Here is a 55441-nt window from a genome sequence, read left to right on the forward strand (position 1 = left end):
GTCAGCGCGCCGACGACATCGGCCTGATCGATCATCGCGCCGAGCTTCGCCTTGATTTCATCGCGCATCATCCAAACCAGAAATTCTGCGCCGCCTCCCTGCGCCCGCAGCCCGTGTCCGCTTTCGGGGTTCGATTGCCAGAGGCTGATACGAAACTGATCGGCAAAAGCGAGCGGCGGACCGGGACGACGACGCATGTCGAAACGGGGTGCGCCCCGCGCGGCAACTGCATCGATCTCGTCGGCAAGCGCCGCTTTGGCATCCGCAATGGGGCACGGTGCGTTTTCGGCCTCGTTCCACTGATCAGAGACAGACATGATCTCGCCCCTGATCCGATCAACTTCTTGCTGAAAGCTCTTCGTCTTGACGGCCGGAAGGGGGAAATCCTTGAAGCGGTCACCATCTTTTTTCTGCTTGGCAAGCCATTCCACAGCGCGACCCGCGCCGATATGAAGCTCAAGACGCTGCTGGGCAGCTTCATGCCGCGCCCGAAGGCGGTCGCGATCAGCTTCCGCCTTGCGCAAAGGAGCGCGAAGCGTATCGACTTCCGCCTCGTAGGCGGCATACTTCTCTTTCGACCACATGATCGTCGGCGATGGCAGCGCATCGATTTGATCCTGCACCCGCCGCCTGATCTTCATCACAAGTTCGGAGGCTTCGCGCGCTTCCTCGAAGAACGATCGAACCGCCATATAGGCGGTCTCGCGAGCCGCCAAGAGCGCGTCGATTTTTGTGGCTGCGCGCGCCGACAACATCGCGCGGAGATCATCAGAAAGTTCCATCGGTGGCTCCCTTGTTGACCGCACAATGCGCCCGCTGGACCCGCATTTCGATTATGCAAAACCATGCAAAAAGGGGCGCTATTCGCGCCCCGCCATCAGCTTGCGTCGATCGATCCACCATCGGCCATCGTACTTTCGGCCATATCGCTCGATATTGCGGCGGATCGTGTCTGTAGAGCATTGGCGAAGATGCGCCGCCTTTGGGATCGTCAACCATCGTTCTCTGTCTGAAAAATCCATGCGGGCCGGATCATCGAGATCGTCCCGCTCTCCCAGGACGGCTTCGAGGGAAGCGACGACACGCCTGGCATGTTCATGGAGGCCCCGCGCATCTGCAAGGGCAGCGCGGATGGCAGCGCGATCGACATGTTCGAAGAGGTCAGGCGCGCTCATGCCATCCCCTCCTTCGCGAAGGCCGATGTCACTTCGACATGGAGGGCGCGCAGATCACGCACGGCGAACTTGCGGACGATCTCAATCGGGAGATCGATGACCTGCGCGACCATGATCGCTGAAAGCGCGGGGCCGTCGAGGGGGCGAGCGCGCCGGGCGCGCTCATTCTCGACCGAAGCCGTGATCTTGGCCTGATCACCTCGTGTAGGACGGCGAATGATGACCTCGCGGATCATGCTGCCGTCTGCCGCGATGGCCGGGGCTTTGAGCTTGTAGCGCTGCATCGCCGCCCCCTATGCCACGTCCGCGTGCAGCCCGCGCATTCCTTCGCGAATGGCCTGCTCGATTTCCCGGCGAACCTGCCGAGCGATCTCCTTCGCGTCGGCTCCCCCTCCATGGATGGTGATCGGTGCGTTGACCTCGATCGGCCGAAGCGCCTGCCCGCCACTGCCCGAAGAGATCGAACTGCCGCCGCTGCCCTGCCGAAGCATCGCCATCGTCTCGCGGTTCGGGATGATCCGGCCGTTGCGTTCGGGCGTGAAAACTTCCGCGCCCTCTTCGCCGACGAGATAGGACTTGCCGCGAAGAACTGGCCCGCCCCGCGCCCTTGCTCCTGCAAGTGACCCCGCAGTTGGGGAATTGTCGTTTGCAGGAGCGTCACCGCCGCCAAACCATCCCTTCACGCGGTTGATCGCAGATGAAGCTCGATCAGCGATCGCGCTCCCGATCTGCCGGCCGATATCCGCAGCCCACCCGACAATGCCGGCGAACGCTGACTTGATCGCCTCGATCATGCGCGTGGCAGCGTCGAAGCCGGCGTTTTCCCACTCGGCTTTCTCGCTATCGGAGAGAACCTCCCTTGAGAAAAACGACCCGATCCAGCCTATGAAGTCTCTGACCGCCGTCGTAGCCTTCTCCCAACCGGACGCTATACCCTCGCCGAGTGGTGCCATCCATTCGAGGTAGGGCTTCGCTGCGTCGAAAGCGGGCTGCAACTGTTCGCTGATCGCCCGAGCGACGCCCGAGAAGATCGCCGTCAGCCGATCCCAGTACTTCCAAACGAGGTATCCCGCTGCGCCAACCGCCGCGACGCCTACGGCAATCGCCCCCCAGGCGGGTGCCGTCAGCGCGGCTACAGCCGCGCCGATGCCCGATGCCGCGCCCGCAAGCAGCGAGATACCGGGGATTGCACGTCCGATTGCCGTGAAGGCCGTACCGGCTTTGGCGAGGTTGCCGTATTTCGCCCCGCTCATCGCAGCAAGCGAGCTTTGTAGGGCGATCGATGATGCAGCGGCGCGACCGCTCCACACGGCTACGCCCTTGATGACGCCTACGGCGATCCCGCCGACGCCGCCGATCAAGCTGATTGCCGAACCGACGCCGCCGAGGGCGAACCCGAGAGGGCCGACCACGGCAAGCGCGCCGAGCGCATAGGTGCCGAAGCGGAGCATCATCGGATTGGTCTCACCAAGCCGAGTGACGGCTTGGGATATTTTGTCGAGAGAATTGGCAACGGCGTCCATGACGCCGCTCTCGGCGATTGCGATAAAGGCGTTCTCCCACGCCGCCTGCCAGCGAGCTACGGAGCCGACGATCCCCTTCATCCGCGCTTCCGCCATCTTCGCCGCGGCGTTCGGAGCGCTCTTAAGGATCGACGCTACCGCCGCGTCCATGTCGCCCGCGAGGTTGGTGGAGAGACGCGACCCTTGCCGCGTATCGAAAACATGGCTCATGTCGCCGGTGGTTGCGCCCTTGCGCCGAAGCTCGTTGATGAAGCCGATCAGATCGACGCGCTCCGCAGAGCCAACAAGCGCGGCCGAAATGCTGTCGGCAAGGCTGTCTCTGTCGATGATGCTGTCAGCCCCAAGGCCCTGGGCGATCGTGTCAGTGATCCGCTCGATCATTCGCGCGGGGGCCTGGGCGAGGATGTCGTCGTTCAGGAGGTCATTGATCTGATCCTCGAATTCGCTCGCGTTGACGCCCTGGGCCATCAGGCTTTCGATTACGTCGCCCGCCTCGATCTCGCGGCCAAGGTGGATGAAGTCGTTCAGGTTGACGTTGAGCCGCCCGAGCGCGGCCACCATCGGCTTCACCGGCTTGACCATGCGGACAAGGGCCGAGCGCAGCGCGACGCCGGCTTCGGAGCCCTTGATGCCGTTATTTGCCATGATCATCGCCATGCCGGCGACTTCTTCAAGCTCCATGCCGAGGCCCGCCGCCATCGGCGCGACGTACTTCATGGTCTGACCCATATCTTCCACAGTCATGTTCGACCGCGTGGCAGCATAGGCGAGCGTGTCGTTGACGCGCTGTAGCGATTTCTCGACCTGCTCGCTCGTCTCCATCGGGAGCCGCATCGCGGTCATGACGTTCGTCGCGATATCGGTCGCAAGCCCGGTCCCGAGGTCGCCGGCCTGCGAAAGCTGCAAGGTGCCGGCGAGCGAGCCCATCGTCTGCTCGTAGGTCAGACCGGCCTTGAGAAGCTCTTCGGCCGCGCTCAAGATTTGCGAATTCGTGAAGGGAAAGGAGGCGTTCAACTCCTTCGAATAGGCCTCGATCCCCTTGCGCTGCTCGTCCGTCAGAAGGCCGACCGCTTCGACCGCATTGCCGACCTTCGCGTAATTGTAAGCCCCCTCCGCGCCGACGCGGCCAATCATCATCAGCGGGGCCGAGACGCCGATCGACGCGCCCACAGCAGCGCGCTGAACGCGGCCCATGCTGCTTTGCAAGCCATGAAACGCGCCCTGCGCCTGGCCGGCCATGACCCCGGAGCGGCGATTGGCATGATCGGCGGCTTCGCCAATCCCGCGGATCGAGCGCTGCGCTCCCTTCGCCGGCCCGGAGATACGATCGAGAAGGCGGACGATCAGCGTCGATGTCAAAGCTCTGGACATGAATGCTCCTTCGCGCCGAGCGGCGCGTCTGCGGCGCTGCGGCAAATGCCGCGCGCGCGAATGGTAGGGATGAGGACTTTCATCGCGCGCCCTCCAAGGGCGGCGACCAATAGGCGCGCCATATCGCGGCGCGATACGCGGCAACATCGGCTTTTACGAGGTGGGGCGAGAGCCCCGCGTTGACGCGCATATCCGAAACGCGGCGCAGGTGCGCTTTCAAGATCGCGTCGCGCTCTGCCGTGTTTCGCGAGCCGCGCATCAGGGATGCGACCTTCGCCACGTTTTCATGCGCGGCCAGCGGGAAGATGAAGACCGAAGCCGACTTTGGCGATCGCTCGCCTCGGGCGGCGGACTGCCGCTTGGGACGCGCAGCCGGCGGCGCAACGATCAGTTCCGGCCGAGGAGCGAAGAGATCAAGTTGGACTTCACGCGACATTCCGAACTCCCCTGCGCTCATCTTCGAAATCTTCGTCAAAGTCTTCGTCCGGGAGATCATCGCTTTCGACCGGATCGGGGGCTTCCAGAATGTGACCGGGCACATTGTCGAGGTCGAGCGCACACGGCTCGTAGTCCAACTCGAATTCGACCAACGGGCTGGATCGGCCGGCGTCAGCCGGAGCCGATCCTTCACCCTTAAACGTGTCTGCTACTGTTGAAATGGAAGCCGCTTGGGCGGCTTCCTTCTTCTCTACCTCTGTTCCTCGTATCGAAGGCCGATTGTTTTCATTGGATTTTCCCCACCGTTTGCGCACGTTTTCCGACGCTTTTTCCGAGTTTTCCGTGCGGTGAGCGATCTCCTTGGAGATCATGGAGCAGGTCAGGAAGTCGCCTTCGTCCGTCAGATGACCGGCTTCGCAGAGCCGATCGAGGCTCTTGATCAGAGCCGCTTTCGTCATGCCGCAGAGCCGGGCGAGACGCTTCGGATCATTCGCGATCGCGCCGTCGCGCAGATGTATTTCGGACGCGATGATCATCAGAACGCCGGCATCCTGAGCGCCGAGGGCGCGCGTCGCCCCGAGGAATTGAGCCGGGAAGAAGCGGAACCAGAGGGCAGACTTCATCATGCCGCCGCCTCGCAAGTGCGAAGAAAGCGATCGATCTCCGCGGTCGTGATCCGCGTCGAACCCCGGATGCGGATCGCCCGCAGTTCGCCGGCTTGGATCAGCTTTCGCACCGTGGTTCGGCTGATGCCCAGCAATTCGCTGGTTTCGGTGATGTTGTGACAGAGCCGCGCGGAACGCGGTTCAATAGTGGAAGCTGGGGGAAAATCGGTCATGACGCGCCCGGAGTGATTGAGGGGAAGCTCGGATCAATCAATCAATCGGTCGCGCAAATGCGATGACCGAGACGTTAAAGCCATTGTGGGCGCGGCGCAAGCCGCGGTGCGCGCGAATGCGCCCCGATGCGCGCTCGTGGTCAACATGATGCAGCGACGAAGCCGCGAACGCTGCCGAGCGGGACGGAAACCCGCGCAATCGTGGCGATTTCGGACTGGCTACAGAGGTTGCTACGCCCCTCCGCTACCACCGTTAACAACACCGAGGTTTCCGAAGCCTTCCGCGCCTACCAGAGCATTCAATTTCCCTTGGATGCTGATGCTGATCCCGCCGCTGCGGTTCGGGCGAACAGTCACGCTATCGACCAGTTCCCGAAGCCCCTTGGCTCCCGCGCTGTTGCCGTCATCCACTCCAGCTTGAAGTTCCTCGCGTAGCTGCGCGAGCTTGATCTTATATTGGCCGAGAGCCTTGTCGTGTAAGGCAACCACATTGACCTCCGCCGGGACTTCTGCGAGTTCCTGCTCCAACTCCTGCCGCTCCGTCTTTACTGTTGGCAGGCTTAACTGCGTGTCCGAAAAACCGGCAGCAGGCCAATCGATTTTCCGCAGCATCGCCAAATGAGTGCAAGTAGGGTTGATCGGGCAAAAAAATCGCATTGTCTATTGCGTTTTTTCGCAATCGTTTTTATATGCGTGTTATCGATCGCGGCCCGGCCGCCTACGCAGGACAGACGCATGAAACAGGTTTCCGACAAGCTCTTCATCGCCCCGCAGTTGACCGCCGGCGATATCAGAGCCGCCAAGGCTGCGGGCTTTGCAGCAATCGTCAACAACCGCCCGGACGGCGAAGAGGCGGGACAGCCGACCGCGTCGGAGAACCGCCGCATCGCGCAGACGGCGGGCCTCGACTACAAGCACATTCCCGTCGCCCCCGGACAGATCACAAGGGGTCAAGTGGCCGATTTCCATGCGGCGCTCAACGATGCCGAGGGTCCCGTTCTCGCGCATTGCAAGACTGGCACACGTTCAGCGACGCTGTACGCAATCGGCGAAGTGCTGGACAGCCGGATGGCGAAGGACGACGTCATGCCGCTCGGACAGCGTCTGGGCGTCGACCTGTCCGGCGCGGTCAAATGGCTCGACGCCAACGGCCGATAGAGCTGTCCCGATCGTCCCCATTCCGTTCAAGCGAGTGCCATGATGAGCAACAGCCCCGACGTGAAGGCCTTCTTCGACAAGCGTACCTTTTCGGTGCAATATGTCGTCGCCGATCCCGCCACGAATAGATGCGCCATTGTCGACCCCGTTCTCGATTTCGACGAGAAGTCCGGGGCGACGGCGACGATCAATGCCGACCGCATCCTCGATTACGTCGAGAGCGCCGGGCTGACGGTCGAGTGGATTCTCGACACCCATCCCCATGCCGACCATTTCTCAGCCGCGCGCTACCTGAAGGAAAAGACCGGCGCACCGACGGCGATCGGCGAGAAGGTGGTCGAGGTGCAGAAGCTCTGGAAGGGCTTCTATCACTGGCCCGACTTCCCCGCCGACGGCTCGCAGTGGGACAAGCTCTTTGCCGAAGGCGAGACGTTCAGGGTCGGCGAGATCGACGCCAGGGTGATGTTCTCGCCGGGCCACACGCTCGCCTCGATCACCTATGTGATCGGCGATGCCGCCTTCGTTCACGACACGCTGTTCATGCCCGATTCCGGCACGGCGCGGGCCGACTTTCCCGGCGGCAGCGCCGCGCGCCTTTGGGATTCGATCCAGCAGATTCTCGCCCTCTCTGACGCGACGCGCATCTTCGTCGGCCACGACTACCAGCCGGACGGGCGCGAGCCGCGCTGGGAATCGACGGTCGGCGAACAAAAGGCGACGAACACGCACATTTCCACGTGTCGCACGAAGGACGAGTTCGTCGCGGTCCGCGAAGCGCGTGATGCGACGCTGCCGATGCCCAAGCTGATCCTGCACGCGCTTCAGGTCAACATGAATGGCGGCCGTCTGCCGGCACCCGAGGCCAACGGCAAGCGCTATCTCAAATTCCCCCTCGACGTGCTGGAGGGCGCGGCATGGGAATGACCGTCATGACCCGCGAACTCTCGCAGGAAACCGCCGAGATGGTCGAAAATGCCGGCGAGGCGGCGGATTTCCTGAAGAAGCTCGCCCATCCTTCGCGGCTGATGATCGTCTGCGCACTCGTCGACGGCGAGCGCTCGGTGCGCGATCTCGAAGACACGCTCGGCATCCGCCAGCCGGGCCTGTCGCAGCAGATCGCCGAACTGCGCGAGGCCGGCTTCATCACCGGCCGCAAGGAATCCAAGCACATGTTCTACCGGCTCGAAGACGGCCGGGTCTCGGAATTCATCTCCATGATGCACGCCATGTTCTGCGCCGCGCCGGCCAAAGGATCCAAGCCATGACCGAATTCACCCCCATCGCCTCTCTCATCGGCGGCATGATGATCGGCCTGTCGGCCGTCCTCCTGATGCTGTGGGAAGGTCGCATCGCCGGCATTTCCGGCATCGCCGGCCGCCTGCTGCCGCCCTATCGCGACGGGGCGTTCCTGTCGCGCTTCGGCTTCGTCGTCGGGCTCGTCGCCGCGCCGCTCGCCATGATCGCGCTCGGCGGCGTCGAGATCAGCCAGACGGTGTCCTCGAACATCCCGCTGATGGTCGCCGCTGGCCTCCTCGTCGGGTTCGGGTCGGTGTGGGGCAATGGCTGCACGTCGGGCCACGGTGTCTGCGGCCTTTCGCGGCTTTCGACTCGCTCCATCGTCGCCACAGGTGTCTTCATGGCGACGGCCATCGTCACCGTCTTTCTCGTCCGCCACGTCATCGGAGCCTGAGCCCATGTCCTTCTTCGTCAATCTCGCGCTTGGCCTCCTCTTCGGCGCAGGCCTGGTCGTCTCCGGCATGTCGGACCCGGCAAAAGTCCTCAACTTCCTCGACCTGTTCGGCACTTGGGACCCGTCGCTCGCCTTCGTCATGGGCGGCGCAGTGATGGTGGCCTTCGTCGGTTATCGTCTGGTGCTGACGCGCGCCGAGCCTATCGTCGGCGATCGATTCCACCTGCCGACGCGCAGCGACATCGACGCCAGGATCGTCGCCGGGCCGGCGATCTTCGGAATCGGTTGGGGGCTCGGCGGCTTTTGCCCCGGACCGGCACTGACCGCGCTCGGGCTCGGAGCCACCGGGACCCTCGCCTTCATTCCCGCCATGATCCTCGGCATGTGGGCCGCGAGGCTGCTGGCCGACGGAACCGCCGCACCACGCCCCGCCTGACGCGGGCAACTTTCGAAAGACCAAGACAATGAACCGGCTGGCAGATTACCTGCCGATCCTTCAATGGGGTCGGCACTACTCCCGCGCGACCCTGACCAACGACATGGTCGCGGCGATCATCGTCACCATCATGCTGATCCCGCAATCGCTCGCCTATGCGATGCTGGCGGGCCTGCCGGCCGAGATCGGACTCTACGCCTCGATTCTGCCGCTGGTCGCCTATGCCGTGTTCGGCACCAGCCGCACGCTCGCCGTCGGTCCCGTCGCGGTCGTCTCGCTGATGACCGCCTCGGCCATCGGCGAGATCGCCGCGCAGGGCACGCCCGCCTATCTCGCCGCCGCCATGCTGCTCGCCTTCCTGTCAGGCGCGATGCTGATCGCCATGGGCCTCTTCCGGCTCGGCTTCGTCGCGAACTTCCTCAGCCACCCTGTCATTTCCGGCTTCATCACGGCGTCGGGCCTTCTGATTGCGGCCGGCCAGCTCAAATATTTGCTCGGCATTCCGGCCAGCGGGCACACTTTGCCGCAGATCGTCATGGGCATCGTCGAGAACATCGGCTCTGTTAATTTGCCGACCCTCGTCCTCGGCGCTTCGGTACTCGCTTTCCTCTATTTCGTGCGACTGCGCCTGAAGCGAGTGCTCGTCGCGGTCGGCCTATCACCGCGGATGGCTGATATAACCACCAAGGCAGGGCCGGTCGCCGCGGTCGCAGTGACGATCCTTGCCGCCACGATGCTGGATCTCGGCGAGGAAGGGGTCGCCCTCGTCGGTGCCATTCCCCAAGGCCTGCCCGTGCCCGCCCTGCCCGCGTTCGATCTCGAGCTTATCCGCACGCTGGCTGTGCCCGCACTTTTGATCTCGCTGATCGGATTCGTGGAATCTGTCTCGGTCGCGCAGACGCTCGCCGCCAAGCGCCGCCAGCGCATCGTCCCGGACCAGGAGCTGATCGGCCTCGGCGCGGCCAACATCGCCTCGGCCATCTCGTCGGGATATCCCGTCACCGGTGGCTTTGCCCGCTCCGTCGTCAATTTCGACGCTGGAGCCGAGACGCCCGCTGCCGGCATCTACACCGCCATCGGCATCGCGCTTGCCACGCTGTTCCTGACCCCGCTCCTCGCGAACCTGCCGCAGGCCACGCTCGCCGCGACCATCATCGTCGCCGTCCTGTCACTGGTAAATGTCGCCGTCATCCGGCGTGTATGGACCTATTCCAGGGTCGATTTCTCGGCCATGGCCGCCACCATCCTGGGCACGCTCTTCCTCGGTGTCGAAATCGGGGTGGTCATGGGCGTCGTGCTATCGCTGCTCCTCCATCTTGACCGCACGTCGCGCCCGCACATGGCCGTTGTCGGCCAAGTGCCTGGAACCGAGCACTTCCGCAACATCGAGCGCCATCAAGTGGAGACCTCGCCGCAGACCCTGTCACTGCGCGTCGACGAAAGCCTTTACTTCGCCAACACGCGCTACCTCGAAGATCGCATCGCCGCCCTCGTTGCCGAGCGGCCGGAACTCAAACACGTCATCCTGATGTGTTCGGCCGTCAACATGATCGACGCCTCCGCGCTCGAAAGCCTCGAGGAGATCAATCACCGCCTGAAGGATGCCGGCATCACCTTGCACCTTTCGGAGGTGAAGGGCCCGGTCATGGACCGCCTGAAGCGCAGCCACTTCTTCGCCGAACTGACGGGCAGCGTGTTTCTAAGTCAATACGAGGCCGTGCGGACGATTGAAAAGTTCAGCGACAGGTCAGCTGGTACCGTGAGCGCGCGCTGATTGGCGCTCGGTGGTTCGCCCCCGCCTCTTCATCGTCTGGAGTTGCCTTGCGCCGGTTTCCCGGTCGGCGGCAGGTTTCGATGGTCTGTCCCGGTCTTCGGCAACGCATTCGCGCAATCCGAGAACGCATTCCGTGCATCGAACGGATTTTTCCATCGCGCTGTTGAAGGATCGGCCGCGAGCGGACCGAATCGCCCGGGCGCCCGATACGATTTACGGTCGCTCTACCGCATCAAAAGATGCTAGCGACGATGCAGGGACGCCAAGGCAGGAAACGAAATGGCCAAGCGAAAGACTTCGAAGCCGATCTCGACCGGGATCGCCGGACTGGACGATATCCTGCGAGGCGGTCTTCCGCCATCGAACCTCTACATGCTGCAAGGCGCTCCCGGCGCCGGCAAGACGACCGCCGCGCTTCAGTTCCTTCGGGCCGGCGTCGAGGCCGGCGAGCGTTGCATCTATGTGAGCCTGTCCCAGACCGCCGCCGAACTGGAATCGATCGCCGTCTCGCATGGCTGGACGATGGACGGTATCCGGATCGAGGAGCTTTCGGCCTCGGATGCCGTCAGTGGCGGCGCCGACCAGTCGATCTTTCAGACGGCGGAACTGCGCCTCGATGAGACGCGCCAGGCGATCGAGCGCGCGATCGAGGAGCACAAGCCCAGCCGGCTCGTCTACGATTCGCTGCTGGAAATCCGCCTCATCACCGGTGACACGCCCCGCTTCCGGCGCGAGCTGATCGGCTTCAAGGCATTCCTCGCCAAGCGCAACGTCGTTGCCCTGTTGCTCGACACCCAGGACAGGGAAGGCAACAATGGCGAGGAAGTCGAGGGCATCGCGCATGGCGTGATCCGGTTCGACAAGTCGCTGGAAGACTACGGCGCCGTGCGCCGGCGCATCGAGGTCTCCAAGATGCGCGGCGTGCCGATCGCCGACGGCTATCACGACATGGCGATCCGTGAAGGCCAGGGCGTCGTCGTGTTTCCCCGCATCGTTGCAGGCTCCGCCACGGAGAGCACCAAACCCGAACTGATCAAGTCGGGCGTCGACACGCTCGACGAAATGTTCGGCGGCGGGCAGGAATCGGGAACGATCACCCTCGTGATCGGCCAGTCCGGCACCGGCAAGTCGACGATGGCCTCGCTCTATTCGACAGCCGCGCTCGAACGCGGCGAAAGCGTGGCGCTGTTCCTGTTCGAGGAGCGGCTGGAAACGTTCTTCCGCCGCTCCGAAGGTCTCGGCATGAACCTGCGTCCCTTCTACGAAAAAGGACAGTTGATCATCCGGGATTTCAATCCCAACGAGATCTCGCCGGGAGAGTTCGCCCAGGTCGTCCAGTCGATCGTGACGGAAGATCGCACGCGTGTCGTCGTGATCGACAGTTTCACCGGCTACCTCAATTCCCTGCCGCATCGCGACAAGGCGGTTCGCGACATCCAGTCCCTGCTCAAATATCTGGCGCGAGCCGGGGTGCTGACGATGCTGATCGTCGCACAGCATGGACTGCTGGGCCAGAATGTGGGCATCGACGTCGATGTCAGCTTCCTCGGCGACACCGTGCTTCTGCTGCGGCTGACCGAGCATGACGGTCGTCTTCGACGCAACATCACGGTTGTCAAGAAACGGCACGGACCGCACGATCTCGATGTCCACGAGCTGTTCATCGAAAGTTCGGGGATCACCGTCGTGCCCTACAATCCGCTTCCGGAAGCGTGACCGGGCTCGACAAAGACAGCAACTCCCCGCTGGATCATGTCTTGATCCTGGCGCCTTACCGCAAGGACGCCGAATATCTGGGGCGGCTTCTGGCAGCGCACGAGATCGCCGTGCGGATCGGCACGCGAGCCGACGATCTCGACGCACTGCTCGGCGCCGCTCCAGGCGTGCTGATAGCCACGCACGAAGCGCTGACGCCGCAGGCGCTGGCGATCGTTTCGAGCCATCTGGACGCCCAGCCTTCATGGTCGGAAATGCCGATCGTGGTGCTGCTCGACCGGGCTTCTAAACCCGATCAGGTTCAGGCGGAGCTCAGCCGTGCCTGGCCACGGGCAAGGCAGATGTTCTATCAAAGGCCGGTCACGACCGTCGAGCTTGTGAGCGGCGTTCAGTCGGCGTTGCTGGTTCGGCTTCGCCAGCGCGACGTTCGCGACCATATCGCGCAAGAGATCGAACTGCGCCGTGAACTGAACCATCGCGTGAAGAACATTCTCGCCAGCGTCAACTCGATCTTCGAGATGACCCGGCGGGGCGCGACCTCGATCGAGGAATTTGCCGAAGACTTCCGCGGCCGCCTCGGCGCACTGGACAAGGTCCATTCGGCGGTGTTCCATTCGGAAGGCGACAACGTGTCGATCGCCGACATTGCCGAACTGACGTTCGAACCCTATCGCCTCGCTGGAAAGGACCGGATCGTCACCCATGGCCCGGCGGTGTTGCTCAGCCGCGCGGCAGGGACCACCCTTGCTCTCTGCCTGCATGAACTGGCGACGAATGCGATCAAATATGGTGCGCTGTCGCGGCCGGAAGGCCAGGTCTCGTTCGAATGGACGCTGTCGCAAGGCGACGAGCCTGAACTGGCCGTTTTCTGGCAGGAGCGTGGCGGCCCGGTGGTGGAGGAACCGAGCCGCGCAGGCTATGGCACGCGCTATGTCCGCTCGGCGCTGGCCAGCATCTTCGGGCAAAAGCCGGTCATCTCCTTCGAAAGGGAGGGGCTGATATGTAAAGCGCGCGGCGCTTTTTCACGGCTGGAAGGGCAACCACAAAGGCCGGGGGGAGTTGAGCAGCAATGAGCGAGAACATTTCCACCCCTGCCCCGCCGATGCGCATTCTGTATCTTGAGGACAATCCGCTCATTGCCTTCCATGTCGAGCAGATGATCGAGGATCTGGGTCACGTCTTCGCCGGCGCGATGGACAGCTTCGCCGAACTCAAAAAGCAGTTCGCCTCGCTGGAAATCGACGGCGCGCTCATCGACATCGATCTCGCCGACGGGGCGACCGGGCCGGCCGCCGCCGCATGGCTCAATGAACGCGGCATCCCGTCCATCTTCGTGACCGGGCAAAGGCAGGTCGCCGCGGAACACGGCGACGTCTCGCTTGCCATCATCACAAAGCCGGTTTCGCAGGTGGAACTTGCCGAGAAGCTTCGGTTGTTCCGGCCCGATCACCGGCCCGTCGTCAGCGGCTGCGCATCGGACAGATAGTTCGTCACGACCGACGGCACGTCGGCGGATGCAAGGGGATAGGTGCCGCAGGCGCGGATGAGCTTTCGAATGTCCGGGCGGGCGCCATGACACCTCCACATCATCCGCGAGGCATAGGGCTGGTTGTCCTTGCGCCAGGAAACCCCCATCGTCAGCCCGCGCAGATAGAGGCGCTGGTGGATTTCGAACGGCAGCAGGATGGTCTGCCCGAAGGTCGGCGCCTCGCCCCGCGTCCGCTCCGTCACGAAAATCCGGCCTCGGCGATAGGCGGCAAGGCCGTTGTAGCGCGATCGCTGCCGAATGCCGCTTTCGGGATCCTCGATGCGTTCGAGAGTCGTCACCACGACCCGGCCGTCCTGTTCGCGCAGATGGGCGCATGAGCAGACGATCCGGCCCGGCCAGGACAAGGAGACGTGCCAGGTCTGGTAGAAGCCGAGATATCGGCGCAGTTCGCCGATGTCGCCGGGAAAGGCGTCATCCAGGGATTCGACTTGCGCGGCGGGCATCCGCCGCCGCGCCAGCAAGGCATCGAACCGTTCGCGGCTGAGGTCGAAATCGCCGGGGTCAAGAGCGAAAGCCGCCGCGATCCGAAGCTGGTTGTTCGCAGAGGGACGCGACTGGCCGGCGATGTAGCGGTTGAACTGCTGCCGGTTGAAACCATGTTCGCGGCAGAACTGCGAGACGGACGGCACCGTCGCGCAGGCGCGGCGCAGGTTTTCGGCGAATGGTGTTGGACGGCGCAGCATGGTCATAGCGTAAAGTCGCGTAAAGCAGCGTCAAGGCGCGAAATTGTGCCGAGAGCCCGTTTTGCCAGAATGTCACGATCTCAGCATCAACCCGAGGACCCTGCCATGACATTCGATATGTCCAAGAGACGTGCTTCCTTCAAGCTCAACCGGCGCGGCTTTCTTCAAGGCAGCGCGCTCGTCGGCCTTTCGGCGGCGGGCAGCGGGTTTCTCGCCGGTCCCGCAAGAGCCCAGGAGCCCAAACGCGGCGGCAATCTGCGCATGGGAATCGGCGGCGGTGCATCGGCCGACACGCTCGATCCGGCAATGGCGACGGCAACCGTGGCATTCGTCATCGCACATTGCTGGGGCGATACGCTGGTCGAATCCGATCCCGAAACCGGCGAAGCGGTGCCCTCGCTCGCCGAATCCTGGTCGCCCTCGGCGGATGCCAGGGAGTGGACGTTCAAGATCAGGCAAGGCGTGACCTTCCACAACGACGCTGCCATGACGGCGGCGGATGTCGTCGCGACATTGCGCCGTCATGCCGACGAAGCTTCGCAGTCGGGCGCGCTCGGACTGTTGAGCTCGGTCGAGCGCATCGAGGAAGTGGCCGGCGACGTGGTCATCACCTTGAACGAAGGCAATGCCGATCTGCCGCTGGTGCTCTCCGACTACCATATCCAGATCCAGCCCAATGGCGGAAATGACGATCCCATGGCTGCGATAGGCACCGGTCCGTACAAGCTGACGGCGTTCGAGCCGGGAATCCGCGCGACGTTCGAGAAAAACGAGAACGATTGGCGCGATGATCGCGGCTTCGTCGACAGCGTCGAGATCATCGTCATGAACGACGCCACCGCGCGCGTCTCGGCAATCACGTCCGGTCAGGTGGACTTCATCAACACCGTCGATCCGAAGACCGTTTCGCTTCTCGAACGCGCATCCGGCGTCGAGATCCTGCAAACCGCAGGAAAGGGTTTCTACTCGTTCCTGATGCATTGCGACACGGCGCCATTCGACAACAACGACCTTCGCATGGCGCTGAAATATGCCATCGATCGGGAGGCGATCCTTCAGCAGGTCGTCGGCGGGTACGGCACGCTCGGCAATGACTACCCCGTCAACGAGAACTATGCGCTTGCGCCCGAGGGCATCGAGCAGCGCGTCTATGATCCGGACAAGGCGAAGTTCCACTACGACAAGTCCGGCCATGAAGGGCCGATATTGCTGCGCACCTCGGAGGCCGCCTTCCCAGGCGCCGTCGACGCGGCTCAACTCTTCCAGCAAAGCGCTGCCGAGGCCGGCATCACCATCGACGTCCGGCGGGAACCCTCGGACGGCTACTGGTCCGAGACGTGGAACGTGCAGCCGTTCTGCGCCTCCTACTGGGGCGGACGCCCCACGCAGGACTCGCGCTATTCGACGTCCTATGTCTCCAATGCGGAGTGGAACGACACGCGCTTCAAGCGGCCGGACTTCGACGAAATGGCGGCGAAGGCGCGCGGTGAACTGGACGAGGACGTCCGGCGCTCTCTCTACCGGGACATGGCGCTGATGATCCGCGACGAAGGCGGCCTGATCCTGCCCGTCTTCAACGACTATGTGAATGCATCGACGTCCCGCCTGAAGGGCTACGTCCACGACATCGGCAACGACATTTCCAACGGGCGCATCGCAAGCCGGGTGTGGATCGACGGCTGATCCTGGAAATCGAGGCCACCCGGTCCCGATGAAACGACTTGTCACGGCAGGCGGGCGCCTGCCGTGACGCCTGTTGCCAAGGCTTTTCCCCATGACAAACCGAAACTTCCAAGTCATCGAAAACGAATGGATCGTGCTGGGGGACGGCACGCGCCTTGCCGCGCGCATCTGGATGCCGGATGGTGCAGATGTCGACCCCGTGCCGGCCGTTCTGGAGTTCCTGCCCTATCGCAAGCGAAACGGCACCGCGCCGCGCGATGAAGCGACCTATCCGGCTTTTGCCGCCGCCGGAATTGCCGGCGTGCGCGTCGACATTCGCGGCTCGGGCGAATCCGATGGCGTCATCGACGGCGAATACACGCCGCTGGAACTGGCCAATGCGGTCGAACTGATCGAATGGATCGCGGCGCAGCCATGGTCGAACGGCAATGTCGGCATGATGGGGATTTCCTGGGGCGGCTTCAATTGCCTCCAGGTCGCGGCGCTGAGGCCGCCGGCGCTCAAGGCGGTCATTTCGATCGCCTCGACCGTCGATCGCTACAATGACGACATCCACTACAAGAACGGCACGCAACTCGCCGCGCAACTCGCTTGGGCCGGCACGATGCTGGCCTATCAATCCCGCTCGCCCGACCCCGCCATCGTCGGCGAGCGCTGGAAGGAGATGTGGCTCGAGCGCCTTGAGAACGAACCCTTCTTCATGGAGGACTGGCTGTCGCATCAGCGTCGCGACGACTTCTGGCGGCACGGGTCGACCTGCGAGGATTTCGACGGTTTTCCGGTCCCTGCCCTCGTGATCGCGGGCTGGGCGGACGGCTATCGCAACACGCCGCTGAAGGCGGTCGAGGGGATGCCCGGCAAGGCGAAGGCCCTGATCGGTCCATGGGTTCACAAATATCCGCATTTCGCATTTCCAAAGCCGCGCACGGATTTTCTCGGCGAGGCGATCGGCTGGTGGAACCGCTGGCTGCGCGACGACGGCGACGCGGCCGATGACATGCCGCAGGTCCGCGCCTTCATTCTCGACGGGCCGCGCCCGGCGCTCAGGCGCGAAAGCGATCCGGGCTACTGGGTGGCCAAGGACGAATGGGCGGCGCCGAGCCTGCTCGAACTCGAACTGGACGAGGCGCACCGCCTTGCGGCAGGCCCTAAGCGGCGCGCTTCAGGGCGCAGATTGCTGCGTTCGCCGCTCGACACGGGAACCGCCGCGGGCGAATGGTTCACCAGCAGCCCCGACGCCGAACTGGCAGGCGACCAGCGCATGGACGATACCGGCTCGCTGGTCTTCGAAACGCCTGTGCTCGACGAAGAACGCGTCATCCTCGGCCGGCCCGTCCTGCGGGTGAGGCTGGCCAGCGACAGCCCGCTTGCCAATCTCGCCGTGCGGCTGGTCGACGTCCACCCGGACGGAACCGCGACGCGCGTTTCCTATGGCGTGCTCAACCTTGCGCATCGAAACGGCAATGCAAAACCGCAGCCCCTGACCGTCGGTGAGGATCACCTCATCCGCGTCGAGCTTGATGCGTGCGGCTACCGTTTCGGGCCAGGACACGGCATCCGCCTCTCGATCTCGACCGCATACTGGCCGACCATCCTGCCCCCTCCCCACGACGCGACGCTCGATATCGACCTGTCTTCGCTGACCTTGGGTTTGCCGCTCATCGGCGCGCATCGGAAGATCGAGGTCGCTGCGCCCCCAAATCCCGATCCGTTGCCGAAATACCAGCCGATGGAGCCCGGCGAATCGCGGCGCTGGGTCGAGCGCGACTTGCAGAACGGCGTGACGCGATACCGGATCGTCGACGATGGCGGCCTCAATCGCCACCCGGAAAACGGCCTCGCTGCGCGGGATCGGCGCGAGGAAACATGGACCATCGTCACAAGCGATCCTCTCTCCATGACCGGCGAGACGCGATGGACCTGCGTTCTGACACGCGAGGGATGGGAAACCGTTACCGACTGCGTCTCGACCCTTGCCTGCACCGAGACCGACTGGCTGATCACCGATCGCGTCGAGGCGCGGCACAATGGCGAGACGGTGTTTGCGCGCAGCCGGGACCGGCGGATACCGCGCGACTGCATGTGACCCGATTGCTTCGCGAATGGCCGTCCCCGTGGCTGCCTTCAGATGACGTGCAGCGCGCCGAGGCTCGACTGCATCCCCGAATAGGGAAGGTCCGGGGCATCGATATACGACAGGCCGATCAGGTCGACCGCAGGCGCCGCCGCGCCCTCGACGAAGCTGAAGGCGGCCTCGCTGAGATCGGGTTCACCGGGAAGGCCCGAAGGCAGCGGGGCGATCGAGGCGGTGAGCGCGTCCGCGGCCGAAAAGCCGTCTGACGAACCGCCGTCGCTGTAGAACAGTTCCGACAAAAGCCCGCCGCCCAGATCGTTGACGATCTCCGCGCCGAGCACGTCGGATGGCAGTTCGAAGAGTTTTCCGCTTGCCGTCCCGCTCGGATCGAGCAGCGGCTTCAAACCGTCCGCAATCGTCTCGACCGTCGGAACCAAGTCGCCGATCCGGGCAAGTTCGGTCTCGACCGTGGATGCGGCGTTCAGGTCGCGGGCGATCGAGACGGCCGTGTCGGCGATCTCCGCCGCGATGGACTGGGCGAGACCGGCGGCAAATCCGTCCGCATGAAGTCCTTCGGCGACCTGCCCGATCGCCGAGACAACCTGATCGGAAATGCGCGACGCGATGGCCTCGATGTCGGCGGCGGCCGGAGCGTCGGTTGCGACGGGTTCGGACGGCGGCTCTTCGCGCGGCGCGGTCATCGCCCGTTCGACCGGCTGTGGATCGGGCGGTGTTGTCCGGTCCGGCACGTCGCCGGCCGGAGTCGGCACGGGCGCATCGTCCGCTCCGGCAGGAGGAAGCGAAAGATCCCGAGACGCGGCTTCATCCATCATGATGTCGCCCGTCGCCAGCAATGCGGACAGGGGATCGCCGGCGTCGACGGCGGACGCAGCCGTTTCGAGCGCGGCGTCCTTGCGTGCGGCTTCGGCCTGAACGACGCCCAGCATCAGGGCGCCGGCGGTGGTGCCTGCCGCAATCGTCTCGGCCGACATCGACGACGGGGCGGGCCGGGCCGAAGTGGTTTCACTGCTCGATTTGACGCGTCTGGTACTCATGTCGATCTCGCTTTCATCGCTCGCGCAATGCGGTGTCGAATTCGTCGAAGAGCGGGCTGGTCAGATAGTCGATCAGCGTGCGCGCCTCGGTCGGCATCACGACCTGCACCGGCATTCCCGCCTGAAGGGGAAAATTCGACGCCGCCACATCGTCAGCGTCAAGCCGGACCTGGATCGCGTAATAGGCTTCGCCGGTGCGCTCGTCCTCCAATCGGTCGGCCGACACCGTCTCGACGAGGCCGCTCAGGTCGGGGCGGGTGCTGCGCGGGGCGGAGAGAAGCTGGATTTCCGCCCGCTGGCCGGCGGCGATGCCGTGAAGCTCGGTCAGCCGCAGCCGCGCATCGACGAAGAAGGGCGCGGCGGACGGCACGATCTCCATCAGGGGGGCGCCGGCGGCGATCACCCCGCCCTCGGTGAAGACGGAAAGCGCGACGATCTCGCCGCTCGCCGGCGCGCGGATGTCGGTGCGCAAAAGCGCGTCTTCGGCTGCCGCGATCTTCGGCTCGACTGCCGAAAGCGCAGCTTCCGCGTCGCGCAATTCCTCGGTGACGGCTGCAAGACGCGACCGTTCGAGGCCGGCGATCTCAGCCTGCGCCTCCGCGACGGCCTCTCCGGCCGATGCGATCTCGGCACGCTTGGCGGCAAGGGCGGAACGCAACTGCGAGGCATCGCGCTCGAGCGCCAGGACGCGGGGCCGCGGCGTATATCCCTGTTCGAGAAGCGTGCGCGCGGCCTCCAGTTCCTCCTCGGTCAGGGCCGCCTGTCGCTCCAGCCCCGTGGCCTCGACCTCGGCGCCGTCGCGCCGCGTCTGAAGCTGTTCGATGCGGCGCCGGACGACGGTGACGGCGGATTCGTGCTGGCGAAGCCGCGCCGCCATCAGCGCGCGCTCGCTGGCCACCGCCTCGCCGAGCGTCGCGGCGTCGATGCCGTCGATTCCGGCCGGCGGCTCGAAATCGGCCGCGCCGTCACGTTCGGCGACGAGGCGCGCATGGCGGGCGGCAAGGCCGGCCTTTTCGACCAGCAACACGTCGCGGTTGGAACGCGGCTCGGTATCGGACAGGGTGACGACGATCTCGCCTTTCTCGACATGCTGGCCCTCGGTGACCGCGATCTCCTTCACCACGCCGCCATAGGGATGCTGCACGCTTTGCCGGCGGCCTTCGACTTGCAGGCTGCCTTCGGCGATCGCGGCATCGGAAAGCGGCGCGAACGCGCTCCATCCGCCGATCGCCAGAACGAAGGCGGCGATCACCACGAGCCCGATGCGGGCCGGAGTCTGCGGGCGCGACCAGGTGGCGCGGTCGTCGGGTTCGTGCGTCATGCCGCCCTCGCCTTTTCCATCTCGGGCACGACCTTCTCCTTGATATGGGCGTAGACCGCATCGGGCGGGCCGCAGGCTTCGAGCCGGCCTTCGCGCACGAACATCAGCACGTCGACCACTTCGAGAATCGTCGTGCGGTGGGTGACGAGCACGATGGTCGTGCCGCTCTTCTTGATCTCGACCAGCGCGTCGCGCAGGCCCGTTTCGCCGGCCGCGTCGAGATTGGCGTTCGGCTCGTCGAGGACGAGGAAGGCCGGTTTGCCGAGAAGCGCGCGGGCAAGGCCGAGCCGCTGGCGCTGGCCGCCCGAAAGTCCGACGCCGCCGGGACCGAGCACCGTGTCGTAGTGCTTCGGCAGGTCCATGATCATGTCGTGGATGCCCGCCGCGCGCGCCGCCGCGATCACATCGTCGATCGACGCCTCGCCGAAGCGGGCGACGTTCTCGCGCACCGTTCCGGCGAAAAGACCGACATCCTGCGGCAGATAGCCGATCTGCCGGCCGAGCGCATCGCGGTCCCATTTGGCATAATCGAGCCCGCCATAGCGCAAGGTTCCGGCCGACGGATCGATGGCGCCGATGAGAAGCCTTGCCAGCGTGCTCTTGCCCGAGCCGCTGGGACCGACGATCCCGACGGCGCTCCCGCCCGCAATCTCGAAGGACACGCCGGACAGGATGGGTTTGCGCTGGCCGCCGATCGCGTAGCCGACGCCATCGGCGACAATGGCGTTGGTCGTGTGGGGAAGGATGGTCGTGTCTTCGGGCCGCGGCACATCAGCCAGAAGCGCGCGGACCTGACGATAGCCTTCCCGCGCCTCGCTGAACTGCTTCCAGGTCGAGACACCCTGCTCGACCGGAACGAGCGCGCGCCCCAGCACGATCGAGGCGGCGAAGATGGTTGCCGGCATGATGATGCCGTCGATGGCAAGCCACGCGCCGGCGCCGAGCATCAGCGCCTGAAGGAAAAGCCGCGCGAAGCGGATGCCGGACGAGACGACCGCATTGCGGTCGCTGGCGAAGGCCTGGCGCGTCAGCATCGTGTCGCGATTGCCCTGCCAGTGCCGCTCGATCGCCGGCTGCATCCCCATCGCGATGACGACGTCGGAATGGCGCAGGATATTCTCGGTGAAGGCGTAGGAACGGTTGCCGGCGTGCTCCGAAGCGGTCAGCGCCGGCCGCGTCAGCCGTTCGTTCAAAAGCGCAAGGCCGAGCAGCATCACTGCGCCGAGCGTCGCGACGACGCCGAGCAGCGGATGGATGAAGAAAAGCAGCGCCAGATAGATCGGAATCCAGGGAAGGTCGAAGGCGAAATGGATGCCCGGTCCGGTGATGAAGCTGCGGAACTGGTCGAGCTGGCGCAATTGCTGCGATCCGCGCGAATAGCCCTGCCGGGCCGATTTGGTCACCAGTGCGGAAAAGACGCGCTTGGACAACCAGTTGTCGAGCTTCATGCCCGAGCGGATCAAGACCTGCGCCCGCAATGCGTCGAGAAAGGCCATGGTCACGAGCGCCGCAAGCAGGATCAGGGTCAGGAGACCGAGAGTCGTCACGTTCTCGGAGACGAGCACGCGGTTGTAGATCTGCATCAGGTAGAGCGGCGAACTCAGATAGAGCAGGTTGATCGCGCCGCTGAAGAGACCGGCCATCGCGAAATGCGGAAGAAGCCTCCGCAGCGCGGCGCGAATCTCGTCTGTCGGTCCATGAGAAGACACGGATTGCATCCCGATAGGAGGTGCGGCGGGGGCAGAGGCCCCGCCGCATTCATTTCAGGCGATCTAAAGAAGGCCGCCCAGAAGGCCGCCATTGTCGCTGTCGACGCTGCTCGCGCTGGCCGACTCGCTCGACGAGCTGGTTCCGATCACGATCGGCGAGGCGAAGCCGAGGCCGACATCTCCGATTCCGACGAAGTCGTTCGATTCCATGCCGCCATTGTCGTCTTCCCGGTTCGACGAACGCAGGATATCGGAAGCGCCCAAGGCAAAGCCCGGCGATGCGCCGAAGTCGAAGCTGGACGAGTTGGATTCCGCGTTGGCGCTCTCGCGATCCGAGCCGCCAAGAAGTTGGTCGAGGATGGACATTTGATTGTCCTTTCTGCTTCAGGTTTCCAACGCCCGGCTCGCTCCTTCAGGGAAGGAAATCCTGCCGGGCAACACCGCCTGTCTGGTGGTGTCGGGGCGAAGAACAGCACGAAGACGCCGTCCGTTCCATTTTTTCAGAGCCTTGATTCTTCAAAAGAATTTACCGCCGTCGCGAACAAGATTGACTGAAACTTTTCATAAAATCCCTCGTATCATGCGCTTGGCGCGAGGCGGCCAATCGCCATTTTCGAGGCCGGACTGCGCGCCGAAATGGCGGTCCAGCCGGGTGTTGCGGGCCGGTGCCGCCATCTGGACAACGGTCTCGATCAGATGAGTGCGGGGTTCGGTCGCGCCACGTCGCGGCCATCTTTCACCACTGCATCCGCAGGAAGCGCCCGTCGCTCACGCAGATGTCAGGTCAATTTTTCAAAAGAGACAGGGCACGGCCGAATGATTAACGTGCCGCCGATTGCGTCGGAAACGACGCACCGTGGATGAATCGGAGCTTTTCAATGACGGAATACACCCCACCGAAGGTCTGGACCTGGGACAAGGAAAGCGGCGGCAGATTCGCCAGCATCAACCGGCCGATTGCAGGCGCGACGCACGAGAAGGAATTGCCGGTCGGCAAGCATCCCTTGCAGCTTTACTCCCTGGCGACGCCGAACGGCGTCAAGGTCACGATCATGCTGGAGGAACTGCTTGCCGCCGGTCACGAGGGCGCCGAATACGACGCCTGGCTGATCCGCATCAATGATGGCGATCAGTTCGGCTCGGGCTTCGTCGCCGTCAATCCGAACTCGAAGATCCCGGCGCTCGTGGACCGAAGCGGCGACACGCCGGTACGTGTGTTCGAGTCGGGCGCGATCCTGACGCATCTGGCCGAAAAGTTCGGCGCTTTCCTGCCGACCGACCCGGCCGCGCGCGCCGAATGCTTCTCCTGGCTGTTCTGGCAGATGGGCGCCGCGCCCTATCTCGGCGGCGGCTTCGGCCACTTCTACGCCTATGCGCCGGCCAAGTTCGAATATCCGATCGACCGCTTCGCGATGGAGGTGAAGCGCCAGCTCGACGTGCTTGACCGGCAGCTTGCCGAACGCCGCTTCATCACCGGCGAGGACTACACCATCGCCGACATGGCGATCTGGCCCTGGTATGGCGGGCTGGCAAAAGGCTGGCTCTACGAGGCGGGAGAGTTCCTGCAAGTCCACGAATACAGGAATGTCGTGCGCTGGGCCGACGAGATTTACGCCCGCCCCGCCGTCAAGCGCGGCCGCATGGTCAACCGCGCCTTCGGCGATCCGGCGAGCCAGCTCCACGAGCGCCACGACGCCAGCGACTTCGATACGAAGACGCAGGACAAGATCGCGACGGCGGCCGGATAGCGATCAGCCCTCCGCCGGCGGGGCGATCGGCCGACCGAATGCGTCGACAGGGCCGAGGGATTTTGCGCCTTCGGCCTGTCGTTCCAGCGCGCGGCGATGCCCGCCGCGCGCGCGGATGCGGCCGAAATAGGCGTTGAGCATATCGGAAAACTCGGCGTCGAGCCCGATCGTCGCCGCGAGCATCAGCGCATAGCCGACCGAGATGTCGGCGGCGGTGAAGCGGCCGGCGCAAAGGTAATCGCGGCCCGCCAGCCGCGCGTCGACCGCGCGCAGGCGGGCGAGGAACCAGCGCTCATAGTCGTCGGCGACCTGCGGCAGGCGCCGCTGCTCCTCCTCGAAATGGCGATAGCGCAGCACCAAAGTCTGCGGAAAGGTCAGCGTCGCCTCGCCCATGTGAAGGAAGTTGAGATAGGCGCCGTAGTCGGCTTCGTCCGGCGTGACGGCAAGCGGGCTCGGGCCGTGGCGGGTCGCCAGATAGTGGCAGATCGCGGCGGATTCGGTCATCCGCGTTGCGCCATCGATCATCAGCGGAATCGTACCGAGCGGGTTCATGTCCTTGTAGCCGGGCGCAAGATAGCGCGGCGGGAACGGCAGGACGTGGAGCGTGTAGGCCAGCCCCATTTCCTCCAGCGTCCAGAGGGGGCGGAAGGAACGGGCGTTCACGCAGTGGTAGAGGTCGATCATCCGTCTTTTCCAGTGCCGCCGGTCAGGCGCTTTTCGAGTTCGTGCCGCATGATCTTGCCGGTGGTGCTGCGCGGCAGGTCGGCGTCGGTGACGAAACGGATTTCCTTCGGCACCTTGTAGCGTGCGATCTCGGTGCGGCAGCGCTCGATCAGCACCTGCGCGTCGAGCTTCTCCTTCGCCACCACGAAGGCGATCGGCACCTCGCCCCATTGCGGATCGCTTCTGCGCACGACGACCGCGTCGGCGACTTCGGGCTGGGCGAGCAGCACGCGCTCGATCTCGGCCGGATAGACGTTCTCGCCGCCGGATTTGATGAGGTATTTGCGCCGGTCGACGAAGGCGAGCGTGCCGTCCGGGTTGCGCCTGAAGACGTCCCCCATGTGGAACCAGCCGCCGCGGAAATCCTCGGCATTGGCCGCCTCGTTGTTCCAGTAGCCTGAAAAGAGCGCCGGGCTGCGGATCGCAAGCTCGCCCGGCTCGCCCTCTGGCACCTCGCGGCCGTCGGGATCGACCAGCTTGATCCGGCAGAACGAGCTCTGGCGCTTGTCGAGCGAGGCCGGCACGACGCCGACCGGGATGGTCGAGAGGGAGGCGGGCGGAAAACCGGTCTCGGTCGCGCCGAACGTGTTGAGATAGGGTGCGCCGACCGCGCTCGTGATCTCGGCAAGCTGCTCGCGCGGGACGAGATCGGCCATCACGCCAACCCATCTGACGCCGCGCGCCGGCCGCCCGTCCGCCTTCATCGCATCGAGGAAGGCAGTGATCATGCCCGGCATCAGCGTCAGCCGGCCGAGCGTTTCGGTGGCAACGATCCGCGCCAGTTGGTCGGCGTCGAACCCGTCGGTGACGATCACCTTGCCGCCCTGGATCAGCGTCATGAAAACGGTGTCGGTCGAGACCATGTGGAAGAGCGGCGCCCAGGCGACGAAGGCGTCGTCGGCCGTATTCGGCATGTCGGTCATCTGGATGTAGGCGCGCGCGATCTCGGCCCGCTGGCTGATCAGCGCACCCTTCGGCATTCCCGTCGTCCCGCTCGTATAGAGGATGACGAGCCCGTCCTCGCCGTCGCATCTGTCGGAAACTGGTGCGGGGCTCACAGCCGTGAGCGCGGCTTCATAGGGCGCGCCGAACTCCAGCGTCGGCGCGATGTCGGCGAGCGCGGCCGCGCGTTCGGAAAAGCGGCGTGAGGCGAGGATCAGCTTCGGCGCGACGAGTTCGACGCAGTGGCGCAGTTCGGCGTCGGCCAGCCGCCAGTTCTGGGAGGCGGCGATGACGCCGAGCTTGGCGCAGGCGATGAAGGTCTCGATATATTCGCAGCGATTCTCGGAAATTATGGCGATACGGTCGCCGCGCTTGACGCCGAACCCCGCCAGATGATTGGCGAGGCGTGTGCTGCGTTGGTCGAGGTCGCGATAGGTGACGGTCCGCCCGCCCTCCTGAAGGGCGATCCGTTCCGACCCTGAGCGCACGGCATTGGCGAAGAGCGCCCCCATGGTGAGGCCGGACGATAGGCGGACGATGTGCGGATCGATGCCCGGTGCCGGCACCACCTGGTCTTCATTCGTCAACGCATCTCCTCCCGATTCACGCAACGCTCGGAAGGGAGCATGACCGGCCGCCGCGCGCAACGCGTCAGTCAGGTTCGCGCGGATTGAAATCGACGAAGAAGCCCCAGACGGAAAGGGCGAAGAAGGCGGCAAAGATCAGGCCCCAGACCGTGGCGCCGGTCGAGAACTCGAAAACCGCCCAGCCGCCGGCGACCGCGCAGACGGCAAGCCTGATCCAGAGCGGCCGGAAAAACGGATGGTTTGTGTCGAAGAGCTTCACGCGACGACCCAGTGGAGCGGGAACATCGGATCGAAGACGGTGATGTCGTCCTCGCCGGTATTGCGCTTCCTCGGATAGTCCCACGCCGCCGCGCGCTTCTCCAGCGTGATCGTCGCCTCGTTGGGCGGCAGGCGATAGAAGGCAGGGCCGTTGAGCGAGGCGAAGGCTTCGAGCCGGTCGAGCGCGCCGTCCTCCTCGAAGACATGGGCGAGGCAGGACATGGTGTTGAGCGAGGAATAGATGCCGGCGCAACCGCAGGCACATTCCTTCAAGGGGTCGACATGGGGTGCGGAATCCGTGCCGAGGAAGAAGCGCGCGTCGCCCGACGTCGCGGCGCGGCGCAGCGCCAAGCGGTGTTCCTCGCGCTTGGCGACGGGCAGGCAGTAGTAATGCGGGCGGATGCCGCCGGCGAGGATGGCGTTGCGGTTGATGATCAGATGATGCGTGGTGATCGTCGCGCCCATGTTCTCGGGCTGCGAGCTGACGAAATCGACGCCGTCCTTCGTCGTGACATGCTCCATAACCACGCGCAGTTCCGGCAGCCGCGCGCGCAGCGGGGCAAGCACGCGTTCGATGAACGCCGCCTCGCGGTCGAAGATGTCGATCGCCGGATCGGTGACCTCGCCATGGACGCAGAGCGTCATGCCGATCGACGCCATGCGTTCGAGCACCGGCATGACCTTCGCGATGTCGCGCACGCCGCTTTGCGAATTGGTCGTAGCGCCGGCGGGATAAAGTTTTACGGCGGTAACGAGACCGGAGCGGAACCCGGCCTCGACATCGTCGGCGCTGGTGCCTTCGGTGAGGTAGAGCGTCATCAGCGGCGCGAAGTCGTGGCCGGCCGGGATGGCGGCGCGGATCCTGTCGCGATAGGCCGCGGCGTCCGTCGTCGTCACCACCGGCGGAACGAGATTGGGCATCACGATCGCGCGGGCGAAATGCGCCGACGTGTCGGACGTCACCGCCTTCAGCACCGCGCCATCGCGCAAGTGCAGATGCCAGTCGTCCGGCCGCCTGATCGTCAATCGCTTCATCTCGTCCTCCAGCCGCATCCTGCGGCTCTCCTTAGACGATTTCGGCAGCGGGCCGAAAGACCACCTATATGCTTTTCGACGGACGATGCGGGATCGAGAGCGAGACCTGCGAATTCACGTCTCGAACAATGGAAGGAGATTTCAATGGACCGCAACGACCAGCAGGCGATCGAGGAACTGTTCGGCAAACTCGCCGAGGTCGAACGGCAGGGACAGAAGCGCGACGGTGAATCGGAAGACTTCATCCGCGACCGGATCGCGCGCCAGCCTGGCGCACCCTATTACATGGCGCAGACCATCGTCGTGCAGGAAGAGGCGCTGAAGGCGGCGCAGGCGAGGATCGCCGAACTCGAATCGAGCGCGGCGCAGGGCTCGGGCGGTTTTCTCGGCGGCCTCTTCGGCGGCGCGGCGCAAAATGCCAGAGGCTCCGTTCCGCGCGTCGGGCGTTCGCCGATGGGCGCGCCGCGCGTGCCGCAGCAAGCTGCCGCGCGCGCGGGAAGCGGCAGTTTTCTTGGCGGCGCGGCGCAGACCGCGATGGGCGTGGCCGGCGGCGTTCTTCTCGCCAACATGCTGGGCGGCATGTTCGCCGGCGACGCGGAGGCGGCCGATGCCGGCGCGGACGAGGCCGAAGCCGATTTCGAGGATCCCGGCATGGATGGCGGCGATTTCGGCGGTTTCGACATGTGACGTTTCGTGGCGAGTCTCCGGCCGGTCGCCGCGACGATCCTTCAGGCTGCGTTGCCGGTCGGCCAGAGCAGGGCGATATAGGCGATATAGCCGGCCAGAAGCAGCGCGCCTTCCCAACGCGCGATCCTGCGGCCGGTATAGGCGAGCACCAGCACCAGAAGCGACGCGCCGATCATGATGTAATTGTCGAAATTGGCGATCTCGGCCGGGACTTCGCTCGGCGCGATCAGGACGGTCACGCCGCCGATGCCGAGGATATTGTAGATGTTGGAGCCGATTATGTTGCCGAAGGCGACGTCGGCCTGCTTGCGGAAGGCGGCGACGAGCGACGTCACGAGTTCGGGCATCGAGGTGCCGACCGCGACAATGGTCAACCCGATGACGGTCTCCGAAATGCCGTATGAGCGGGCAATGGCCACCGCGCCGTTGACGAGGAGATAGCCGCCGCCGACCACGATGGCGAGGCCGGCGATGGCGGTGACGAGGCCCATCAAGGTCGAGCCGCCGGCTGTGCTGGAAAACCCCGGATCGACGCCCTGCGCAGCGGCGGACTTGCCGTGCGCGGCGCCATGATCGGCACTCCCGCTGCTCTCCTGGCGAAACGCGGTGTAGATATAGACGGCGAGCGCGGCGACGAAGGCGAGGCCGACGGCGCGGCCAAGCGGCATGACGAGCGCCAGGATGACGAAGACGATCGTGGCCGCGACCATCACCGCGCCGTCCCGCCGCAGCGCGCCCGATGCGATGGCGATCGGCGTGATCAAGGCCGAGACGCCCAGAATCAGCAGGAGATTGGCCATGTTGGAGCCGACGATATTGCCGAAGGCGATGCCGGGCGATCCGCTGAGCGCCGCCTGGACGGAGGTGACGAGTTCCGGCGAGGAGGTGCCGAAGCCGACCAGCGTCAGACCGATGACGAGCGGCGAGACACCCAGATTGCTGGCGACCTTGACCGCGCCGCGCACCAGAAGCTCACCGCCTATCACAAGCAGGATCAGTCCGGCGATGAGGGGGAGCCAGGTTTCCATTCATATCTCCGGGATCGTTCGGCACGAAGACCGCCAGCGCGGTCGGTGAACGCGCTTTAGATAAGTCGCCCGGCCGTTCTTCAAGGGGTTTGGAGGCGTGAGCGGCAAGATTCGAAGAATAATGGCTTCAGGCCGGCATCAAAAGGCCGTTCCGGTCGACCAGAAAGCGCTCCGAAAGCGGAATCGCGGCCGCGCCGAGCGTCCGCGCCTGCGGTCCCAGCGAGCCTTCGCCGAAGACGGGTTCCGCCACGCCGGAAAGATTGTGGCCGCGCATCCGCGCTTCGGCGATGGCGACCAGCCGCCTGCGCACGTCGGCCGGCATCGACCCGTCGATGATCACCGCGTCGAAATCGACCAGCGCGACGGCGGCAAGCGCGGCATCGGCGATGCCCGCCCCCGCCGCCTCGATCCAGCGGTCGAGAATGCCCGCATCGACACCCCATGCCGACGGCGTTTCCCAAAGGCTTTGCGCCGGCCGGCCGGCAGCTTCCAGTAATTCCTCCAGCCCGCAAATCGAGGCCCGCTCGATGAGTTGCACCGTCACTCCATCGTCGCGGCGCACCGGCATCGAGCCGACCGCGCCGGCATTGCCGCTGCGACCGGTGTAAAGCTGGCCGTCGAGGACGACGCCGCCGCCGATGAAATAGCCGACATAAAAATAGAGGAAATCACCCGCCGGCACCGCGTCGCCGAAAATGAGCTCGGCGCCGCAGGCCGACGAGGCGTCGTTTTGCAGGAAGACCGGGAAGGGATAGGCCTCGGCAAGCGCGGCGCGGATGTCGAGCGTTTCCCAGCCGGCGAGATCGGCCGGCGGGGCGCCGATCCGCGCCGACCACTGCCAGAGCTGGAACGGCATCGCGACGCCGAGCCCGGCAATGCGCGCACGCATTTTTGGCGCGATTTCGCCCACCACCGCATCGATGGCGCCATGGGCGAATTCGAGCACGCTGCCGGGCGTCGGCCAACGATAGACCAGCGTGCGCCGCGCACGGATGTTTCCGACGAAATCCATCAGCACGAGTTCGCTCGACCGCCGGCCGATCTTGAGGCCAAGGAACAGCGCGCCGTCCGGGGCAAGCGACATCGGCACTGAGGGCTGGCCGACCCGGCCGCGCTGGGGCTTGCCCTTTTCGAGCAGCCCATCCTTTTCCAGCGCCCGGATGATGACCCAGGCGGTCTGCGTGGAAAGGCCGGTGATGCGGGCGATGTCGGCTTTCGACATCGGCCCCTGCCGGCGCAGGATCGACAGGACCAGCCGCTCGTTCCAGGCCCGCATTCCGGACTGGTTGGAGCCGCGAAGCTGCGGATCGAAAAGCGGCGTCGTGTGCGGATCGTCCAGCAATGCGCCCTCCCAAGCGTCATCGGCGAACATGCAGTCTGGCACGTCGACCGTCAATTATAAATTAGATTGATTTATTAATTGACTCACAGCGGCAACAATGGTTCCCTGACGGCAGATTGCGATGGCCGCCCGAACGGCCGCGCAATGTTCCCGCCAGGAGGTGGCGGTCAGTTCAACGGAGGATTTTGCGATGAAGACGACGATCAAGCTCGCTCTGGCGGCAACCGCTCCCCTGGCCCTGATGCTGGCCGGCCCGGCAGCCGCGCAGGAAGAGGTCTCGGCCTGCCTGATCACCAAGACCGACATCAACCCCTTCTTCGTCAAGATGAAGGAAGGCGCCACAGCCAAGGCGCAGGAACTCGGCGTCAGGCTGTCGACCTTTGCCGGCAAGATCGACGGCGACCACGAGACGCAGGTTCAGGCGATCGAAAGCTGCATCGCCTCGGGCGCCAAGGGCATCCTGCTCACCGCGTCCGACACCAAGGCGATCGTGCCGGTGGTGCAGCAGGCGCGCGACGCCGGCATTCTGGTGATCGCGCTCGACACGCCGCTGGAGCCGATCGATTCCGCCGACGCGACCTTCGCCACCGACAATTTCAAGGCCGGCGAACTGATCGGCCAGTGGGCCGCCGCGACGCTCGGCGCCGAAGCCGAGAACGCGAAGATCGCCATGCTGGACCTCTCGGCCAGCGCGCCATCGGTCGACGTGCTGCGCGACCAGGGCTTCCTCAGCGGCTTCGGCATCGACATCAAGGACGAGAACCGGATCGGCGACGAGGACGACCCGCGCATCGTCGGCCATGACGTGACCGACGGCAACGAGGAAGGCGGGCGCACCGCGATGGAGAACCTTCTCCAGAAGGACCCCGACATCAACGTCGTCTACACGATCAACGAGCCGGCCGCGGCCGGCGCCTACGAGACGCTGAAATCCTTCGGCAAGACGGAAGGCGTGCTGATCGTCTCCGTCGATGGCGGCTGTCCCGGCGTCCAGAACGTGTCCGAAGGCATCATCGGCGCGACCTCGCAGCAATATCCGCTGTTGATGGCGTCGATGGGCATCGAGGCGATCGCCAAATTCGCCGAGACCGGCGAAAAGCCGGCGCCGACCGAAGGGCTCGACTTCTTCGACACCGGCGTCACGCTGATCACCGACCAGCCGGCCGACGGCGTCGAGTCCATCGACTCGGCCGAGGGCCTTGAGAAATGCTGGGGGTGATTGGCCCCTGAGTTCGGGCGGCGGGCGGTTCTGAATCGCTCGCCAGCAGCCGACCGGCTGTGCCGAAGTTTTTGACCCCGACGTCGATCAGGTTCACACTCGCTTCGCTTTTGGGAGGAAGCAGCATGACCGATACCAGCGCCCGGCGCGGCCAGGAATTCGAGACGAACCTGGACAAGAGCGATCGCGCCGTCGCCGCCTTCGAGGGGCACGACAAGAACCTCATCGACCGGTTGCAGCATGTGCTCCATGCCAATCCGACCATGGTGCCCTTCATCGTGCTCGGCATCAGCATCGTCGCCTTCGGCTTCATCGCCGGCGCGAACTTCTTCTCAGCCTTCAACCTGTCGCTGATCATGCAGCAGGTCTCGATTATCGGCATTCTGGCGGCCGCGCAAAGCCTCATCATCCTGACCGCCGGCATCGACCTTTCGGTCGGCGCGATCATGGTTCTGATGTCGGTCGTGGCGGGCAATCTGGCGGTCGGGCTCGGGGTGCCCGCTCCGCTCGCCATCGGCATCGGCATGGTCGGCGGCGCCGCCGCCGGCGCGCTTAACGGCCTCTTCGTCACCCGCTTCAAGCTGCCGCCCTTCATCGTCACGCTCGGCACCTGGAACATCTTCTTCGCGCTGACGCTGTGGCTGTCCGGCGCGCAGTCGATCCGCAGTCAGGACATCGACGCGGCCGCGCCGCTGCTCAAATTCTTCGGCCAGAGCTTCCGCGTCGGCGGCGCGCAGTTCACCTATGGCTCGATCCTGATGGTGCTGATTTTCGCCGTCCTGTGGTTCATGCTGAACCGAACCGCCTGGGGCCGCCACGTCTACGCCATCGGCGACGACAAGGAAGCGGCCGAACTTTCGGGCATCCGCACCAACCGCACGCTTCTGTCTGTCTATGCGCTGGCCGGCCTCGTCTGCGGCCTCGCCGCCTGGGCCTCGATCGGCCGCGTCGGCTCGGTCTCGCCACAGTCCTTCCAGGAGGCGAACCTGCAATCGATCACCGCCGTGGTGATCGGCGGCATCTCGCTTTTCGGCGGGCGCGGCTCGATCCTGGGGCCGCTCGTCGGCGCGCTGATCGTCGGCGTGTTCAATTCGGGCCTGCGCCTCGCCGGCGTCGACGTTCTGTGGCAGGTCTTCGCCATCGGCTGGCTCACCATCGTCGCCGTGGCCATCGACCAGTGGATCAGGAAGCTTTCGTCATGATCATTCAGCCCGTTCTGTCCGCTCGCGGCCTCGTCAAGCGCTATGGCCGCGTCACCGCGCTCGACCGCGCCGACTTCGATCTTTATCCGGGCGAAATCCTCGCCGTCATCGGAGACAACGGAGCCGGCAAGTCGTCGCTGATCAAGGCCATCTCCGGCGCAATCAGGCCCGACGAGGGCGAAATCCGGCTCGACGGCAATGTCATCAATTTCCGCTCGCCGATGGAGGCGCGCGAGGCCGGCATCGAGACGGTCTACCAGAACCTCGCTCTGTCGCCGGCGCTCTCGATCGCCGACAACATGTTCCTCGGCCGCGAAATAAGGAAGCCGGGCTTTCTCGGTCAGATCTTCAGGCTGCTCGACCGCGCGGCGATGGAAAAGATCGCCCGCGACAAGCTCTCCGAACTCGGCCTGATGACGATCCAGAACATCGGCCAGGCGGTGGAGACGCTGTCGGGCGGGCAGCGCCAGGGCGTTGCAGTGGCGCGTGCGGCGGCCTTCGGCTCCAAAGTCGTCATCATGGACGAGCCGACGGCCGCGCTCGGCGTCAAGGAATCGCGCCGTGTGCTCGAACTCATCCTCGACGTGCGCTCGAAGGGAATGCCGATCGTGCTCATCTCGCACAACATGCCGCATGTCTTCGAGGTCGCCGACCGCATCCACGTCCATCGCCTCGGCCGGCGCCTGTGCGTCATCGACCCGAAGGAGCACACCATGTCGGACGCCGTGGCGTTCATGACCGGGGCCAAGGCGCCGCCGGAACTGGCGGAAGCGGCGTGACGCCATGATCCTGTGCTGCGGCGACGCGCTGATCGACATGCTGCCCGTCGAACTTGCGGACGGGCGGCGCGCCTTCGTGCCCCATGCCGGCGGCGCGGTGTTCAACACCGCCGTCGCGCTCGGGCGGCTTGGCGTCGGAACGGGCTTCTTCAATGGCCTGTCGACCGATCTTTTCGGCGATATGCTGGCCGCTGAACTTGCCGCGTCCGGCGTCGATTTTTCGCTGTGTCCGCGCACCAGTCAGCCAACCACGCTCGCCTTCGTCACGCTCGAAGACGGCCACGCCCGCTATCATTTCTACGACGAGGCGACCGCGAGCCGGCTCCTGTCTCCTGCCGGTCTCCCAACCCTGGCAAAAGATGTGCGGGCGCTGTTTTTCGGCGGCATCAGCCTCGTCGCCGAGCCCTGCGGATCGGCCTTCGAGGCGTTGATGACGCGCGAGCGCGCAAGCCGGCTCGTGATGATCGACCCGAACATCCGGCCCGGTTTCGTCACCGACGAGGCCGCCTACCGCGCGCGATTGATGCGGATGATGGCAGGCGCCGACATCGTCAAGCTGTCGGACGAAGACCTCGACTGGATCTCGCCCGACGCCGACGCTTTCATTGGTGAACTGCTCGCCGCCGGCCCTTCGCTCGTGCTCGCCACCCATGGCGCGCGCGGCGCGACCGGTCACATCTCCGGCAGGACGATCTCGGTGCCGCCGCGACCGGCGGCCATCGTCGATACGGTCGGTGCGGGTGACGCCTTCAATGCCGGCTTCCTCGAAGCGCTGGACGGCCTTTGCCGTCTCGACAAGGATGCGCTCCGGGCCATGGGCGAAGGCGATCTTCGCCTTTGTCTCGATCGCGCGGCGGAAGTCGCCGCCGTCGCCGTCTCGCGTCCCGGCGCCAACCCGCCCTGGGCGGCCGACATCTCCGCGCCTGCATGGCGGCTGCTCGCAGCGCGGGCCTAAAGCACGTGCGGCCGCCAGACGATATCGGCCGATGCGCCATGCGCCTTGACGAGATCGACATTGGGCATGTCGTTCGACGCCACCCAATGCGCCGCCCTGTCCGCGCTCCAGCCGAGATCGAGCCAGCGGCGCATCAGCCGCTTTTCGAGCTCGGCGCGTGGCACGTCGATCAGCACCGTCAGGTCGAAGAGCGGGCGCAGCGCGCTCCATGGCGCGGCGTCGAGCGTCAGGTAATTGCCCTCGACGATGACGAACCGCGCATCGGCCGAAATCCGCGCCGCGCCGGCCCGCGCCAGGTCGAGCGGTCGGTCGAATACGGGCACCACGACATCCCCGCCGGCACGCACGCGCATGACGACGCTTTCGAGCCCCGCGACGTCGAACGTGTCCGGCGCGCCCTTGCGCTGGTGCCGGCCGAGCGCGTCGAGGATCGCATTGTCGTAGTGGAACCCATCACCCTGAAGGATCGCCGCATCGCCGAGCGCATCCGCCAGAAGCTCCGACAGCGTCGATTTGCCGGAGCCCGGCGGCCCGGCGAGAGCGACGACGAAGCGGACGTGCCCCTTGGCCCGCTCTTCGATCTTCCCGGCAATGTCGACAACCGAATCCATACTGCGAAGTGAACCGATGAAACGTTCTGAAATCAACGACATCATGCGCCGGGCTGACGAGATGATGCGCCGCTTCGGCTTCGTCCTGCCGCCCTTCGCCCGCTGGACGCCTGAAGCGTTTCGCGCGCGAAGCGACGCGCAGGCGATCGTCGACGCGCGTCTCGGCTGGGACATCACCGACTATGGCGCGGGCCGGTTCGACGAGATGGGCCTGTTCCTCTTCACCTTGCGCAACGGCCGCCTCGCGGACCTGAAGCGCGGCGGCGGCATGTGCTATGCCGAAAAGCTCCTCATCTCGCGGCGCGACCAGTTGAGCCCGATGCACACGCATCGCCTGAAGGCCGAGGACATCATCAATCGCGGCGGCGCGACGCTTGTGGTCGAGCTCTTCGGCTCCGACCCGAATGGCGATTTCGATGCGACACGCGGCGTCACCGTCGCCTGCGACGGCATCGCGCGCACACTGCCTGCCGGCGGCAAGTTGCAGCTTGCGCCGGGCGAAAGCGTGACGCTGATGCCGGGCAACTGGCACGCCTTCTGGGGCGAAGGCGGCGACGTGCTGATCGGCGAGGTCTCGACCGTCAATGACGACCTGACCGACAATGTCTTCCGCGAGAAGATCGGCCGCTTCGCCGAAATAGAAGAGGACGAGATGCCGCTGCACCTTCTCGTCAGCGACTATCCGGCATGGCTCGTCCGCAATTCGTGATCGGTGCGGGCGCCAGCCCGTCTGGTCAGGATTGATGTTCGGGCGTATAGCTCGCCGGATCATACCGTGTGGTTCGACAGCATCTTGAACACGCTCCATATTCGCGCCGTCACCTTCGTCGCAGCGATCTTCTCGGCCTATCTCGCGCTTTTCATGGCCCTTCCGGCGGTGGTCGACCTTTATGTCGGCAACCCGGACTGGCAGGTCTTCACCTTGTCGGGGCTGCTGGTCGGCGGCCTGTCGGCGGGAGTCGCGCTTGCGACCTTCGGCTCCTCGCCCCAGCTTTCGGCCCGCTTCGGGTTCCTGCTCGTCAATGTCCTGTGGGTCACGACCGCCATTGCCGGCGCCGTGCCGCTTTATGCCGCCTCGATCGGCCTCAGCGTCACCGATGCGATCTTCGAAAGCGTCTCGGCGCTGACGACGACAGGATCGACCGTGATCGCCGGCCTCGATTCGCTGCCGCCGGGCCTGCTCTTGTGGCGTTCGCTCCTGCAATGGATCGGCGGCGTCGGGGTCATCGCGCTCGGCCTCTTCGTCCTGCCTTTTCTCAATATCGGCGGCGTTTCCTATCTGAAGATCGAATCCTCGGACATCGGCGACCGGCCCTTCGCCCGACTTTCGACCTACACCATCGCGCTTTTAGGCATCTATGCCGCTCTGACGCTGATCTGCGCGCTCGCCTATGCGGCTGCTGGCATGACCGCGTTCGACGCAATCAATCACGCCATGACGACGCTTTCGACCGGCGGGTTCTCCACCCATGACGCCTCGCTCGGCTTCTATGCCGACCGGCCGGCGATCCTGTGGATCGGAACGGTCTTCATGTTCGTCGGCGCCCTGCCCTTCTCGATCCTCATCCTGCTCGCCGTGCGCGGCCGGATCGATCCACTCGGCGACCCGCAGATCCGCGTCTTCGCGACCTATTGCGCGGGCTTCATCCTCGCCGTCGCGATCTATCTGCGCGTGACGACCGAGATCGGCTTCGGCACGGCGCTGACCCATTCGGCCTTCAATTTCGTTTCCATCATCACCACGACGGGCTATGCCAGCGGCGACTATTCGGCCTGGGGGCCGTTCGCCGTCGGCTGCGCTTTCGTCGCCACCTTCCTGGGCGGTTGTTCCGGCTCCACCTCGGGCGGCATCAAGGCCTACCGGTTCTACATCCTCTACCAGCTTCTCGCGCGCGGCCTGAACAAGCTGATCTATCCGAATTCGGTGCAATCCATCCGCTATGGCAAGCGCGTCATCGACGGCGACATGCAGCGCGCGACCACGCTCTTCGTCGCCGTTTTCCTCATTCTGCTGTGCGTCGGCACGCTACTCCTGACGCTGACCGGCCTCGACCTCGTCAGCGCCGTGACGGGCACCTTGACCGCGCTGACCAATGTCGGCCCCGGCCTCGGCGACATCATCGGGCCGGCCGGCAATTTCGTGCCTCTCTCCGATGCCGCAAAATGGGTGCTGATCGCGGCCATGCTGCTTGGGCGTCTCGAAATCCTGGCGGTCCTCGTCCTGATGTCGCCTGCATTCTGGCGACATTGATCGGAACATTTCACATTAGAGACTGTTCATGGAGCGAACGACCGGAAGGTCATCCCCAGCCTCGACAGGAGCATTCTCATGGCGAAAAGCGCCAAGGTTCTCGACACCAAGCCCAAGGACGTTGAAATCAATACCGGCATCGCCGCAAAAGATCGCAAGGCCGTCGCCGAAAGCCTCTCCGCGATCCTGGCGGATACCTATGCGCTTCTGGTCAAGACGCACATCTACCACTGGAACGTGGTCGGCCCGCTTTTCCATTCGATCCATGTGATGACCGAGGAACAGTATAACGATCTGTTCAAGGCGACGGACGAACTGGCCGAACGCATCCGCGCCCTTGGCTATCGCGCGCCGGTCGCCGGCAACAAGGGCGCCGACATCGTGATCGAGCTCGGCGCCGATTCGAAGTCCGCGCACGACATGGTCGCCGATCTCGTCAACGGCCATGAGTCGGCCATCCGCAAGATGCGTGACGCGGCCGAACAGGCCGAGGAAGCCGAGGATTTCGTCTCGCACGACATGCTCGTCGGCCGCATGACCTATCACGAAAAGGTCGTGTGGATGCTGCGCGCGGTCGTCACCGAATAGCAGCAATCAAGCCGGCGGGCAGCGATCGTCCAACGGCCTTCAGCCAATGATGTTCTGGACGATGAAGGCGCGCTTGCCATGCGTGCCGGACGCGATCGACGCGACCTCTTGGATGTCGAAGTGCAGGCGGCTGTCGGTTCGCGCTTCGAGTGCGCTTGCAAGCCGCTCGGCGTCAGTTTCCCCGCCTCCGGTCGCCGGCACATAGCGAAGAGCTGCGATGCCGGGCGTGTCCTGCACGAACTGCCATTCGGCGAGCCCGCGCAGGAGCGTCACGTCCTCCGGCACGAGGTCGGTGGCGACGATCCGGCCTCCATCGCGGCCAACCAGGAAATCCGGCTTGCGGCGCGGGGCGATGTCGCGAACCGTCAGCCGCCAGCCATTTTCGCGCGTCGCCGCCTCGACGAGTCGCGCCCGGTCGCCGGTGTCGTAGCGAATGAAAGGCATTCCGGTGGAAATAAAGCCGGTGCCCAGAAGCCGCCCTTCGGTGCCCGGCGTCGCGACGGGCGCGCTGTCATCGTCGACCAGTTCCGCCAGCCCGTAAAGCGGCTCGAACGTGTAGACGCCCGCCTCGCCCGGTCGTTCGACGGCAAAGGCGACTTTCTCGCTCATGCCGTAGAAAGGCACGATGTCTGCCTGCGGGAAGACCCTGGCGAAAAGCGCGCGCTGGTGGGCGAAAAGGGGCTCTGAGATCGGAAAGATGCCCCGGACCCGATGCGCCAGCCGGCGCCCGGCATTGTCGAGATGGCGCGCGAACAGCTCGATCGCGGATGGATAGCCGTGAATGTAGGCAATGCGTCGCCGCTCGATCTCGTCCGCCATCGCGGCCGCTTCCACGGGTCCAAGCGGAAAGACGGCAAGTCGCAGTTCGTTCAGCGCCGGGTCCCATTGATGAGGCGCATTGGCGTTGTCGAGGCGAAAGCCGCGCAGGACGGCGCGCGCGTCACCCGGCCGGTAGCCCGCGCGGGCCCAGGCCGTGGTGACGAAAGCGAATTCGCGCACGCTGCGGTCGGCATCGACCAGGAATTCGAACGGCGCCTCGGCGTTGGAGCCGCTGGTGGTCGTATGGACAAGCGCAGGCGATGCGTCGACGCGCGCGGCGTCCCCCGCCTCGCGCATCATCTGCTTGGTCGTGATCGGCACGTTCGCCAGCGCCTCGAGTTCGAAGGTCGCGAAGGCCGCGGCGCCGAGAACCTTGCGCCAGAACGCGCTGCCCGCCGACGCCTTGCTGAGAAGCCCCTGCAACTGCGTCTGCGCCCGCTCGACCGCGAAGGCAGGATCGGTCTGCGATTGGCGGATGTCCCGCCGCCAGCGCTCGAAAGCCGGCCCGTATTTCAGGCTGCGCGGAACGAGCGCGACGAGTGGCGCCAGCCTACGCCTTATCGGTGCCGGCGTGCGGGTATAGGCGCTGCGTGCGATGTCGACGATCCGCATGGTCCTGGGCTTTCAGTGCGACGCATTGTTCCTCACCTGAAACGCATCACTGTGCCTGTTCGCCTCACCGCACAATCGCAACCTTAAGCAATGGTTAACATTCCGCCGAGGCGGCCCGTCGGCGCCGCGAGGTTTTTGCCATCAGTGGTTGTGACCAGACTGCCCGCCCGTTCCGCCCATTCCCTCGACGGCGAACTCGACCTCGACCTCGCCGGCCTTTTCGAAGACCAGCGTGCCGGCGAAATTCTCGCCCTCCACGAACTGCCTTTCGGGGCCCATGAACATGATGTGGAAGGAGCCGGGTTCGAGCTTCACTTCGCCGCCTGCCGGGATTTCGATGCCGTCTGCAAGCGGCCGCATGGTCATCACGCCGTTGCCGTCGACCGCCATCTCATGGATTTCGGCCGAGGCCGCGAAATCGCTGCGCACCTCGATCAGCCGGTCGGCTTCCGACCCGTTATTGGTGATGGAGGCATAGCCGGCCGCAACCCGCGCGCCCTCAGGCGTCGCCCGCGACCACGGATGGTCTATCGTCAGATCCCCGGCGGCGAAGTCGTGGGCCGAGGCCGGCACGGCGAATGCTGCAAGGGCGCCGGCAAGGGCGATGGATGGGATGAACTTCATGCCTCTGTCTCCTGATCTCCTGACGCTGGTTCTACCACCGGAGGAAGCGAATTTCCTGTGCGGCAAAACGCGCCGGCGAAAACCCGAAATCCTTTTCCCGCCATCCCACCAATCTTGGAATGCAAATTCTCTACACTGCGTCCCGAATTTGCGCATTGTCGCGGCCGGAACGAAGGCGTAGTCACGCCGCCATGAAGAACATGACAGAGACGACCGCAGCTTTTGGGAGGGAGCCTGCGGTTCGGAAAGGCCCGGCAAGGACAATGACGATGAACGCCCCGCGACCGGCAGGCTGGCCGGCATGAACATGGCGCCCCGCAATTTTGCTGCCGCCGAGGCCGCGTCGACGGATGCGATCGTCCGCTTCGAAGCCGTCTCCAAGAGCTTTCCCGCCGGGCGCGCCTCGGGCGAGGTCGTCGCGCTCGACGGCATCGACCTTGCCGCCCCGCGCGGCTCGATCACCGCCATCATCGGCCGTTCCGGCGCCGGCAAGTCGACGCTGATCCGCCTTGTCAACGGGCTGGAGAAGCCGTCCGCAGGCAAGGTGCTGGTCGACGGAACGGACATCGCACCGCTCGGCGAAAAGGCACTGCGCGACACGCGCCGGCAGATCGGCATGATCTTCCAGCATTTCAATCTCCTCTCCTCGCGCACCGTCTTCGACAATGTGGCGCTGCCGCTGGAGATTTCCGGCGTTTCCGCCAAGGAGATCGAGGCGCGCGTGACGCCGCTGCTCGACCTCGTGGGGCTCGCCGACAAGCGCAACCGCTACCCGTCCGAACTCTCCGGCGGCCAGAAGCAGCGGGTCGGCATCGCCCGCGCGCTCGCCATGCAGCCGAAACTTCTCCTGTCGGACGAGGCAACCTCGGCGCTCGATCCCGAAACGACGCTTTCAGTGCTGGCGCTCCTGCGCCGCATCAACCAGAAACTCGGCCTGACGATCATCCTCATCACCCACGAGATGGAAGTGGTGAAGTCGATCGCCGACCATGTCGCGGTGATCGAACAGGGCCGGATCGTCGAGAGCGGCACGACCTTCGACGTCTTTACCCGCCCTGAGCACGAGACCACGAAGGCGCTGCTCGCCGGCATTCCCGGCATGACGCTGCCGGAATTCGTCACCGCGCGGATCAGGCCGGAGCCGTCACCGGGCAGCGAGGCGGTGGTGCGCATCGTCTTTACCGGAACCCATGCCACCGACCCGGTGCTTTCGCGCCTGTCGAAGCAAATGGACCTCGAAGTGAACATCCTCGGCGGCGCGGTCGACGAGATCGCCGGCCGTCCCTTCGGCACGCTGATCGTCTCGTTCAAGGGCGACGACGCCAAGATCGCCGAGACCCGCGCCTTCCTCGCCGGGCTCGGACTCACCACGGAGGTGCTCGGCCATGTCGCCTGATATCGTATGGCTCATCGTCCGCGCCACCGGACAGACGCTGCACATGGTCTCGGTCGCCGCCCTCATCGGGTCCCTGATCGGCATCCCGCTCGGCGTGTTCCTCGCCACCTCGGGACGCGGCGAACTCTTCCACGCGCCGGTGACGAACCGCGTCCTCGGCGCGATCGTCAACGCCACGCGCTCGACGCCCTTCATCATCCTCGTCGTCGCGATCATCCCCTTCACCCGCCTCGTCGCCGGCACGTCGATCGGCACCACGGCGGCCATCGTCCCGCTGACGATCGCGACGATCCCCTTCGTCGCAAGGCTGGTGGAATCGGCGATCCGCGAGGTCGATCCGGGTCTGATCGAGACCGCGCGCGCGATGGGAGCCTCGCCGTTCCAGATCGTCTGGAAGGTGCTTCTCGCCGAAGCCCGTCCCGGCATCACGCTGGCACTGACGCTGACAATCGTCAGCCTGATCGGCTATTCGGCGATGGTCGGCGCGGTCGGCGGCGGCGGACTGGGCGACCTTGGCATCCGCTACGGCTACCAGCGCTTCATGCCCGATGTGATGCTCGCGGTCGTCGTCGTGCTGATCGTCATGGTGCAGATCGTGCAGTCGGCCGGCGACCGTCTAGCCCGCCATTTCGACAAGCGCGCCCGCCCCAGATAGCTGGCAACGCGTTGAATCTTTCCATCTGATCGCAAACGGAGACTTCTGAAAATGTTGAAGAAACTGATCCTCGGCACCGCGCTCGCCACTGCGTTCGCCGGCTCCGCCTTCGCGCAGGAGATCAAGATCGGCGTGACGCCCGGACCGCACGCGCAGATCATGGAAAAGGTGAAGGAAATCGCCGCCGCCGACGGGCTCGAGATCGAGATCCTCGAATTCTCCGACTATGTCGTGCCGAACCAGGCGCTGAACGACGGCGAGTTGCAGGCCAACTCGTTCCAGCACAAGCCCTATCTCGACAACCAGGTCCGCGATCGCGGCTTCGAGATCATCGACGTCGCCTACACGGTCAATTTCCCGATGGGCATCTATTCGCAAAAGCACGAGAGCTTCGAGGCGCTGCCGGACGGCGCGACGATCGGCATCCCGAACGACCCGACCAATGGCGGCCGCGCGCTGCTGGTGGTCGCGGACTCGGGCGCGATCACGCTCGACCCGGAAAAGGGCCTCAACGTCACCATTGCGGACATCACCGAGAACCCGAAGAACTTCAACTTCGTCGAACTCGACGCCGCGCAGCTTCCGCGCTCGCTCGCCGATACGGACGCATCCGCGATCAACACCAACTACGCGCTCGAAGCCGGCCTCGACCCGGCCAACGACCCGATCCTGAAGGAAGGCGCCAAGGCGCCCTACGTCAATCTGATCGCCGTCAATGCGGCCGACGAGAATGCCGAATGGGTCGCCAAGCTGGTCGCGGCCTACCACAATGACGAGGTGAAAGCCTTCGTCGACGAGACCTTCAAGGGCTCGGTGCTGACCGCCTGGTAAGTCTCTGAAAGGGCGGCGAAAGCCGCCCTTCTCTAGAGGCGCATCAGCACGAGGCCGGCGATGACGATGAGGATGGCGAGAACGCGCTGCGCCTTGATCTTCTCGCCGAGGAACAGGATGCCGATGATCACCGCAAAGATCACGCTCGTCTCGCGCAGCGCGGCCACCAGCGCGATCGGCGCGACGGTGAAGCCCCAGATCGCGATCCAGTAGGCGCCGAGCGACAGCGCGCCGGCGATGAAGCCCGCCTTCCAGTTCTGCGCGATCATGCGCGCCGTCGCCTTGCCCTGCCGCCAGAAGGCCCAGGCAAGAAGCGGAATGCCGTTGAGCACGAACAGCCACAGCACATAGGCGTGCGGGTCCTGCCCCGTGCGGGCGCCCACACCGTCGGAGAGCGTGTAGCCGGTGATGAAGACGGCCGTGACGAGCGCGAAGACGATCCCGCGCGGCGAGGCTCTCAGTGCCTTGATGCCGCCATCGAGCGACAGCGTCACGATGCCGAGGCCGAGCACCACGATGCCGACCGTCGCGAAGGGCGTCAGGTCCTCCCCGAGGAGGAGGATACTGGCGCCGAGCGTCAGCATCGGCGCCGAACCGCGCGCCAGCGGATAGATCTGCCCAAGTTCGCCATGCGCATAGGCGTTGGCGAGGAAGACGTTGTAGCCGAGATGGAGGCAGACCGAGAGCGCCAGCCACGGCCACGCCTCGGCACGGGGGACGTCGACGAAGAACAGCCCCGGCAGCGCGATCAGCGCGCTCATCGCCGCCAGCATGGTCATCAGGGCAATGCGGTCGCCGCGAAAGCGCAGGACGGCGTTCCAGCCCGCGTGCATCAGGGCGGAGGCAAGGACGATGGCGATGACGGTAAGGCTCATGGCCCCGCACTATAGCCGGCGAAGGAAAAGGACAATCTGTGCGCTTGGCCCAAGCCGCGCCGCGCCCCTAGTCCAGACGGCAATGTAGCGATTGCCTCACCGCATATATGCTCTACTGGAATTCCAACGACTTGCGACCGGAAAGCGAATCGATACCTGATGCAGACACCGACACCCATCTTCGACGGCCACAACGACACGCTGCTGCGGCTTCACCTGAAGAAGAGCGCCGACCCGGTCGCCGAATTCCTGAATGGCGGCGTCGGCGGCCATATCGACCTGCCGCGCGCGCTGGAAGGCGGCTTGCGCGCCGGGCTGTTCGCGATCTTCATCCCCTCGCCCGGCAAGGAGGCCGATGTCGAGGCGATCATGAACCAGCCGACCTATGACGCGCCGCTGCCCCACCGCTGCGCGACCGATGCGGCGCTGGCCGAGACGATGGCGATGGCCGCGCTTCTCTTCCGCATCGAGGCGGCGGCCGAAGGCCGGCTGAAGGTCTGCCGCACGGCAGCCGAGATCGCCGCCACGGTCGATGCCGGCAATCTCGCGGCCGTGCTCCACATCGAGGGTGCCGAGGCGATCGACACGGATTTCAACACTCTCGACGTGCTCCATCAGGCCGGCCTGCGCTCGCTTGGCCCGGTCTGGAGCCGGCCGAACGTTTTCGGCCACGGCGTGCCGTTCCGCTTTCCCTCTACGCCCGATACCGGCCCCGGCCTCACCGATCTCGGCCGCGAGCTTGTGCGCCGCTGCAACGCGCTCCGCGTCGCCTTCGACCTGTCGCACATCACCGAAAAGGGCTTCTGGGATGTGGCGGAACTGACCGACGCGCCGCTCATCGCCTCCCACTCCAACGCCCATGCGGTGACGCCCCACGCGCGCAATCTGACCGACGCGCAATTGAAGGCGATCGGCGAGACCGGAGGCATCGTCGGGCTGAACTATGCCACGGCATTCCTGCGGGCCGACGGACGCATGAGGCCCGACACGCCCTTCGACGTGATGCTGTGCCATATCGATCACATGGTCGAAAAGGCCGGCATCGATTCGGTCGGCCTCGGCTCGGACTTCGACGGCGCGATGGTGCCGCAAATGTTGGGTGATGCCGCCGGCCTGCCGAAGCTGGTCGAGGCGATTCGCGCGCATGGATATGGCGAGGCGGAAATCGGAAAGCTGTGCTTCGGCAACTGGCTGCGGGTGTTGAAGGAGACGTGGGGCGGCTGATCGTCCGGGGCGTCAGAGCTGCGTCCGAAACCAGCTCGCCGCCCAGTCCTTGGTCTTCTCCCACATTCCGCGATTGCGCCATTGCTCCAGCGTCACTTCGTCCGACAGCGCCAGATCGGCGTCGAACACGTCGATCTGCGTCTGCGCGAAGGTCTCGTCATAGACGTTGAGGTTGGATTCGTCGTTCAGCCGGAAGGAGCGCTCGTCGAGATTGGTCGAACCGATGGTCGACCAGTGCCGGTCGATGATCAGGACTTTCGGGTGATACATGGTCGGCCGATATTCGAAGATGCGCACGCCGGCTTCGAGAAGTTCGCCCCAGAAATGGCGCGAGCCGTGGCGCACGATCGGAACGTCGGTCAGCGCGCTCGGGACGATGATGTCGACCTGAACGCCCCGCGCCCGCGCCTCGACGAGCTGCGCGATGGAAACGTCGTCGGGCACGAAATAGGCCATGGATATGCGGATATGCTCGCTCGCGCCGGCCATCGCCATCAGGAGCATCTGGTGCATGGATTTCGAGCCGCCATTGGGCGACGACTTCACATGCTGCGCCAGAAGCTCGCCGGCCGGTTCGAGTTCGGGGTAGAAGGCGTCGCCTTGCAGCACTTCGCCGGTCGCCTCCAGCCAGTTTTCGGCGAAGGCGCCCTGCATGTCGGCGACGACCGGGCCTTCGACGCGATAATGATTGTCGCGCCATTCGTCCGGGTTGCGCGCATCGCCCAGCCACTCGTCGCCGATGCCGACGCCCCCGGTGAAGCCGATCCGCCCGTCGACGATCAAGAGCTTGCGGTGGGTGCGGTAGTTGACGCGATCGAGCGTATACCAGCGCACCGGCCGGAAGCGCTCGAAGACGACGCCGGCACCAGTCATGATCGCGATGATGTCCTCGTCGAAGGGCAGGCTGCCGACCGCGTCGACCAGCACCCGCACCGGCACCCCCTCGCGCGCCTTGGCTGCGAGCGCGTTCGCGAAAGTCAGCGCGATCTCGCCCGACCAGTAGATGTAGGTCTCGAAATTGATGCTGACTTCCGCCGCCTCGATCGCCTCCAGCATCGGCGGAAATATCTCGTCGCCATTGACCAGTGTCGAGATTGCGTGGCCGCCTGCGATATCGCCGTCGAAGACCGCGTGCATGGTGCGCAGGAAGGCCGGATCGGACACCGCGACCACATGCGGCACCGGCCGCCTGATGTCCGTTTCGTCCGGCATCAGATTGACCGCGAGCAGGCTGAGCGCAGCGGTCGCGACGAGAAACGCGCCGATCTTGAGTGCAAACCGCCAGTCCATCGAACCCCCGCGCCATCCCTTCCCCCGCTTGTGCCATCAAGCGGCATCGGTTGACAGCGCGAAATGCGGCATGATCCACCGGAGGGATCGACTGGCGCCCTTTGGCGTTTGTCGAAACTGGCAAAAGGCAACGATGTACGCAACGCTTCAGGAATACTGGCCCTATATCCTCTTCACGCTCGGCCTCGCCATCGGCATTCCGGCGGCGATCCATGCGGCGATGACGAAGGACGACGTGCGCGCCGCGATCGGCTGGGTCGGCATCATCCTGCTGTCGCCGATCCTCGGCGCGGTCATCTACGCGGTGGCCGGCATCAACCGCATCCGGCGCGAGACGATCGGCAAGAGCAAGTCGAGCGACGAGGTGCAGGCCGCCGCCGGCGCCGAGCCGGGCATGGGTTTCGATGCAATCCATGCCGAGCCGCGCTTCCAGGCGATCAAGACGCTGGGCGACCGCGTCTCGCCCTTCTGGCTGACTGCCGGAAACGCTGTCGAGACGCTCGAGGGCGGCGACGAGACCTATCCGGCGATGATCGCGGAGATCGACGCCGCGACACGCTTCGTCGTGATGTCGAGCTACATCTTCGACAATGACGCGGCCGGCCGGCAGGTCGCCGACGCGCTGGCGCGCGCCCGCCGGCGCGGCGTCGAGGTGCGGGTGCTGATCGACGCGGTCGGCGCGCGCTATTCGCGGCCCTCCATCCGCCGGCAGCTTCGCGACGGCGGCGTGCCGAACCGGCTCTTCCTCGGCAACATCATCGGCTTTCGCCTGCCCTACGCGAATTTGCGCAACCACCGCAAGATCATGGTCGTCGACGGGCGCGTCGGCTTCACGGGCGGCATGAACATCCGCGAGGGCTTCGTCACATCGGCCGAAAATCGCGAGCCGCATCGCGACCTTCACTTCCGCGTCACCGGCCCCGTCGTCTCGCAGTTCTTCGCCGTCTTCGCCGACGACTGGTACTTCGTCGCGAAGGAACGGCTCGACGGCCAGGTCTGGCGCACGGCGACGCCAAAGCTCTCCGGCTCGTCCATCGCCCGCGTCATCTTCTCCGGCCCCGACACGCGGCTCGACGCCACCCATGCGATGGTGATGGGCGCGGCCGCCGTCGCGCGCCATCGGCTGATGATCGCCTCGCCCTATTTCCTGCCGGATCTCCAGATCGTCGGCGCGCTCGCCTCGGCGGCCCGGCGCGGCGTCGAGGTCGACATCGTCATTCCCGCCGCCAACAATCTGCGCCTCGTCGACTACGCGATGACGTCGCAGCTCGACCAGGTGATCGGGCCGGGCTGCCGGGTCTGGCGTTCGGACGGGCCGTTCGATCATTCCAAGCTTCTGACCGTCGACGGCACCTGGTCGCTGATCGGCTCCTCCAACATCGACACGCGCAGTCTCAGGCTGAACTTCGAGTTCGACATGGAAATCTTCGACCGCGATTTCGCCGCCGGCATCGAGGCGCATCTGAGGCGCCGCATCGAGGGCGGCCAGGAGGAAACGCTGGTGACGCTGACCGGCCGCCCCTTCCTGAAGCGCCTGCGCAACCGGATCGTCTGGCTGGCGTCGCCCTATTTGTAGGGTAAATTGAATGTGACGGGCTGCGTTCGCCAAAACGTCATACTTGCAACGGATTGCTGGGCATGACGTTAGCAGTCACGATGCTCGACAAAACCCCGGATGACGTGATGAAGGCTTTGCGCCGCATCGGCAGGATCAAGACGATCAGGAATTCGCGGCTCATCGCCAATCTGCGCGACGCCCAGTCCGTCTACGAGCGCCACGATGGCGCGGGCGACAGCGCCGATCTCGTCGTCGCCTCCTACAACATCCATAAATGCGTCGGCACCGACGGCCGGTTCGATCCGATGCGCACCGCCGCCGTCATCGACGAACTGGGCGCCGACATCGTCGCCATTCAGGAGGCCGATCGCCGCTTCGGCAAGCGCGACGGTCTGCTCGATCTTCTCCACATCGAGGAAAAGCTGGGCCTCACCCATGTTCCCGTCGCGGCCCACGCGACCGGCCATGGCTGGCACGGCAACGCGCTTCTCTACCGGGAGGGCGCGGTGCGCGACGTTCAGAAGCTGAAGCTGCCGGGCGCCGAGCCGCGCGGCGCGATTGTCGTCGACCTCGAGGTCAAGGGCGGCGTCCTGCGCGTCATCGCGGCGCATCTCGGCCTTCTGCGCCATTCGCGCAAGCGGCAGATCGAGACACTGATCGCCGAAGTCTCCGAATGCGGCACCAAGCCGACGCTGATCCTTGGCGATTTGAACGAATGGCGGCTAGGTCGACGCTCGTCACTGACCCGCCTGCCCGCCTCCTTCGGCCCGAGCGAGGCGCTGCCGAGCTTTCCCGCGCGTTATCCCGTGCTGGCGCTCGACCGCATTTTCGGAACGCCGGAAAGCCTCGTCGCCAGGCTCGAAGTGCATGATTCAGAGCTCGCCCGCGTCGCCTCCGACCACCGCCCGATCAAGGCGTTCATCGACATGAAGCCGGTGGCGCGGCAGGCCGGGCGCAATGCGGAAGATGAGGCCGCCTGAACCGGAACTCCCCTGCCCCGCCGGCGTTTGGGTGGAATAACAGGAGTTACTGAAATGGCAGCCACACGCACCCTCACCGACCGCGACGAAATCCGCGACTGGGCCGCGGCCCGCATGGGCTCGCCGGCCATCAGCGAGGCTTCGCCCTCCGTCGGTGGCGACGATCCGATCCTGTCGATCGTGTTCGATCAGGCTTCCTACCAGGACCAGGATCGCGGCGCGGACGCCTCGATCGCACTCGGCGGGCGCGAGATCGTCGAATGGGACGACTGGTTCAAGATCTTCGAGGAAAAGCAGCTCGCGCTGGTGGTTTCCGAGGAAGTGCCGGGACGCAAGGATTCGTTCCACGAGATCGTCGCGAGGTAGGTCAAGATGGCGCCGCGGTCGTTCTGGAAGGGCTATCTGAAGCTGTCGCTGGTGACATGCCCCATCTCCATGACGCCCGCGACGACCGCGCACAACAAGCTGCGCTTCCACACGATCAACGCGAAGACCGGCAACCGCGTCGAAAGCCGCTATGTCGATGCGGTGACCGGCAAGCCGCTCGGCGAGCATGACGAGATCAAGGGCTACGAGATCGGCGAGGACAAGCACGTCATGCTGGAGGACGACGAGCTCGACGCCGTCGCCCTCGAAAGTACCCGCACCATCGACATCGAGCAGTTCGTCCCGGCCGATTCCATCGGCTGGATCTGGCTCGACAAGCCGCATTATATCGCCCCCGACGACCAGGTCGGCGAGGAAGCCTTCGCGGTCATCCGCGACGCGATGCGCGCGACGAAGAAGGTCGGCATTTCCCGCGTCGTCCTCTACCGCCGCGAGCGCGCGGTGATGCTGGAGCCACGCGGCAAGGGCATCGTGCTCTGGACCCTGCGCTATGGCGACGAGGTGCGCGAGGAGACCGAATATTTCTCCGACATCGAGCGCGACAAGCCCGAAGCGAAGCTGATGAAGCTGGTAAAGTCGCTGATCGACGACCGCTCGACCAAATGGGACCCGAAACTGGTCGAGGACCCGGTGCAGGACAAGCTCCTGAAGATCATTGCGGCGAAGAAAAAAAAGAAGAAGCCGACGCTGGCGAAGGCCAAAAGCGAGCCTGAGTTGGAGACGCCCTCCAACGTCGTTTCCATCATGGACGCGCTGAAGAAGAGCATTGCCAGCGAAAAGGCGGGGAAGAAGCGGTAGGCGGCAGCGCTCCCCCTCTCCGGCCGAATATCGCCGGATGATTGCCGCCATCGACGATGGCATTTCCTCGCCCCTTCGGGGGAGAGGTCGCTCGGGCGATAGCCCGAGACGGGGAGGGGACCTCAACCTCTCCGCTTGCCCTTCCCCCCGATCACCGCCTCCGCCTTTCTGAAATCCGCCCACGGATCGACCTTCAGATTGTCGAGCCGCGCCATCGCGTTCGCCACCGTGTAATGATCCGCCCTGATCTGCGGCGACAGTTCGTCCCACGACAGCGGCATCGACACCGCAGCGCCCTCCCGCGCCCGCGTCGAATAGGGCGCGACGGCGGTCATGCCGCGGCCGTTGCGCAGATAGTCGATCAGGATCTTGCCCTTGCGCTTCGCCTTGGTGATCGTCGTGACATAGGAATCCGGCTGGTCCGCCGCCATTTCCTCCGCGATCGCCTTGGTGAACGCTTTCACCGTATCCCAGTCGGCCTTCGGCTTCACCGGGGCCACCACATGCAGCCCCTTGCCGCCGGACGTCTTGATGAACCCCGTCAGCCCATGCGCCTCCAGCCGTTCGCGCACCGCATGAGCCGCCTCGATCACGCGCTCCCATGCGACGCCGTCGCCGGGATCGAGGTCCATGATGATCATGTCCGGCTTCTCGATGTCGGCAAGCGGCGCGCCCCAGGGGTGGATTTCGAGCGTCGCGCCCTGGACCAGGCCGATCAGCCCGTCGAGATCGTCGATGGCGATGCCGGGCTCGGCCGAATCGTCGAGCTTTTCGTGGACGGTGAGGATTTCCTTGCTCTGCCCTTTCCACGCATGTTTCTGGAAGAAGCACTGGCCGGAAATGCCGGTCGGGCAACGAAGCAGGGCCAGCGGCCGGTTGACCACGAATGGCGCCATCAGCGGCCAGACCTGCGAATAATAGTCCGCCAGCCCCTCCTTGGTGACGCCGGCATCTTTCCAGTAGACCCGGTCGGGATGGGTGAGCTTCACCGCGCTCTTGGGCTTGTCCTTAGCCTTCTCTTCGGCGCCGCCCTCGCGAACGATCTCGGCCGCGGGCTTGTCCTCGCGGATGCCGCGGAACGACGCGTGTCGCACGTTTCCGTCCGCCGTCCACGCGCGGAACTCCACTTCCGCGACCATCTTCGGCTCGACGAACACCGCGCCGCGCCGCGCCTCGGCCGAAAGCTTTCCGTCGAAAGGTGAGTCCTTTTCCTCGATCGCCTTCAATCGCTTGAACACATCCTCGGCCACCGCACGCGAAAAGCCGGTGCCGACGCGACCCGCATGGATGAGCCTGCCGCCCTCATGATAGCCGATCAGCAGCGAGCCGACCGCCGTCTTCGAGGTCGAGGACGGCACATAGCCGCCGATGACGAACTCCTGCCGCTCGGCGCATTTCGACTTGATCCAGTCGCGCCCGCGCCCGGAGACATACTTGCCGTCGCGCACCTTGGAAATCACGCCTTCGAGGCTGAGCCGGCAGGCATGGCGCAGGATCATCTCGCCGTCTTCCTCGAAATGGCTCGAAAAGCGCAGCGCGTTCGGCGCGTCCGAGAGCAGCCTTTCCAGCACCGCCTTGCGCTCGATCAGCGGCGTTCCGCGCAAATCCTTCCCGTCGAGATAGAGAAGATCGAAGGCGTAGAAGACGAAGCGGTCGGACCGCCCTTCGCTCAGATCGGCCTGCAACGCGGAAAAATCCGAGGCACCGCCATTGCCCTCGACGACGAGTTCGCCGTCGATGATGGCGTCCTTCAGGGCGAGCTTGCGGAAAGCGTCGGGCACGGCCTCGCCGAACTTCTCCGTCCAGTCGAGCCCGCTGCGCGTGAACAGCGTCACCTTGCGGCTCTGCACATGCGCCTGGAGGCGGTAGCCGTCGAACTTGATCTCGTGCAGCCAGCGCGTGCCCGACGGCACATTCGGCTTCAGCGTGGCCAATTGCGGCTCGACGAAGCCCGGATAGCCGGACGTCTTCGCGCCCTTGATGCGCCTCAGTGGCGCCTTCTTCGTCTCGAGCTTGCCGGTCTTCGACGACCAGCCCGGCGTCTCGCCGGCCACGTCGGCGATCAGCCGTCCGGTCTTCACCGATTCCGGCCGTTCCTCGAGAATGTCCGGGTCGTCCTGCGAGCGTGCGAATTCGTCGTCGCTCTTGATCATCAGCCAGTTGTCGCGCTTCTCGCGCGGCTTTCGCGCCATGCGGACGAGATGCCAGACGCCCTTGAGCTTTTCGCCGGAAAGCTCGATTTCCAGATGCCCCTTCCTATAGCCCTTGGCGTAGTCGACGACCGGCTTCCACGTCCCGCGATCCCACACGATCACCGTGCCGCCGCCATATTCGCCCTTCGGGATGGTGCCCTCGAAATCGCCATAGTCGAGCGGGTGGTCTTCCGTCTGAACGGCGAGCCGCTTCTCGCCCGGAACGAGGCTCGGGCCGCGCGTGACGGCCCAACTCACCAGCACCCCGTCCACCTCGATGCGGAAATCATAGTGCAGCCGCGTCGCATCGTGCTTCTGGACGACGAAGCTGTTGCCCTTCGATTTGGTCTTGCGCACTGAGCCGGACGGCTCAGGCGTCTTCTTGAAGTCGCGCTTCTGCCTGTAGGTTTCGAGCGCCATCTCAGCTTGCCTTGCGTCGCGGTGCTTCCGTCTTCGGCTTGCGTTTCGCCGCTGCCTTCTGCGCGCCGGCGCTCTGGCGCAGCGCGTCCATCAGGTCGATCACCTTGCCCTTGGCCTCGCGCTTTGGCTTCCTGATTTCCTTGCCTTCCATCTTCGCCTTGACGAGATCGGCCAGCGCCGCATCGTAGCGATCGTCGAACCTGGCGGGATCGAACGTGCCGCTCTTGGTGGAGATGATGTGCCTGGCGAGGTCGAGCATCTCGCCCTTGATCTTCAGATCCGGGATCTTGTCGAACGCGTTGTCGGCGGCACGAACCTCGTAGTCGAAATTCAGCGTGTCGGCGACCAGCCCCCGCCCCTGCGCGTGGATGAGAACCGTGCGCACGCGCCGGAAGAGGACGGCGGTGGCGAGGGCCGCGACGCCCTTCGCCTTCATGCCTTCGCGGATCAGCCCGAACACCTCCTGCGAGGCGTCGTCCGCCGGCGCGAGATAGTAGGGCTTGTCGAAATAGACCGTGTCCACGTCGGCGCAGGAAATGAAGTGCTCGACCGTCAGCATCTTGTCGCTCTGCGGCGTCGCCGCCGCGATCTCCTCGGGTTCGAGCAGGATATAGGCGCCCTTCGACGTCTCGTAGCCCTTGACCTGATCGTCATGCTCGACCGGCTTGCCGGTCTCGGCATCGACATATTCACGCTTCACGCGATTGCCGGTCTTCTTGTTGAGGACGTGGAAGGAAACGCGCTCCGACGTCGTCGCGGCCGAATAGAGCGCGATGCCGCAGGCGAGTTCGCCGATCTTCAGGTGACCTTTCCAGATTGCACGTGGCGCCAAGGGCTGAACTCCGAACGCAATGCCGCAATCACCAGAACTCGCAAGCGTCGTGCCTGTTCCGCCCAAGCGATTGCGCCAGCACTTGCCCGGCGCCGAAAGCCCGGCCTACGATGGCGAAAGGCATCAAAGGGGCTTGATCTTGGCACAATCCGCCGAACTCATCGTCACGAACGCGCGCATTCTCACCATGGACGAGGCCGCCCCGCGCGCCGAGGCGATCGCCATCGCGGAAGGCCGCATCATCGGCGTCGGAAGCAATCGCGAGATCGAGGCGCTGGCCGGGCCGTCGACGCGCCGCATAGACGGCAAGGACCGCTCACTCCTGCCCGGCTTCGTCGAAAGCCACATGCACCTTTTCTCCGGCGCAGCCGAACTCGACGACCTGCATCTGGCCGGCGTCAAGGGTTTCGAGGCGCTGAAGGCGGCCGTCACTAACTACGCGGCGCAAAACCCCGACGCCCCTTTCCTGATGGCGCAGCTTGCCGACTATGCGATTTTGTCGCCGCAGGAACGCGTCACCCGCCACCATCTCGACGCGATCCTTCCCGACCGCCCCTTCGCCATGTCGGCCGCCGACCACCACACGGTCTGGGCCAACACGGCGGCGCTTCAAGCCGCCGGTCTGCTGCATGGTCGGACGCTCGGCCCCGGCAACGAGATCGTCATGGGCGAGGACGGACTTGCCAATGGAGAATTGCGCGAATCCGAGGCGTTCGGCCCCGTCGTCGCGCTGACCGGCAAGGAGCGCGCGGGTCTGGGGCTGCGCACCGGCGGCGAGCCCGATCCCGCGCCGACTGCCGATGAGCGCGCCGCCGACCGGGCGATCATGAAGAAGGGCCTCGATTTCGCCGCCCGCCACGGCATCACCTCGATCCACAACATGGACGGCAATCTCTACACGCTCGAACTTCTTTCCGAGATCGAGGCCGAAGGCGCGCTCGACGTTCGCGTCAAGGTGCCGTTCCACTTCAAGAACTTCATGGAGCCCGAAGCGCTCGAAAAAGCCTCGCACATGGCGGCGACCTACAAGTCGGATTGGCTGTCGTCGGGCTTCGTCAAATTGTTCTATGACGGCGTCCTCGACGGATGGACCGCGGTCATGATCGAACCCTATGCCGGCAAACCGGGCTGGCATGGCGAGCCGCTCTTCTCGCCCGAACGGTTCAAGGAACTGGCGATCGAGATCGACCGGCGCGGGCTCCAGATCGCCGTCCACGCAATCGGCGACGGCGCCGTGCGCGCGGTGCTCGACGGTTACGAGGCGGCGCGAAAGGCCAATGGCGCGCGCGACAGCCGCCACCGCATCGAGCATATCGAGGTGACGACGCCGGCCGATATTCCGCGCTTCGCCGAACTCGGCGTCGTCGCGTCGATGCAGCCACCCCACCCGCCCGGCGCGATGGATTTCCCGCTGGAGCCGACGATTTCCGTCATCGGCCGCGACCGCTGGCCCTACGCTTACGCCTGGCGGACACTGAAGGATGCGGGGGCGCAAATCTGCTTCGCCTCGGACTGGCCGGTTTCGGACATTTCGGTCCTGCGCGGCATCAAGGCCGCCGTCACGCGCGAGAAATGGGCCGACGACATGCCCGACCAGTCCTTCACGCTGCACGAGGCGATCGAAGCCTACACCGCCAAGGGCGCCTATGCCGGCTTCGCCGACGACCGGCTCGGCCGGCTGAAACCGGGCTATCTTGCCGATTTCGTCCTTCTCGACGGCGACATCGAGGCCCTGGCGCCAGAGGCCATCGACACGCTCGCCGTTGCGATGACCGTCTGCGGCGGAAAGGTCTCCTACGA

Annotated in this window: 56 protein-coding genes (1 of these 56 cut by a window edge); 30 read left to right on the plus strand and 26 right to left on the minus strand. The window is 65.0% G+C overall.

Annotated elements, in window-relative coordinates:
- From PZ895_RS17630 to PZ895_RS17665, 8 genes are all read right to left on the minus strand, one after another.
- Positions 1-782 (minus strand): hypothetical protein (locus PZ895_RS17630; protein WP_275840296.1); only part of this gene is annotated, 782 nt, incomplete at its 3' end.
- A gap of 78 nt (positions 783-860) precedes the next feature.
- Positions 861-1175, minus strand: a complete 315-nt coding sequence (locus tag PZ895_RS17635; RefSeq protein WP_275840297.1) for a hypothetical protein — start codon at positions 1173-1175, stop codon at positions 861-863.
- The gene (locus PZ895_RS17640; protein ID WP_275840298.1) at positions 1172-1459 is read right to left on the minus strand and encodes a phage tail assembly protein; all 288 of its coding nucleotides are present in this window, start codon (positions 1457-1459) and stop codon (positions 1172-1174) included. Before PZ895_RS17640 ends, PZ895_RS17635 begins: the two co-directional genes overlap by 4 nt.
- A gap of 9 nt (positions 1460-1468) precedes the next feature.
- On the minus strand, positions 1469-4069 hold the full coding sequence (locus tag PZ895_RS17645; protein WP_275840299.1) for a phage tail tape measure protein: 2601 nt from the start codon (positions 4067-4069) through the stop codon (positions 1469-1471).
- A gap of 79 nt (positions 4070-4148) precedes the next feature.
- Complete coding sequence (locus PZ895_RS17650; protein WP_275840300.1) at positions 4149-4505, minus strand: DUF6074 family protein; 357 nt, start codon at positions 4503-4505, stop codon at positions 4149-4151.
- Positions 4495-5133, minus strand: a complete 639-nt coding sequence (locus PZ895_RS17655) for a DUF1376 domain-containing protein (RefSeq protein ID WP_275840301.1) — start codon at positions 5131-5133, stop codon at positions 4495-4497. The genes PZ895_RS17650 and PZ895_RS17655 overlap by 11 nt, the downstream gene beginning before the upstream one ends.
- A complete protein-coding gene (locus PZ895_RS17660) occupies positions 5130-5345 on the minus strand; it encodes a helix-turn-helix domain-containing protein (RefSeq protein WP_275840302.1) in 216 nt (71 codons plus the stop codon). Before PZ895_RS17660 ends, PZ895_RS17655 begins: the two co-directional genes overlap by 4 nt.
- Before the next feature lie 231 nt (positions 5346-5576).
- Positions 5577-5957: a hypothetical protein gene (locus tag PZ895_RS17665; protein ID WP_275840303.1), complete on the minus strand. Its 381-nt coding sequence runs from the start codon at positions 5955-5957 to the stop codon at positions 5577-5579.
- Positions 5958-6080: 123 nt separating this feature from the next.
- Here PZ895_RS17665 and PZ895_RS17670 point away from each other — a divergent pair, with 123 nt between their 5' ends.
- The 9 genes from PZ895_RS17670 (at position 6081) to PZ895_RS17710 (ending at position 13605) form a co-directional block, all read left to right on the plus strand.
- Positions 6081-6503 (plus strand): TIGR01244 family sulfur transferase, encoded by a 423-nt coding sequence (locus PZ895_RS17670; RefSeq protein ID WP_275840304.1) that lies wholly within the window; start codon positions 6081-6083, stop codon positions 6501-6503.
- A gap of 39 nt (positions 6504-6542) precedes the next feature.
- Complete coding sequence (locus PZ895_RS17675; protein WP_275840305.1) at positions 6543-7427, plus strand: MBL fold metallo-hydrolase; 885 nt, start codon at positions 6543-6545, stop codon at positions 7425-7427.
- Positions 7428-7432: 5 nt separating this feature from the next.
- A complete protein-coding gene (locus PZ895_RS17680) occupies positions 7433-7768 on the plus strand; it encodes a metalloregulator ArsR/SmtB family transcription factor (RefSeq protein ID WP_275840588.1) in 336 nt (111 codons plus the stop codon).
- On the plus strand, positions 7765-8193 hold the full coding sequence (locus PZ895_RS17685) for a YeeE/YedE family protein (RefSeq protein WP_275840306.1): 429 nt from the start codon (positions 7765-7767) through the stop codon (positions 8191-8193). Before PZ895_RS17680 ends, PZ895_RS17685 begins: the two co-directional genes overlap by 4 nt.
- Before the next feature lie 4 nt (positions 8194-8197).
- Positions 8198-8629: a DUF6691 family protein gene (locus tag PZ895_RS17690; protein ID WP_275840307.1), complete on the plus strand. Its 432-nt coding sequence runs from the start codon at positions 8198-8200 to the stop codon at positions 8627-8629.
- Positions 8630-8657: 28 nt separating this feature from the next.
- Positions 8658-10403, plus strand: coding sequence for a sulfate permease (gene sulP, locus PZ895_RS17695; protein WP_275840308.1), 1746 nt, complete (start codon positions 8658-8660; stop codon positions 10401-10403).
- A 279-nt stretch (positions 10404-10682) separates the two neighbouring features.
- Positions 10683-12119, plus strand: coding sequence for an ATPase domain-containing protein (locus PZ895_RS17700; protein WP_275840309.1), 1437 nt, complete (start codon positions 10683-10685; stop codon positions 12117-12119).
- 47 nt (positions 12120-12166) lie between these two features.
- A complete protein-coding gene (locus PZ895_RS17705; protein ID WP_275840589.1) occupies positions 12167-13192 on the plus strand; it encodes a sensor histidine kinase in 1026 nt (341 codons plus the stop codon).
- Complete coding sequence (locus PZ895_RS17710) at positions 13189-13605, plus strand: response regulator (RefSeq protein ID WP_275840310.1); 417 nt, start codon at positions 13189-13191, stop codon at positions 13603-13605. Before PZ895_RS17705 ends, PZ895_RS17710 begins: the two co-directional genes overlap by 4 nt.
- Here the strand turns inward: PZ895_RS17710 and PZ895_RS17715 are convergent.
- Complete coding sequence (locus tag PZ895_RS17715; protein WP_275840311.1) at positions 13566-14357, minus strand: transcriptional regulator; 792 nt, start codon at positions 14355-14357, stop codon at positions 13566-13568. The two genes, PZ895_RS17710 and PZ895_RS17715, sit on opposite strands and share 40 nt — an antisense overlap.
- A gap of 99 nt (positions 14358-14456) precedes the next feature.
- Here PZ895_RS17715 and PZ895_RS17720 point away from each other — a divergent pair, with 99 nt between their 5' ends.
- Both PZ895_RS17720 and PZ895_RS17725 read left to right on the plus strand, forming a co-directional pair.
- The gene (locus tag PZ895_RS17720) at positions 14457-16034 is read left to right on the plus strand and encodes an ABC transporter substrate-binding protein (RefSeq protein ID WP_275840312.1); all 1578 of its coding nucleotides are present in this window, start codon (positions 14457-14459) and stop codon (positions 16032-16034) included.
- 91 nt (positions 16035-16125) lie between these two features.
- Positions 16126-18120: a CocE/NonD family hydrolase gene (locus tag PZ895_RS17725; protein ID WP_275840313.1), complete on the plus strand. Its 1995-nt coding sequence runs from the start codon at positions 16126-16128 to the stop codon at positions 18118-18120.
- 38 nt (positions 18121-18158) lie between these two features.
- On the opposite strand, the gene PZ895_RS17730 is transcribed toward PZ895_RS17725, so the two are convergent.
- The 4 genes from PZ895_RS17730 to PZ895_RS17745 all read right to left on the minus strand — a co-directional run bounded on the left by PZ895_RS17730 (position 18159) and on the right by PZ895_RS17745 (position 22559).
- A complete protein-coding gene (locus PZ895_RS17730; RefSeq protein ID WP_275840314.1) occupies positions 18159-19163 on the minus strand; it encodes a hypothetical protein in 1005 nt (334 codons plus the stop codon).
- 13 nt (positions 19164-19176) lie between these two features.
- Positions 19177-20484 carry an HlyD family type I secretion periplasmic adaptor subunit gene (locus PZ895_RS17735; RefSeq protein WP_275840315.1) on the minus strand — a complete coding sequence of 436 codons (1308 nt, stop codon included), beginning with the start codon at positions 20482-20484 and terminating at the stop codon, positions 19177-19179.
- Positions 20481-22127, minus strand: coding sequence for a type I secretion system permease/ATPase (locus tag PZ895_RS17740; RefSeq protein ID WP_275840316.1), 1647 nt, complete (start codon positions 22125-22127; stop codon positions 20481-20483). The genes PZ895_RS17735 and PZ895_RS17740 overlap by 4 nt, the downstream gene beginning before the upstream one ends.
- A 129-nt stretch (positions 22128-22256) precedes the next feature.
- Positions 22257-22559 carry a hypothetical protein gene (locus PZ895_RS17745; RefSeq protein WP_275840317.1) on the minus strand — a complete coding sequence of 101 codons (303 nt, stop codon included), beginning with the start codon at positions 22557-22559 and terminating at the stop codon, positions 22257-22259.
- On the opposite strand from PZ895_RS17745, the gene PZ895_RS17750 reads away from it, so the two are divergent.
- Together PZ895_RS17750 and yghU are read left to right on the plus strand one after the other, a co-directional pair.
- Entirely contained in the window at positions 22560-22748 is a 189-nt protein-coding gene (locus PZ895_RS17750; protein WP_275840318.1) for a hypothetical protein, read from the plus strand.
- 323 nt (positions 22749-23071) lie between these two features.
- On the plus strand, positions 23072-23941 hold the full coding sequence (yghU, locus tag PZ895_RS17755) for a glutathione-dependent disulfide-bond oxidoreductase (RefSeq protein ID WP_275840319.1): 870 nt from the start codon (positions 23072-23074) through the stop codon (positions 23939-23941).
- Positions 23942-23944: 3 nt separating this feature from the next.
- Here yghU and PZ895_RS17760 read toward each other — a convergent pair whose 3' ends face one another.
- The 4 genes from PZ895_RS17760 to pyrC form a co-directional block, all read right to left on the minus strand.
- Positions 23945-24625 (minus strand): glutathione S-transferase family protein, encoded by a 681-nt coding sequence (locus PZ895_RS17760; protein ID WP_275840320.1) that lies wholly within the window; start codon positions 24623-24625, stop codon positions 23945-23947.
- On the minus strand, positions 24622-26193 hold the full coding sequence (locus tag PZ895_RS17765; protein ID WP_275840321.1) for an AMP-binding protein: 1572 nt from the start codon (positions 26191-26193) through the stop codon (positions 24622-24624). The genes PZ895_RS17760 and PZ895_RS17765 overlap by 4 nt, the downstream gene beginning before the upstream one ends.
- Positions 26194-26257: 64 nt before the next feature.
- Positions 26258-26452: a DUF3329 domain-containing protein gene (locus PZ895_RS17770; RefSeq protein WP_275840322.1), complete on the minus strand. Its 195-nt coding sequence runs from the start codon at positions 26450-26452 to the stop codon at positions 26258-26260.
- Positions 26449-27486: a dihydroorotase gene (pyrC, locus tag PZ895_RS17775; protein WP_275840590.1), complete on the minus strand. Its 1038-nt coding sequence runs from the start codon at positions 27484-27486 to the stop codon at positions 26449-26451. The genes PZ895_RS17770 and pyrC overlap by 4 nt, the downstream gene beginning before the upstream one ends.
- Before the next feature lie 144 nt (positions 27487-27630).
- Between pyrC and PZ895_RS17780 the strand changes: the two genes are divergently transcribed.
- The gene (locus PZ895_RS17780; RefSeq protein WP_275840323.1) at positions 27631-28173 is read left to right on the plus strand and encodes a DUF2076 domain-containing protein; all 543 of its coding nucleotides are present in this window, start codon (positions 27631-27633) and stop codon (positions 28171-28173) included.
- Positions 28174-28214: 41 nt separating this feature from the next.
- Here the strand turns inward: PZ895_RS17780 and PZ895_RS17785 are convergent, their stop codons facing one another.
- Both PZ895_RS17785 and PZ895_RS17790 read right to left on the minus strand, forming a co-directional pair.
- Positions 28215-29201 carry a calcium/sodium antiporter gene (locus PZ895_RS17785; protein ID WP_275840324.1) on the minus strand — a complete coding sequence of 329 codons (987 nt, stop codon included), beginning with the start codon at positions 29199-29201 and terminating at the stop codon, positions 28215-28217.
- A gap of 127 nt (positions 29202-29328) precedes the next feature.
- Positions 29329-30543: an ROK family transcriptional regulator gene (locus tag PZ895_RS17790; protein ID WP_275840325.1), complete on the minus strand. Its 1215-nt coding sequence runs from the start codon at positions 30541-30543 to the stop codon at positions 29329-29331.
- 190 nt (positions 30544-30733) lie between these two features.
- Between PZ895_RS17790 and PZ895_RS17795 the strand changes: the two genes are divergently transcribed.
- From PZ895_RS17795 to PZ895_RS17810, 4 genes are all read left to right on the plus strand, one after another.
- On the plus strand, positions 30734-31762 hold the full coding sequence (locus PZ895_RS17795) for a sugar ABC transporter substrate-binding protein (RefSeq protein WP_275840326.1): 1029 nt from the start codon (positions 30734-30736) through the stop codon (positions 31760-31762).
- 125 nt (positions 31763-31887) lie between these two features.
- Positions 31888-32964, plus strand: a complete 1077-nt coding sequence (locus tag PZ895_RS17800) for an ABC transporter permease (RefSeq protein ID WP_275840327.1) — start codon at positions 31888-31890, stop codon at positions 32962-32964.
- Positions 32961-33743, plus strand: coding sequence for an ATP-binding cassette domain-containing protein (locus tag PZ895_RS17805; RefSeq protein ID WP_275840328.1), 783 nt, complete (start codon positions 32961-32963; stop codon positions 33741-33743). Before PZ895_RS17800 ends, PZ895_RS17805 begins: the two co-directional genes overlap by 4 nt.
- Before the next feature lie 4 nt (positions 33744-33747).
- Positions 33748-34698, plus strand: coding sequence for a carbohydrate kinase (locus tag PZ895_RS17810; protein ID WP_275840329.1), 951 nt, complete (start codon positions 33748-33750; stop codon positions 34696-34698).
- On the opposite strand, the gene PZ895_RS17815 is transcribed toward PZ895_RS17810, so the two are convergent.
- Entirely contained in the window at positions 34695-35309 is a 615-nt protein-coding gene (locus tag PZ895_RS17815; RefSeq protein WP_275840330.1) for a nucleoside/nucleotide kinase family protein, read from the minus strand. The genes PZ895_RS17810 and PZ895_RS17815 overlap by 4 nt on opposite strands.
- Before the next feature lie 16 nt (positions 35310-35325).
- Between PZ895_RS17815 and PZ895_RS17820 the strand changes: the two genes are divergently transcribed.
- The 3 genes from PZ895_RS17820 to PZ895_RS17830 all read left to right on the plus strand — a co-directional run bounded on the left by PZ895_RS17820 (position 35326) and on the right by PZ895_RS17830 (position 38148).
- Positions 35326-36018 carry a D-lyxose/D-mannose family sugar isomerase gene (locus tag PZ895_RS17820; RefSeq protein WP_275840331.1) on the plus strand — a complete coding sequence of 231 codons (693 nt, stop codon included), beginning with the start codon at positions 35326-35328 and terminating at the stop codon, positions 36016-36018.
- A gap of 84 nt (positions 36019-36102) precedes the next feature.
- Positions 36103-37560 carry a TrkH family potassium uptake protein gene (locus tag PZ895_RS17825; RefSeq protein ID WP_275840591.1) on the plus strand — a complete coding sequence of 486 codons (1458 nt, stop codon included), beginning with the start codon at positions 36103-36105 and terminating at the stop codon, positions 37558-37560.
- A 78-nt stretch (positions 37561-37638) separates the two neighbouring features.
- The gene (locus PZ895_RS17830; protein ID WP_275840332.1) at positions 37639-38148 is read left to right on the plus strand and encodes a Dps family protein; all 510 of its coding nucleotides are present in this window, start codon (positions 37639-37641) and stop codon (positions 38146-38148) included.
- 39 nt (positions 38149-38187) lie between these two features.
- On the opposite strand, the gene PZ895_RS17835 is transcribed toward PZ895_RS17830, so the two are convergent.
- Both PZ895_RS17835 and PZ895_RS17840 read right to left on the minus strand, forming a co-directional pair.
- Positions 38188-39579, minus strand: coding sequence for a CoF synthetase (locus tag PZ895_RS17835; protein ID WP_275840333.1), 1392 nt, complete (start codon positions 39577-39579; stop codon positions 38188-38190).
- Between the two features lie 141 nt (positions 39580-39720).
- A complete protein-coding gene (locus PZ895_RS17840) occupies positions 39721-40203 on the minus strand; it encodes a copper chaperone PCu(A)C (protein WP_275840334.1) in 483 nt (160 codons plus the stop codon).
- Between the two features lie 307 nt (positions 40204-40510).
- Between PZ895_RS17840 and PZ895_RS17845 the strand changes: the two genes are divergently transcribed.
- From PZ895_RS17845 to PZ895_RS17855, 3 genes are read left to right on the plus strand one after another with little or no spacing between them, the layout of a single operon-like run.
- Positions 40511-41599 carry a methionine ABC transporter ATP-binding protein gene (locus PZ895_RS17845; protein WP_275840592.1) on the plus strand — a complete coding sequence of 363 codons (1089 nt, stop codon included), beginning with the start codon at positions 40511-40513 and terminating at the stop codon, positions 41597-41599.
- On the plus strand, positions 41589-42254 hold the full coding sequence (locus PZ895_RS17850) for a methionine ABC transporter permease (RefSeq protein WP_275840335.1): 666 nt from the start codon (positions 41589-41591) through the stop codon (positions 42252-42254). The genes PZ895_RS17845 and PZ895_RS17850 overlap by 11 nt, the downstream gene beginning before the upstream one ends.
- Before the next feature lie 51 nt (positions 42255-42305).
- Positions 42306-43085: a MetQ/NlpA family ABC transporter substrate-binding protein gene (locus PZ895_RS17855; protein ID WP_275840336.1), complete on the plus strand. Its 780-nt coding sequence runs from the start codon at positions 42306-42308 to the stop codon at positions 43083-43085.
- Between the two features lie 32 nt (positions 43086-43117).
- Here PZ895_RS17855 and PZ895_RS17860 read toward each other — a convergent pair whose 3' ends face one another.
- Entirely contained in the window at positions 43118-43960 is an 843-nt protein-coding gene (locus tag PZ895_RS17860) for an EamA family transporter (RefSeq protein ID WP_275840337.1), read from the minus strand.
- A 159-nt stretch (positions 43961-44119) separates the two neighbouring features.
- Between PZ895_RS17860 and PZ895_RS17865 the strand changes: the two genes are divergently transcribed.
- Positions 44120-45184 (plus strand): dipeptidase, encoded by a 1065-nt coding sequence (locus PZ895_RS17865; protein ID WP_275840338.1) that lies wholly within the window; start codon positions 44120-44122, stop codon positions 45182-45184.
- A gap of 12 nt (positions 45185-45196) precedes the next feature.
- On the opposite strand, the gene PZ895_RS17870 is transcribed toward PZ895_RS17865, so the two are convergent.
- A complete protein-coding gene (locus PZ895_RS17870) occupies positions 45197-46474 on the minus strand; it encodes a phospholipase D-like domain-containing protein (RefSeq protein ID WP_275840339.1) in 1278 nt (425 codons plus the stop codon).
- Between the two features lie 133 nt (positions 46475-46607).
- On the opposite strand from PZ895_RS17870, the gene PZ895_RS17875 reads away from it, so the two are divergent.
- The 4 genes from PZ895_RS17875 (at position 46608) to PZ895_RS17890 (ending at position 50197) form a co-directional block, all read left to right on the plus strand.
- Positions 46608-48050, plus strand: a complete 1443-nt coding sequence (locus tag PZ895_RS17875; protein ID WP_275840340.1) for a phospholipase D-like domain-containing protein — start codon at positions 46608-46610, stop codon at positions 48048-48050.
- Between the two features lie 62 nt (positions 48051-48112).
- A complete protein-coding gene (locus tag PZ895_RS17880; RefSeq protein WP_275840341.1) occupies positions 48113-49012 on the plus strand; it encodes an endonuclease/exonuclease/phosphatase family protein in 900 nt (299 codons plus the stop codon).
- 54 nt (positions 49013-49066) lie between these two features.
- On the plus strand, positions 49067-49378 hold the full coding sequence (locus tag PZ895_RS17885; protein ID WP_275840342.1) for a hypothetical protein: 312 nt from the start codon (positions 49067-49069) through the stop codon (positions 49376-49378).
- A gap of 6 nt (positions 49379-49384) precedes the next feature.
- Entirely contained in the window at positions 49385-50197 is an 813-nt protein-coding gene (locus PZ895_RS17890; RefSeq protein WP_275840343.1) for a Ku protein, read from the plus strand.
- 122 nt (positions 50198-50319) lie between these two features.
- On the opposite strand, the gene ligD is transcribed toward PZ895_RS17890, so the two are convergent.
- The gene (gene ligD, locus PZ895_RS17895; protein WP_275840344.1) at positions 50320-52809 is read right to left on the minus strand and encodes a DNA ligase D; all 2490 of its coding nucleotides are present in this window, start codon (positions 52807-52809) and stop codon (positions 50320-50322) included.
- Between the two features lies 1 nt (position 52810).
- Positions 52811-53641, minus strand: a complete 831-nt coding sequence (locus tag PZ895_RS17900; RefSeq protein WP_275840345.1) for a Ku protein — start codon at positions 53639-53641, stop codon at positions 52811-52813.
- A 187-nt stretch (positions 53642-53828) separates the two neighbouring features.
- On the opposite strand from PZ895_RS17900, the gene PZ895_RS17905 reads away from it, so the two are divergent.
- Positions 53829-55441, plus strand: the 5' portion of a protein-coding gene (locus tag PZ895_RS17905; protein WP_275840593.1) for an amidohydrolase. The gene runs 22 nt beyond the window's last position; only the first 1613 of its 1635 coding nucleotides appear in the window; the start codon lies at positions 53829-53831; its stop codon lies off the right edge, out of view.

The sequence above is a fragment of the Mesorhizobium sp. YIM 152430 genome (genome assembly GCF_029210365.1).
Lineage (GTDB): Bacteria > Pseudomonadota > Alphaproteobacteria > Rhizobiales > Rhizobiaceae > Aliihoeflea.

Excerpts from the sequence above, each read along its gene's own strand:
- PZ895_RS17635 (WP_275840297.1), bottom strand. The coding sequence starts at position 1,175 with ATGAGCGCGCCTGACCTCTTCGAACATGTCGATCGCGCTGCCATCCGC.
- PZ895_RS17640 (WP_275840298.1), bottom strand. The coding sequence starts at position 1,459 with ATGCAGCGCTACAAGCTCAAAGCCCCGGCCATCGCGGCAGACGGCAGC.
- PZ895_RS17645 (WP_275840299.1), bottom strand. The coding sequence starts at position 4,069 with ATGTCCAGAGCTTTGACATCGACGCTGATCGTCCGCCTTCTCGATCGT.
- PZ895_RS17650 (WP_275840300.1), bottom strand. The coding sequence starts at position 4,505 with ATGTCGCGTGAAGTCCAACTTGATCTCTTCGCTCCTCGGCCGGAACTG.
- PZ895_RS17655 (WP_275840301.1), bottom strand. The coding sequence starts at position 5,133 with ATGATGAAGTCTGCCCTCTGGTTCCGCTTCTTCCCGGCTCAATTCCTC.
- PZ895_RS17660 (WP_275840302.1), bottom strand. The coding sequence starts at position 5,345 with ATGACCGATTTTCCCCCAGCTTCCACTATTGAACCGCGTTCCGCGCGG.
- PZ895_RS17665 (WP_275840303.1), bottom strand. The coding sequence starts at position 5,957 with ATGCTGCGGAAAATCGATTGGCCTGCTGCCGGTTTTTCGGACACGCAG.
- PZ895_RS17670 (WP_275840304.1), top strand. The coding sequence starts at position 6,081 with ATGAAACAGGTTTCCGACAAGCTCTTCATCGCCCCGCAGTTGACCGCC.
- PZ895_RS17675 (WP_275840305.1), top strand. The coding sequence starts at position 6,543 with ATGATGAGCAACAGCCCCGACGTGAAGGCCTTCTTCGACAAGCGTACC.
- PZ895_RS17680 (WP_275840588.1), top strand. The coding sequence starts at position 7,433 with ATGACCCGCGAACTCTCGCAGGAAACCGCCGAGATGGTCGAAAATGCC.
- PZ895_RS17685 (WP_275840306.1), top strand. The coding sequence starts at position 7,765 with ATGACCGAATTCACCCCCATCGCCTCTCTCATCGGCGGCATGATGATC.
- PZ895_RS17690 (WP_275840307.1), top strand. The coding sequence starts at position 8,198 with ATGTCCTTCTTCGTCAATCTCGCGCTTGGCCTCCTCTTCGGCGCAGGC.
- sulP (WP_275840308.1), top strand. The coding sequence starts at position 8,658 with ATGAACCGGCTGGCAGATTACCTGCCGATCCTTCAATGGGGTCGGCAC.
- PZ895_RS17700 (WP_275840309.1), top strand. The coding sequence starts at position 10,683 with ATGGCCAAGCGAAAGACTTCGAAGCCGATCTCGACCGGGATCGCCGGA.
- PZ895_RS17710 (WP_275840310.1), top strand. The coding sequence starts at position 13,189 with ATGAGCGAGAACATTTCCACCCCTGCCCCGCCGATGCGCATTCTGTAT.
- PZ895_RS17715 (WP_275840311.1), bottom strand. The coding sequence starts at position 14,357 with ATGACCATGCTGCGCCGTCCAACACCATTCGCCGAAAACCTGCGCCGC.
- PZ895_RS17720 (WP_275840312.1), top strand. The coding sequence starts at position 14,457 with ATGACATTCGATATGTCCAAGAGACGTGCTTCCTTCAAGCTCAACCGG.
- PZ895_RS17725 (WP_275840313.1), top strand. The coding sequence starts at position 16,126 with ATGACAAACCGAAACTTCCAAGTCATCGAAAACGAATGGATCGTGCTG.
- PZ895_RS17730 (WP_275840314.1), bottom strand. The coding sequence starts at position 19,163 with ATGAGTACCAGACGCGTCAAATCGAGCAGTGAAACCACTTCGGCCCGG.
- PZ895_RS17735 (WP_275840315.1), bottom strand. The coding sequence starts at position 20,484 with ATGACGCACGAACCCGACGACCGCGCCACCTGGTCGCGCCCGCAGACT.
- PZ895_RS17740 (WP_275840316.1), bottom strand. The coding sequence starts at position 22,127 with ATGGCCGGTCTCTTCAGCGGCGCGATCAACCTGCTCTATCTGAGTTCG.
- PZ895_RS17745 (WP_275840317.1), bottom strand. The coding sequence starts at position 22,559 with ATGTCCATCCTCGACCAACTTCTTGGCGGCTCGGATCGCGAGAGCGCC.
- yghU (WP_275840319.1), top strand. The coding sequence starts at position 23,072 with ATGACGGAATACACCCCACCGAAGGTCTGGACCTGGGACAAGGAAAGC.
- PZ895_RS17760 (WP_275840320.1), bottom strand. The coding sequence starts at position 24,625 with ATGATCGACCTCTACCACTGCGTGAACGCCCGTTCCTTCCGCCCCCTC.
- pyrC (WP_275840590.1), bottom strand. The coding sequence starts at position 27,486 with ATGAAGCGATTGACGATCAGGCGGCCGGACGACTGGCATCTGCACTTG.
- PZ895_RS17780 (WP_275840323.1), top strand. The coding sequence starts at position 27,631 with ATGGACCGCAACGACCAGCAGGCGATCGAGGAACTGTTCGGCAAACTC.
- PZ895_RS17785 (WP_275840324.1), bottom strand. The coding sequence starts at position 29,201 with ATGGAAACCTGGCTCCCCCTCATCGCCGGACTGATCCTGCTTGTGATA.
- PZ895_RS17795 (WP_275840326.1), top strand. The coding sequence starts at position 30,734 with ATGAAGACGACGATCAAGCTCGCTCTGGCGGCAACCGCTCCCCTGGCC.
- PZ895_RS17800 (WP_275840327.1), top strand. The coding sequence starts at position 31,888 with ATGACCGATACCAGCGCCCGGCGCGGCCAGGAATTCGAGACGAACCTG.
- PZ895_RS17805 (WP_275840328.1), top strand. The coding sequence starts at position 32,961 with ATGATCATTCAGCCCGTTCTGTCCGCTCGCGGCCTCGTCAAGCGCTAT.
- PZ895_RS17810 (WP_275840329.1), top strand. The coding sequence starts at position 33,748 with ATGATCCTGTGCTGCGGCGACGCGCTGATCGACATGCTGCCCGTCGAA.
- PZ895_RS17815 (WP_275840330.1), bottom strand. The coding sequence starts at position 35,309 with ATGGATTCGGTTGTCGACATTGCCGGGAAGATCGAAGAGCGGGCCAAG.
- PZ895_RS17820 (WP_275840331.1), top strand. The coding sequence starts at position 35,326 with ATGAAACGTTCTGAAATCAACGACATCATGCGCCGGGCTGACGAGATG.
- PZ895_RS17830 (WP_275840332.1), top strand. The coding sequence starts at position 37,639 with ATGGCGAAAAGCGCCAAGGTTCTCGACACCAAGCCCAAGGACGTTGAA.
- PZ895_RS17835 (WP_275840333.1), bottom strand. The coding sequence starts at position 39,579 with ATGCGGATCGTCGACATCGCACGCAGCGCCTATACCCGCACGCCGGCA.
- PZ895_RS17840 (WP_275840334.1), bottom strand. The coding sequence starts at position 40,203 with ATGAAGTTCATCCCATCCATCGCCCTTGCCGGCGCCCTTGCAGCATTC.
- PZ895_RS17845 (WP_275840592.1), top strand. The coding sequence starts at position 40,511 with ATGGCGCCCCGCAATTTTGCTGCCGCCGAGGCCGCGTCGACGGATGCG.
- PZ895_RS17850 (WP_275840335.1), top strand. The coding sequence starts at position 41,589 with ATGTCGCCTGATATCGTATGGCTCATCGTCCGCGCCACCGGACAGACG.
- PZ895_RS17855 (WP_275840336.1), top strand. The coding sequence starts at position 42,306 with ATGTTGAAGAAACTGATCCTCGGCACCGCGCTCGCCACTGCGTTCGCC.
- PZ895_RS17860 (WP_275840337.1), bottom strand. The coding sequence starts at position 43,960 with ATGAGCCTTACCGTCATCGCCATCGTCCTTGCCTCCGCCCTGATGCAC.
- PZ895_RS17865 (WP_275840338.1), top strand. The coding sequence starts at position 44,120 with ATGCAGACACCGACACCCATCTTCGACGGCCACAACGACACGCTGCTG.
- PZ895_RS17870 (WP_275840339.1), bottom strand. The coding sequence starts at position 46,474 with ATGGACTGGCGGTTTGCACTCAAGATCGGCGCGTTTCTCGTCGCGACC.
- PZ895_RS17875 (WP_275840340.1), top strand. The coding sequence starts at position 46,608 with ATGTACGCAACGCTTCAGGAATACTGGCCCTATATCCTCTTCACGCTC.
- PZ895_RS17880 (WP_275840341.1), top strand. The coding sequence starts at position 48,113 with ATGACGTTAGCAGTCACGATGCTCGACAAAACCCCGGATGACGTGATG.
- PZ895_RS17885 (WP_275840342.1), top strand. The coding sequence starts at position 49,067 with ATGGCAGCCACACGCACCCTCACCGACCGCGACGAAATCCGCGACTGG.
- PZ895_RS17890 (WP_275840343.1), top strand. The coding sequence starts at position 49,385 with ATGGCGCCGCGGTCGTTCTGGAAGGGCTATCTGAAGCTGTCGCTGGTG.
- ligD (WP_275840344.1), bottom strand. The coding sequence starts at position 52,809 with ATGGCGCTCGAAACCTACAGGCAGAAGCGCGACTTCAAGAAGACGCCT.